Here is a 55,509-nt window from a genome sequence, read left to right on the forward strand (position 1 = left end):
TGGTGACAACAAGGCTTTCGCGGTCTCCTGAATGGGCCCGTCCCGAAAGCAGATAGTAGGACAGCACCGGCGTTACCGTGATCGACGTCAGCAACGAAGCCAGGATCGAGACCACATAGGCCACGCCAAGCGGCGTGAACAGCCGCCCTTCGATACCCGGAAGAGCGAACAGCGGCACAAAGACGAGAACGATGATCATCGTTGCATAGACGATGCTGGAACGAACCTCCTGGCTTGCCTCGGAGATCACGTCGAGGACAGGACGCGGCGTGCTCGACGCAGCGTTCTCCCGCAAGCGCCGCAGGATGTTTTCAACGTCCACCACGGCATCGTCGACCAGCTCGCCGATGGCGATGGCAAGGCCACCCAGCGTCATCGTGTTGATCGTGAGCCCGAAGGCGCGAAACACCAGGACGGTCACCAGGATCGATATTGGAATGGCCGTCAGCGAAACGAACGCTGCGCGTCCGTTCATCAGGAACACGAACAGGACCACGGCCACGACGACGGCGGCTTCAAGCAAAACGCGCTCGACATTGCTTATCGACGTCTCGATGAATGTGGCCTGCCGGAATTGCACGTTGGTGACGTTGATTCCTCCGCGCATGGTGCGTTGCAGATCCCTGAGCGTGGCTTCGATATTGCGCGTCAACGCCACGGTATCCGCGGCCGGCTGCTTCATGACGCTGACGATGACCGCGGGCTCGCCGTTGTACCCGGCGTCACCCCGCTTGGTGCGCGCTGCAAAATCGACGGCGGCGACCTGCTTCAGCAGGATCGGCTGCTGGTCACGGGTGGCAACGACGGTGTTGCCGAGGTCCTCGATCTTCCTGGTGAGTCCGACATTGCGGATCAGATATTCGCGGCCATGCTGGTCAACAAAGCCGCCGCCGCTGTTAGTGCCGAATTTAGCGACCGCCTGCTCGATCTGGTCGTGGGTGATGCTGAGCGCCTGCATGGTCGCGACATTCGGCGTCACGCGGTATTGGCGGACCTCGCCGCCGATGGGTATCACCTGGGCAACACCGGGAATGGCGAGGAGCTGCGGCCTGACGACGAAGTCGGCGAATTCGCGCACTTCCATGGGCGAAGCGGTGCCATCGCTGGTCAGCGCGATCAGCATGATCTCGCCCATGATCGACGTCACCGGTCCCATCTGGGGATTGACCGAAGAGGGCAATTGTTCGCGGATCAACGCCAGCCGTTCCGAGACGAATTGCCGGGCGCGGTAGACGTCGACGCCCCAGTCGAATTCGACGTAAACGACCGACAGACCGACGCCCGAGACCGAGCGTACCCGGATGACGCCGGGCATGCCGTTCATCGACGTCTCGATCGGAAACGTCACGAGTTGTTCGACTTCCTGAGGTGCCAGCCCCTCCGCCTCCGTCAGGATGTTGACGGTCGGGCGGTTGATATCCGGCAAGACGTCAACGGAAACGGTCGGCAGGACAAACAATCCGTAGCCAACCAGCACGGCGGCTACCGCCAGCACGAACAGGCGATTGCGCAAGCTTGTTTGGACAATGAGTTTGAACATGAGCAGCCTACCGGATCTGATTAACCAAGTCGGTGCCGCGAACGACGATGCGGTCGCCGTCGTTGATACCGGCCGCCACGATCACGCGGGCCGCGTCCACCGGCAGCACGCGAACGGGTTTTGGCTCGAAACGCTCGGGCCCGGCGTGCAACCAGACGATATTCTCGCCATTGCCGCTCCGAACGACGGCATTGCGAGGAAAGATCAGGCCAGCCACGGGTGCGCCGCTCTGGATCATCACATTCAGCGGCTGACCGATGTTCAGGCCCGTTGGTGGCTCTGGTATCGCAAATTGAACGACGGTTGCATGCTGGCGCAGGGCCCGGCTCGTTCCGACGAAGGTCAGCGCAATCTGTTCCCCGCTCGGGGACATCGCCGTTGCGGCTTCAGGCTGCTTCAAACCTATATCGTCATAGGCCAATGCCTCGACCCAAAGGCTGTGGGGGTCCGCGATCTGGAACAGGACGTCTTGCGGCTGAATGACCTGGCCCGGCACGACCTTGGCGGACGTGATGATGCCGTCGATTGATGCCCGTAGTTCCTCAAACCCGGTGCGAGAATTTCGAACGGTTTCGCGGCGCGCCCGCAGGCCCTCCAATTCGCTTTCGAGGTCGTTGACCTGCCCTTGCGGCACTGCGCCGCGCTCGGCCAGCGGCCTCAGACGCCGCAGCTTGTTTTCCGTGACTGCCATCAATTGTTCGATCTCGCCGACCTTCTCTAAGATCGTCGTGCGGTCCGCGACCGGCAGATGCGGTTCGATCTGGATGAGCAGATCGCCCTTGCGAACGGTCTGTCCAATGCGAGGTATGCCTCCATTGCTCGGTACGACGCGGCCCCCGTAGACGCTCTGCACGATGCTGCTCCGGTTGGGGTCGGCCATGACGCGGCCGATCAGCGTGACCGCGGGATGAATCGTCTGCGGCTCGGCTGCGGCGGTCCGTACATCGAGTAGCCGCTGCGTCGGCTTGGCCGCGAAGACGGTGCCGTCTTGCAGGCGCCGCGGCGCATCGCTCAGTGCGGGAGCGTCTGGAGGATTCGGTGGCGTTGGGTTCGTCCGGCCCTCGCCGAACATGAGGGCGGCGAGAATGACGAGCGCCCCTGCCATCGCGGCGGAAATGGAGGCGGCCATGTTGCGGCCACGTCGCCTCCAATAGGCGAAGAGAAGGCCGAGACCCAAGGCAGCTAGCGCGGAGGCAGCGATGGCAGTTCGGCTTGAGAAAAGCCAGCCACGCTCATGCTTCTGTTCCGGGAGTCGGGCATCGCCGGCACGCGTCGGTATGAAGGAGTCGACCAGCAGATCATTCCCCTTCCCGGCGCTAACCGAGAAGATGACTTCAACCGATCCAGGCGGTGTGCCATTCGGGATCGTCGCCGTGTAGACACCCTCTCCGTTGCTTGGAGCCTCGATTGGGGCGGAATCGCCGATCGTGACTTGCAACCCAGCATCCGAAACCGGTTCGTTCGTAACTGCATCGTCAATGAAAACGGAAAGCTTGCCGTCTTTCAGGATGCCGACGATCTCGTACAACTCGGAGCGCGCCGCAACTCTCGGATAGGCTGATGAGACAGCCGCCGGTTTGTCAGCATCGCCGTGATCGTGCCCCTCATGGGCAAAGGCGCCTGATAGACCAAAGAACAGGCTTACCAACCAGCCAAGACCGGTCAGCCAAAGAGTTGTTGGCCGCCCTTTCGGGCAGCGCTGATTCATGAACATGGAAAGATCCTTCAGACATGCAAAAGGCGGCGGCCGAGGGCCGCCGGGATCACGCGATGCTGAAGGTACTTGGTGGCCGGATGAGTGCCTCGGGACTTACCCCGATAATGACCCGCGCAACCGGCAGTTCGACAGCGCCGAGCACCTCAAAGGAACCGAGCAGGTCGATGAACTGCGGTGAGGCGATGGAGGTGCCAAACATGTCCCAAACCACGCCTGGAGCGCCCTCGTCGTCGTGATCGGGCCCATCATGAACGTGGCCTTCGGCGTCGTCACCGCCATGGGAATGCACATGGCCCACCAGCTGATCGTGAAAATGCAGGGAACCACTTAACGTGACCGAAGGTGCAGGCATCGCGCCAACGGCCGCCTGCACCTGTGAAACCGAGATCAGGGTCACCTGAATCACAAAGGCCCATATCGCCACGAACATGGCCGTTCTGGCGAGTTGACGAAGTCGTTGGACAACACCGTGCTGCACGGCAAAGACCTAGGTCATCCGCGCCGCGATTTCAAGGCGACGGTGCGCGCGCATCGTCCATCGGCGAGAGCTTGCCGGCGTCTCGGTCCATCATCTCTCGGCTGAATCCGAGGCCGCCAGCGCCGCGTGCGGCCGGAAGCGGCCTCGAACATCACTCGGCCGATTTGTCTTGCTTGTGCCGGAAGGGATCGGCGCTGTCATCGTGACCGCTGCGGCTGCTGAAGAACATCAGCGCCATCAGTCCGCATCCGATCAGCAAGGAGAAAAATGTGCCAAGGCCTAGCGCGATCCAGCCGTGCCTGCCGATCTCGACCCCGCTGCTGGCATTCCATACCGAAACGGCCCAGACACCGGTCAAGATCAGGATCATGGCCAAAACGGCGAGCAGGAGGATCTGGCCCTTGCTGATGCGTTCCATAGTCACGCCTCCTGGTGCTTGGCGGACCAACAAGCTGCGCCGGAGGCCGTTCCTCGACCGTCGAGAGCAATTACCGTTTCAGGCATCGGTCGCGGATGGCCCAAAGGCGTTCTGGTGACACCCCTTTCTTTTTTTACGCATTAACGGCGCGACCATGTCGGCAGGGACCAGTCTCGATCGTCCTCCGGTGGACACTGCTCGGAAGGGCCGTGTATGGACCCGTGCACGTGAAGTGATGTCATCACCTCAAGCCGTCAAAACGAACCTGGAGCAATGCCCATGAGAATTACCGTCGAGACCAACGTAGCCGCTCCCGTCGATCAGGTCTGGCGTGCCTATACGACACCTGCCGACATCGTGAAGTGGAACGCCGCCTCCGACGACTGGCATACGACCAGGGCTACGGTCGACCTGCGTGACGGCGGCGCCTTCTCGTCGCGCATGGAAGCCAAGGACGGCAGCATGGGTTTCGACTTCGCCGGCACCTACACGAAGATCGTTGAACACAAGCGGATCGAATACGCGTTCGGCGATCGAAAGGCCGAAGTCGAGTTCGTGCCCGGCCCAAAGGGGGTTGTCGTCCGCGTCGTCTTCGACAGCGAACCGACGCACTCGGTCGAGCAGCAGCAAGGCGGTTGGCAGGCGATCCTCGACAGCTTCGCGCGATATGTGGAGGCAAAGCAGAATAAGTCGTGACGTCGTGTGTAGGCAGGAGAAGGCGGCCCTGACGGGCGTGGTCGGATTTCCGCGGAGCACCTGACGGAAATTTAGTCCGCTTAGGGTCGCTTGCCGACATCCGACAGACGGCGACCGAGGTCAGCCACGGGCCAAAAGCGGAAGCACCAGTCACAGTAAAGTGCGCGTCGGCCTTGACCAAATTAGGACGCTCACAATTCGAGGAGCCACCGCGCTAAAAGCCAAAACCGAGGCCGGACCGGATGATCCAGATGCCGATCTCGATTCCTAATTTAGACGACCGCTATGGACTTCGCGTTCAGCAGATCGTGTAGACCGATGGCCTCCCGATCATTGAGTACGATCCTCTCCGAACCAACATAGCTCAGCTCGAACCGTCTCCCCTCGTTGTCAATGGTTCGTACGCCGTCGAGCACTGCAAGAAGCCCAAACAGCGATTGATGGACCGCTGTCGCAATCACGTGATTGACGTTATCGGCGTCTTCCGCTCTCAAGCCATTGTACCAGTCGGAGCATGCGCGCTCCCGGAGCGGCACGCTCCCACCCGGCGGGTTCCTTAGATTGGCTATTGTATCTTCGACTGCGGCATCCCTCACGAAGCGCTTGATGGCTTCAACGAATACTTCCCTGTTCATAGCAGCCTCTCACCTCTCCGGCGGTATATGCTGTCTTATGTGGATCATCAACACTCGGGAATGTGCCCAAGTCTGCTTCGGGTCAAAAGCTGCCGCGGCGCACCATGTTGCGATTGGTCCGCTGAGGGTCAAAGCGGAAGTCGCCACTGCTCGGTCGTCGCAGCCCCGCGAGCGCTGGCTGCGACGATCTTTCGGGCAGCCCAAATTTCCGCAATCCTCCGTATCGGCGAATATCAATCCCCGACTCTGGAAGCGCGGATGATCATGCCGGTATCAGGTCGATAATGCGCATGATCGCGACAGTTGAGCCGACATTCTCGAGATCTTCGCCGATGCCTTTCTTGCAAGTCCAAACATCACCCTTCTTCGCAACAAATTCCATGCCGTCGGTTTGTTTCACCCGGAGTTCGCCCTCGGGTACGTGGCAAACCATGTCATTGGGCATGGACGGGTTGGAAGTCTTTGCACCTGGCTGATAAATGACATCGCGCATTGAGACTGTTTTGTAGCCCGGGATCATCGACTCGCGTTTACCCCAAGGTTGGTTGCTTACGCCTTGTGGTGGCTTAGTTTGTGCGGAGGCTGATGTTCCCGCCGCGAGCACCGCAGTGGTTGCAAAACCCAGTGATAGCGCTGATCTTCTGTTGATCTTCGTCATCGCTGCTCCTTTGGGCGTTTCGGCCCGCAGGCCTATCCTTAGGGCCCTGGGTGTGCAAACTACACTGGATGTTCAGCCGAAGCGCAACCAAAGACTTGCAGGCCGGTGGCTAGCGCAAATTAATGCCCGTTTAGGGTCAGAAGCTGCCATCACGCAACATGCCGAGATTGGTCAGCTAAGGGCCAACAGCGGAAGCCGCGCTCATTCGATCATCTCGTTGCGCAGATAAGTCCTTGGCTCAGATTTCATTTCGGCAGCCCGGGGCAATGTGCCAGCACGCCGGTTGATGGAAACTCGGCGCAGCGGAGTTGATACCGCACGGGATCACCACAGTGGTACCCTGACCTTCCGCCGCCACTGTGGGGCCAAGTCGCTCGGGCGGGGGTCGCATGGTGGTCGGCGCACGAGACGGAAAGTTCCACTCCGGCGGCCTGCCTGTGACTGCGTCCGGATAGGCAAATCGCGGAGCGACGCTCCGACGTCGGCTTTCGGGGAGCACACGCGTCATGGATGAAATCCTGCGTTGGGTGGCGACAGTCGGCACGATCGGCGCCGGGCTGATCCTAGCTGCCCGGGCGCGGCCACTCATTACCGGCTGGGCCTTCGTCGTACTGAGCGGTGCATCGGTGATCTGGATCGTCGTCGGCTATCTAACAGCGGAATATGCGCTGATGGTGCAAAACCTGGTGGTGACACTTATCAACGTGTTCGGCGTCTACCGATGGCTGATCTGGAAAGGAAATGTATGAAAGCGTTCTGCCTGCGCGCTCTGCCGCCCTCGCGCGAACAGGTCAAGCTTAGCTCGGCGGCCTCTGTCCGGTCTTACTTCACGTCCATTGGGAGATTTGCGGGTTAGCGCCTCATCAAGCGCCAATAACCTTCCAGCGCGCGCCACTCGAATATGAGGACTATGCTGCCGACCAGCACGGTCCCGACCCCGAACACTATCAAAATCATTTGGAGCATCGAAACACCGCGTGCTCTGTCAATGCCGCTAAGTATCAAATTGGACGGTTTTCCCGAAACCCTTACTTGGGTGGCTGCAAGCCCGGCGAGGTCAACCAATCGCTTAGATGCGCGCCGGTCTCAGCAATCCTGGCTCGCTTAAGCAAGCCCTCACGTTCCGCACCAGCGGGCAAGTGGCTGGGCCCGCTCTTTGAGCGTAATGGCCTGTTCGGCCATTCGTTCTTCAAGGGAGCGAGTTTGCTTCACTCTTTTGCGGCGATCTCCCATGGCGCGCTCCTCGAAAAGTTTCCGACCACTCCAAAATGGAAAAGGTAAGATCGGTTCCCCTACCGGGTAAGCCTAGTCCATCGGATATACAAATTGAGAACGGCAGTAAGTCCGATATGGGTCAAAAGCTGCCCTCGGCAGTCAGCATGACCTTGGTCAGGTCATCTCTGGGAAGCGGACATCGCCGCTCTCAGGGCTGAAGTCAGCCAAGGGCCAAAATCGGACTCATGCATCGCAGCAAATACCATCTCTATTCGATCACCTCGGCACGAACGAGTAACGAGGGGCGGCACAGTGAGGTCGAGCGCTTTGGCCGTTTTCATGTTGATGACTAGCTCGAACTTGGTCGGCTGCTCTACCGGCAGATCGGCAGGCTTGGTGCCCTTGAGGATCTTATCGACGTAGCCGCCTGCACGGCGGAATAGATCGGCTATATCGGGGCCGTAGACGACCAATCCGCCATCGGCGAATTGTCGGAAGAAGTAGATCGCGGGCAAATGGTACTCCGCCGCGAGCCCGACAACTCGTGGGGCTTGGCGAATGGTCAGAATGTCGCCAAAAACAATCATTGCATCGGCGCGCTGGGCAGCTGCTGAAGCAAAGGCGGTGTCGAGTTCCTCGGTCTTAGTCGCCTCGACTATAGACAGAGCGACCCCACGCTTCCGGGCTGTGCTTGGTACCTCCTCAGCTAACAGCAGCCTGTGCATTGGGTTGTCGCGATTGACTAAGAGCGGCGGATGTCTCGACAGGTCAGCTTTGGGGTCAAAAGCGAATATGACGGCCCAGTCGCTATAGCAGCCTCAGCGGCGCTGAATCTGGAAGATTGACCTAAACCACTCAACTGAAGGCCGCACCAGCAGCCATCCTCGCAACCCAAGAGCCTTCTTGCAGGCGAGAAACCACCACCGCCGCGTTCGTTGAACGCTCGGATCGATACTCACCGCAAGCTTAGAAAGGCGTACTGAGCTTTCCATCGCTCCTTCATTGAAGGCGGCGCTTGCGCAGCCGATCGCTTCAAGAGCCGACATGTGGATCAACCAGGCACGAAGATCATCAGCGTTCGTCAACCTGGCGGCGCAACTATTCAGGAAGTGATCTATCGCCGCCTTGCGTTGGAGCAGGTCTTGCTCCCGCGAAGGCTCGCTTGACATATTGGCCGAGTGCGATCGATACACAGCTTGATCAGCAGCAATGACCCCCACGTCGCCATGTGCGGCGAGCCGTAACCACATCTCCATGTCAGAGGCGTAGGGCAAGTCAGCCAAATACCCGCCTACTCTTTTCTGCAGGCTCGTGCGGACCACTACGGTGGGTGACAGCACGATATTTCTTGCGCCGCTAAGCGCAATGAAATCAAGTCCGGACAAAACGTGGGTTCTGGATCCCACTCCTGTTCTATGGCGCGAACGCTCCCCCCGTTGATCCACGACAACCGCGCCTCCGAAGGTGAAAGCGACAGAAGGATAATCGTCCATCAGATCCGCCGATCTGTTGAGGGCGCCGGGCAGCAGGTAATCGTCCGCAGACAACAAAAGCATGTAGTTGGCCTTCACCCAGGCGATGCCTTCGTTGGCGGTAGCGATGAGACCTTGATTCGAGGTGTGCCTGCGGTAATTGACGCGGAGATCGGAGCCAACCAACTCTTTCGCAACTTCCGCAGTATTGTCGGGCGACGCATCATCGATGATGAGCACGCGCAATTCGGGACCGGATTGCGTCAAAACGCTCTCGACGCACTCTCGCAGGAAGTGCCCGTACCGGAAGCAGGGAACAACGACGTCTACGGAGCTCATTTTGTCGGATTCCACCGACTTACAAAAAGCGTCGAGATCTATCTGTTCAACAAAATACGGATTGAATGGGTTCCTGCCGGCTTCCATGGCCGGTAGTTCATCGGCTCCTTTCAACGCTGCCGATCAAATCCGCTCCTTAACTCCCCGAGTCCGCAACGGGTCAAAAGCTGCGCTCGGCAGTCAGCATGCCTTGGTCAGCTCATCTCTGGGAAGCGGACATCGCCGCGCTCTGGGCTGAGGTCGCCCACGGGCCAATCACGTCGTTTTGGACCGCTCTAGGCAAGTCCGATCTACCCTTCAAAGGCGACATGAGGCGACAGGCGGATTCAGTCGCATCCGCAAACGTCGAACTATGGGCCCCGGCTGCCCATCACCTTGGGTCAGTTCGGGCGCAGCTTCGGGGGCATCGTAGCCAAAGTGGATGACCAAGTGCCCTTGGCTTGCTTTCGCCGAAAGGTGGTGGTGAAGCTGGGTTATGTGATGGGGATCCTGCGCGAGCGGGCGTGACTCGCTCGCATCACGCTGTGAAGCATGAACGCTGCTAGCGGCCACTTCAATTCGTCGTGGTCTTGCCGCCGCGCATGGACACGAGCTTTTCCTCACGAAATCGGAGAACGAGCCATGCGGTCTCATCGAAACCGTCTGCGAGCTTTCCGTGGTGAGAATACACCATCTGAGCAGCTTTCGACTTCGACGGCGGTCCGAGCGCCGTGACTACCTCCAAACGCGACATACCTAAATGCAGCTTGCGGTCGAAGACGAGGGGCGCGAACTTTTCCGGGATGATGGCGCAATCGGTCGAGGTTTCGGCGTCTTTCTCGGTGAACTCTTCAACGATCTCCGTGACGAGATGGTCCGGGCCGCCTATCTCTCCGCTGGATACGACCCATAATCGATGCTGCGCGCGCCTATAACACAGCCAATAGATGCTACCTCCAGCGTCTCCCTGGTGTTGGATGGTCCCTTCGCCCACGGCTTCGCGAACCGCGCCGAGCCGCGTCTCCTCGAAGCGGCCGGCGAATGCGCCTAGCGAAAAGCGGGTCGCCAATCTCTTCACGACCGTCGGCGGCACGCGCTCGAACGCATGTTCGTCGAACGGCGGCGGCGGTGTCTGCGCGGAGCAGTCGTGCGCGGGGATCGCGAAAAGGAGAAGCAGCAAGAGAAGCGTCTTTCGACCATCAACTCCGAATTGCCTTACATTGGAGGTTGAGCGCTTCTCCATAGCTCGATTGCTCATCATTTTGTGCTCAGAGCTTTCTTCATTCGCCTGATCGCTTCTGGGGCGTCGGAAGCGGCCGGGGATAGCCTCTCGCTAATTCCCCGAACCCTCTTCCGACCCTTGGTCGGGATCACAATTCAAATGGTTCATACACGAACTCGGTCAGCTTCCGGGTCCGGGTCACTTGCTGAGCTCGCCGGGCCGACGCGTGAGGGCTGCTTCAGCGCAGCAACCGGACTCCGCCCTTGCGAGCACTAGTCCTTAAGCCCTTCTCATCAGCCTCAGCGAGGCCGCAAGGCGCAGACTGCGCTTGCCGGCGAGTGCGATGCCTTCGAGCTCACCGCTGTCCTCGTTGCAGGTCCCGGAGAAGCCGATCCCGACCTCATAGCCGCCGAACACGGGGTTCTCGCCTTTGGCCGGCGTGTGCTCCTGGTTGAGCATCTCTCCCTTCCAGCGGCCGTCTGCCGAAGAGTAAGAGCCGAGATAGTAGAAGAACGCATCGCCGCCGAGGATGCGGCCGTCGATCAGCAGCATCACGCCGGAGAGCCCAGCATCGACGCCGTCGAGCGCGCGCAGACCCATCCCGTAAAGCCCGTTGGCGATGCCGCCCTGCCCGATCGTGCCGCGTGGCGGCAGCGCCCCGTCATCGAGCCGCGTCAGGTTGGCCCAGAAACCGGCGCCCGGCATGGTGTCCGCGCCGCCCGTAAGACGGATCTGGTTGCCGTGCAGCCGGCCGCGTGCGCCGATCCTGGCGACGTCGGCGCCCATCAGCGGCTTGTAATGGGGATCGTCGTTATGCCGTTCGGTGATCACCTCGGCGATGATCTCGCCATCGCGCTCGGCATAGGTGCCGAGATGCGCGAAGGCCGAATTGCCGCCCAGCATCTTGCCGTCATGCAGGCACATGATGCTGCGCCCGAACGCATCGTTGACGCCGTATTCAACCTTGTAGAGTCCGTCCAGCAACGCAATGAACCTGTAAAATCGGAAAAGAATCGCGGGCTACCTAGCATTGCCGCCGCCGCTCGGCCATCCGGCTTTTCCGCGCAGGGCCTTGCGGAACCTCCGCGACCGCGATGCCACCATGCCCCCGATTTGCCCGACGGGTCAATCATCCGTTTCGCTTAATCCGCAAGCGAACGATTTCGTTGATCTGTTATTTCAAAGGCTTGGCTACTGTGCATGGGGTTGTTTTCGCGTTTCTTGTTTGCCGCTGGGCTCATCAGGCGTCAGTGACGCTTGAAATACTGCACCTCGCGCTCGTGTTTCTCGGCGGCCGCGCGGCTCCGGAAGGTCCCGAGGTTACGACGCTTGCCGGTCTTCGGATTCACCTTGCGTGAATAGAGGCGGTATTCGCCGGATGCCAGTTTGCGGATCATGATCGCGCTCCGTTGTGTCTTGAGATCAACGGCGTCCATGCGGTTGAGGTTCCGTCGCGTGCGGCTCTGCTCAGAAGCACAGCGTGGTGACGAGCTTGCCCTGCTTGTCCTTGATCGCATAGGGGCAGCGCAGCCGCTCCAGCGCCTTCTTGGCGTCCTCGTCGCCGAGCGCTGTGGCGCGCTCGTAATAGGCCTTGGCGGCGTCCTTGTCCTTTGCGCCGCCGCGGCCGCCTTCCGCGAAGGCCCCCATTCGCTCCAGCGCGCCGGGATGGTTTTGCGCCGCCGCCTTCTCGAACAGCCCACGCGCCGCGACGTCGTCCTTCGCGCCGCCCGTGCCTTCGGAGAGCATCAGGCCGAGCTGGTACTGCGCCTCCGCATTGGTCTCGGCAGCCTTGCCGAGCAGCGCGCGCGCCTGCGCGGGATCGGCCGGCGCGGCGCCACCTGCGCCGCCGAGCGCAGCGAGGTTGCTGACGCCACGGGGATTGCCCGATTGCGCCGCCTTCTCGAACAGTTTTCGCGCCTGCGCCTCGTCCTTGGCGATGCCGGAGCCGGTGCCATAGGCAACACCGAGCTCGACCATGGCCGCGCTCGATCCCTTGTCGGCGGCCTTGCGCCAGGCGGCGATCGCCTCCGCCATCTGCCGGTTGGCGGCGTAGGCGCGGCCGAGCGCGAACATCGCGCGGCGCGAGGACGGCGCGGCCTGCTTGCAGAACCTGATCGCCGTCGCGACGTCGGAGGCAGCGACCTCCGCGACGCCCCTCACGTCAGCCGGCTTGTCGGGGTCGCTGGGATCGGCCGCGACCCGGTCGCACAACACGAGATCGGCCGATTGCGCGCGCGCTGCCAAGGGCGCGGCGAGCACCAGGACGATGGCAAGGAGACAAGTCCGCATGGTCGTCACGTTGCGTCCCCGCCCCGGCAAATTCAAGGCTCGAGTCCCGATTGGCGCAGGACGGGTACGACCTCGGGCGATGCCAGATAGCGCAGCAGCCGGTCCGCAGCCTCGGCATGCTTCGCCCCTGCCATGCGGCCGGCGGAGAACACCGCCGGTGTCTGCAGCTCGTGCGGGATCGGACCAACCACCTCGATGCCGCTAACCTGCTTCAGCTCGCTGATCTGCTGCACAGCGAGGTCGGCCTCGCCGCTGACGAGACGCTCTGCCGTAAACCCCTGCTCGACGATGGTCGCCTTGGCGTTGATCTCGGCTGCGATCCCCATCCGCACGATCAGCTGGGCGAAGTAGACACCGCTCGCGCCCAGCCGCGAATAGGCGATGGACCGCGCTGCGAGCAGCGTCCTGCGCAGCGCCGCTTCGCTTCCGATATCGGGATGCGCCTGCCCTGCCCGCACGGCAATGCCGACATAGGAGCGCGCCAGATCGGCCGCGCTCCCGGCGAGCACGTGGCCCTCCGCGATCACCTCGTCCAGCCCTTCGCGCGTGAGGATCACGAGATCGGCGGCCTCGCCGTCGCGCAGGCGCTTCAGCAAAGCGAGGGTCGGCGCGAAGTCGGCGTCGATACGGACGCCGGTTGCGGCCTCATACGCGGACGACAGGCTGCGCATCGCGCCCATCAGGCCGAGCGTCGAGAGCATGCGAAGGTTTTCCATGAGCGATTTCCGTCGCGATCAGGCGCGATGCATCAGCTTGAGCGCCGCGGTCAGGCGCAGGCTGCGCTTGCCGGCAAGCGCGGTCGCCTCCAGTACCGCCTCTTCCGCGTCGTAGCGGCCCGAGAAGCCGATACCGACCTCGTGGCCGCCGAAGATCGGGTCGTCCTTGGCCGGCGTGTGCTCCTGGTTGAGGATCTGGCCCTTCCAGCGGCCGTTCGCGGCGGTGTAGCTGCCGAGATAGTAGAATGCCGCATCGCCGCCGAGGATGCGGCCCCGGTTCAGCAGCATCACGCCGGTGAGGCCGCCGTCGAGACCGTCGAGCATGCGCAGATGGATGGAGTAGAGACCGTCGGCGATGCCCCCTTCGCCGATGCCGCCAGCGATCGGCACCTCGTCTTCCGTGATCGGCGTCATCACCGACTGGAAGGGAATGCCGGGCAACTCCTTCAGTTCGCCCTTGAAGCGATAGAGGTCGCCATCCGCCCAGCCCTTGGCGAGCAAGGTCGCATCATCGGTGCCCGCCATGGCGCGATAGTTCGGATCGGGGTTATGGCGGACAGTGTTGATCACGACGTCGACGCCGCTGTCGGTCTTCTCGTAGGTGCCGATATGGGCGAAGGCCGAATTGCCGCCGAGCATCTTGCCGTTGCCGGCATGCATCACGCTCCGGCCGACGGCGTCGCCGAGCTGAAATTTCACCTTGTAGAAGCCTTCAAACACCAGCCGTCCCCGGCCCTGCGCGCATCCTGCGGGCACTCTATCCCGCTTTGGGCCGACATGGACAGGCTTCACGCAACGCAACCCTGCTGCATCACGGGAATGGCTGTCATCAAGATGCTAAAAATCCGCCGGCGCCTTTCAGCTCCGGCGGATTGAAAGCCAACCCGGGCCAGCCCCCCAGCCCGGGCCGGGAGGATCTTAGGCTGCGGCCTTCTTGTCAGCCGGCACGGAGGCGATCGTCTTCAGGATCTGCGAAGCGATCTGGTATGGGTCGCCTTGCGAATTCGGACGACGGTCTTCCAGATAGCCCTTGTAGCCGTTGTTGACGAAGGAGTGCGGCACGCGGATCGAAGCGCCGCGGTCGGCAACGCCGTAGCTGAACTTGTTCCACGGCGCGGTCTCGTGCTTGCCGGTCAGACGCTTGTCGTTGTCCGGGCCGTAGACGGCGATGTGGTCCATCAGGTTCTTGTCGAAGGCGGCCATCAGGGCCTCGAAATACTCCTTGCCGCCGACCGTGCGCATGTACTCGGTCGAGAAGTTGGCGTGCATGCCGGAGCCGTTCCAGTCGGTGTCGCCGAGCGGCTTGCAGTGGAATTCGATGTCGATGCCGTACTTCTCGGTGAGGCGCAGCATCAGATAGCGGGCCATCCACATCTGGTCAGCGGCGGTCTTGGAGCCCTTGCCGAAGATCTGGAATTCCCACTGGCCCTTGGCGACTTCCGCGTTGATGCCTTCATGGTTGATGCCGGCAGCCAGGCAGAGGTCGAGATGCTCTTCGACGATCTTGCGGGCGACGTCGCCGACGTTCGAAAAGCCGACGCCGGTGTAGTACGGGCCCTGCGGCGCCGGATAACCCGAGGTCGGGAAGCCAAGCGGACGGCCGTCCTTGTAGAAGAAGTATTCCTGCTCGAAGCCGAACCAGGCGCCGGCATCGTCGAGAATGGTGGCGCGCTTGTTGGAGGCGTGCGGGGTCTTGCCATCGGGCATCATGACTTCGCACATCACGAGCACGCCGTTGGTGCGCGCAGCGTCCGGGAAGACGGCGACCGGCTTCAGCACGCAATCGGAGCTGTGGCCTTCGGCCTGCTGGGTGGAGGAGCCATCGAAGCCCCAGAGCGGAAGCTGCTCGAGCGTCGGGAACGACGCGAATTCCTTGATCTGAGTTTTGCCGCGCAGGTTCGGAGTCGGCGTATATCCGTCGAGCCAGATGTACTCGAGCTTATACTTGGTCATTGAGCCTCTCTGTAGATGATGCGAAAGGTTGGGGGCCTGGCGGCCCCCGAACGTTTTGTACCCGGCCATCATCGGCCGGCCCCTTACAAGCATTTAACGTGCCAAAAGGCCGCAGCGCGGGAGGTTCTCCACCGCGCCTGTCCCCTGCCCGGTGTCCACGCGATGTCGACGGCGTCGTGCGTCATAGCGGCGCACCATTGCGTGTAGCTGCACCGCAAAAATCCCGCGAAAAACGCCCGATTCTGAAGCAGGCCGGTCCGCGCCGGAGGTTGCCGATGAAACGCGCATCAACGTCCAGCAATTTTCGCAAAGCTTCACGCCCCTGCCTAGCAACCTTTGGAATGGCCCAGCCGTTAGCCACCGACACCATGCCTTAGGGGATGCAGTAGGCCACATGCCTACAAATTGGGCGGAAACTGATTTCGTTTTCAGCACTTTGCAATTCGGGACGCACGGCCGATATGGGGATTCCAGTAACCACAATCGAACGAGTCGGGCGCACCATGGAGGCCAAGGCGCTTCGACCAAGGAGAAATCGCAATGATGAACAATGGTCTGAGTCACGGATCGGCAACGATCTACCAATTCCCGGTCGGGGGCCGCGCGGCTCTCGCGGGACGCCGCTATGGCGAGACCCGCCTTCCTGCCGATCACGCTTCGCTTCCGGCGAATGTCTCGATCTGCAGCGACAGCTGGTACCACCAAGAGGCGGTCGACGACGCCAAGCCGAAATGGGATCGCTGATGCCTGTGGTTGGTTTGAAACCGCCGCGCGCTCGCAGGCGCCCGGCGGCCGTTCGAAAAGGGTCGAAACAGCGATGTTTCGGCCCTTTTTGATTCTCGGGTGAACTACGCCGTTCAGATCACCGCGCAGGCCGTCACCGGCCGCTTCAGATGCTTGACCGTGGTGGCCCCGGTCCTGCCGATGGTCAGCGTGATACCCGCGCCCGAATAGCGTTTTCCGGCGACCGACAGCCGCCTGGCGAGCGTGACCGGCTCGCCGTCGATCTGGAGAAAGGCCCGCTTGTCGGCGTCATAAAATGCAACGATGAACTGAGTACCATCGGCGCAGCGATAGGTCTGGAACGTCTGCGCTTCAGTCTGCCGCGCACTGGTCATTCCAGCTGCCAGCATGGCGGTCGTCAAAAGAATGGCCTTGTGCCGGCCCATGATCGCCCCCTGTAATAGCTTTCAAGGACGCCCCTCGTGCGTCCAATGGAACCATAACCGAAGCCGATCCCATGTCAGATTCCCCTGCCCGTCACCTCGCCTTGCAAGGCGCCAGCAATTTTCGCGATCTCGGCGGCTACCCGACCATCGATGGCCGCACCACGCGCTGGCGGCACATCTTCCGCTCCAACCATCTCGGCCAGCTCACCGCTGCCGATATCGAGATCGTCAGGGCGCTGGGGGTGCGAAGCGCTTTCGATTTCCGTGGGGTTGAGGAGCGCGCGGCCGGCGTCTGCGTCGTCAGCGAGATCACGGTGCATTCGCTGCCGATCGAGCCGAGCGTCGTGGCTGCGCTGCGTACCGAACTCGCAAGCGGCACGCTGACGGCACCGGTCGCGCTGGAGCTCATGCGCGAATCCTATCGCAACTACGTTCGCTACCACACGAACAGCTTTCGCAACCTGTTCGGCCATCTCCTCGAAGATCGCGCGCCGCTGGTGATTCACTGCACGGCGGGCAAGGACCGCACCGGCTTTGCCAGCGCGCTGATCCTGCATGCGCTCGGCGTACCCGATGAAATCATCGCCGAGGACTACCTGCTCACCAACCAGTATTACAAGCGCGATGCGACGGCCGCCTTCGACCTGCCGGAGGACGTACGCAATGCCATCGGCAGCGTCGAAGCCTCGTACCTTGCCGCTGCATTCGAAGCCATCGGCAGTGAATATGGCGATCTCGAAACCTATCTGCGCGACGCCCTCAAGCTTGGCACGGCGGAGCGGACCGCGCTGCAGGCGCGCTATCTGCAAGCATAGGCCGCGCCCGGAGAGTGATGATGCAAGACAGGATCCTGATCGTGACAGGCGCACTCGGCGCGCTCGGCAAGGTGGTTGCGGAGATCGCACGATCGCGCGGCGCGCGCGTGGCCGGCATCGATCACGCGCCATCGCAGATTCCCGCAACGCCCGAGAGCATCGAGATCGGCGGCGTCGACCTCTCCGACGCGGCCCAGGCGAAGACGGCAGTTGACGCGGCGGCCAAGCATTTCGGCCGGCTCGATGCGCTGATCAACATCGCAGGCGGCTTCGCCTTTGAAACCGTGGGCGATGGCGACGTCAAGACCTGGCAGCGCATGTACGCGCTGAACGTGCTCACCGCGCTCAACACCTCGCGCGCGGCGCTGCCGCATCTCGCAGCGTCCAGGGCCGGCCGCATCGTCAATATCGGCGCCATGGGCGCGCTCCAGGCAGGCTCCGGCATGGGTCCCTATGCGGCCTCGAAAGCGGGTGTGCATCGGCTTACCGAGTCGCTGGCCAGCGAGTGGAAAGGCAAGGTCACGGTGAATGCCGTGCTGCCGTCGATCATCGACACCGCCGCCAACCGCGCCGATATGCCGAAGGCGGATTTCTCCAAATGGGTGACGCCGCGGGAACTCGCCGAGGTCATCCTGTTCCTGGCCGGCGACGCGGCCAGCGGCATCACCGGCGCGCTGATCCCGGTCGGAGGACGGGTGTAAACGCGTTGCGTTCGGATCCTCCTGCGCGGGAGCTCTGATTCAATCGGACCCCAGAACGCTCTAGACTGCCCGCAACTGATTCTCCGACCGGACGTCCCCTTGGAAACTACGCTCTACCTGCCCGTCAAACGCTTCCTCGAAGAGCTCGGCTTCACCGTGAAGGGCGAGATCGGCGGCTGCGATCTCGTGGGCCTCAGCGCCGGCGATCCGCCCGTGGTGGTGATTGGCGAGCTCAAGCTCGCCTTCAATCTCGAGCTGATCCTACAGGCGGTCGACCGCGCGCCGGCCGGCGACGAGGTCTGGATCGCGGCCAAGATGTCGATCCGGGGCAAGGGGCGCGAGAGCGACGCGCGCTATCGCAATCTCTGCCGCCGTCTCGGCTTCGGCATGCTCGGCGTGACCGACCGCGGCCAGGTCGAGGTGCTGGTGAAGCCGCCGACCGCAGCGCTCCGCCGCGAGCCGAAAGTGCGGTCGCGCCTCGTTGCCGAACACCAGCGCCGCCAGGGCGATCCCGTGCTCGGCGGCAGCACGCGCGCCCCGATCATGACGGCCTATCGGCAGCAGGCTCTGGCCTGCGCCTCAGCGCTCGCCGACGGGCCGCGGCCCGTACGCGAATTGCGCGAGCGCTGCCCTGACGCCGGCAAGATCTTGCTTAACAATGTGTATGGCTGGTTCGAACGGGCCGACCGGGGAATCTACGGGCTCACCGAGGCCGGGCATGCCGCCCTGAAGCGCTGGCCGCAACAACGGATCGAGACCGATGCCGGTGCCGCGTCACCGCCCTGACACCCCGACCAGTGCATAGCTGAGATGCCATACCAATTTCATATTGCAATGCAACATTTGGGGCACTAGGTATCCCGGCATCAAAACGAGGCCGTTATGAGCGCAGACTGGAATACCAAATATGGCACGCGGCGCGTCCGCCACGATCCGCCCACCCTGGACGAGGCGATCTTCGCCGCCATCGGCATTACCGACGATCATGAGCAGCAGGCCGAGATCGCCGCAGCCTTGATGGGGATGCCGCTCGATGTCGTGCAGGCCGAAGTGAAGAAGCAGGCGCGCACCAACAGCCGCATCACCGCCACCCGCGTGATCGCCGGCGAACAGGGCGCACAGCGCTCCGTGGTGGTCGAACGCCGCGTCGTCCGCCGTTTCGGCAACGACAAGCGCACCGGCACCTGAACGTTCATTTCGCGCCCCCAGAATACGAAAGCGGACCGGCTACGCCGGTCCGCTTTTTGATTCAGTCCGCCATTTGAGGTCAGGCGGCGCGATTGTCGTACATGCTGGAGATGATCTTCCAGCAGGTCGAGTTGAGGCTGAGCAAAGCGCGGCCGGCCCTGAACGGCGAGGCCGCGAGATCGGCAAGTTCAGCCTCAGGCGTCTTGGCGAGGTCGATAGTGCCAGTCGATTCGCCGTGACGGAAAGCCAGATGCGCGCCGAACTTCCTGGCGAGCGCCCGCATGGCGTGATTCTCGGCGCCCGTGGTGATGCGCAGGCTCTTATAGCCTTTCCAGCGCGCTTCAGCGATCAGGCGGCTGAACAAGACCGTGCCGACGCCCTGGCGGCGCGCGGAGGCTTCCACACTGAAGGCAACTTCAGGCAGCGAACCATCTTCCGGCGGATGCAGCTCGGCAGCACCACGGACCACGCCGTCGACGATATAGGCGACGATCACGGTGCCGTCCTCGGCGCAGCGGGCGGCGTAACGCTCGATGAATGAGTCGTCGAGAAAGCCGTTGAAACGGTCGTGCCGGCTTCCGGCATCGAGTCTGAGCAGGTGATCGCGCAGGAGCGGCAATTCTTCCTGCTGGCTCAAGGTCCGCACATAGCCCGGAACGGACGGCGCGCGAACGGTGTCTTCAAGTACCACGTCAAAACTCCTCTTGGTGTCCCTCGAGGAGGCGTTCGAATCCCTAGGCCCCCTATATTGTGCATCGCACCATTCTTTTCAAGGAGGGAACCTGCCTAACTTAGCGGCATCGGGAACAACTAATTCGTTAACAAAATCAAGGCGCCGTAGTCTTACAGAACCAGCTGAGTCTGGGTCACCACCGCCACTAGCTTGCCATCCTCGGTTTCCAGCCGCGTGGTCCAGACCTGGGTCTTTCGGCCCCGATGGACCGGGGTCGCCGTGGCAATCACCGTGGTTCCCTCCTTGGCCCCGCCGATGAAATTGGTCTTGCTCTCCAGCGTGGTCGTGCCCTTGGCGTCTTCAGGCAGATTGATCACGGTCGCGGCCGCACCGACGGAATCGGCCAGTGCCATCACCGCGCCGCCATGGATAGTGTGGTGCAGCGTGCAGAGATCGGGGCGGACCATCATCCGCGCCACCACGCGGTCCTTCCCGGCCTCGACGAACTCGACGCCCTTGAGCTCGGCGAACGGCATCTTCATCGCTTTAAGTTTCTCGAGCGGCGTCATCAAAAGTCCTCCCAATCGATTGTTGTCCCAGCGTGAATTGCTTCGGGCGGCAAAGCAATGACGTCGGAGGTAATGGCGGCCGTGACATCGCCCCCGCATTTGCGCATATGAAACGCCATGCGCCACTTCCCGCCCCGCCGCATCGTCTGCCTGACCGAAGAGACGGTCGAAACGCTCTACCTGCTTGGCGAGCAGGACCGCATCGTCGGCGTCTCCGGCTACGCGGTTCGTCCGCCGCAGGTGCGGCGCGAGAAGCCACGGGTGTCAGCCTTTGTCTCCGCGGACATCCCGAAAATTCTGACGCTGGAACCGGACCTCGTGCTGGCCTTCTCCGATCTCCAGGCCGGCATCGTCGCCGATCTGGTCCGCGCAGGCATCGACGTCCACGTCTTCAACCAGCGCGACGTCGCCGGGATCTTGGCGATGATCCGCACGCTCGGTGCGCTGGTCGGCGCGACGGAACGCGCAGCGGAACTTGCGCAAGGTCTTGAGCGGCGGTTGGCCGCGATTGCCGCGACACCCCGCCCCTCGCCGCGGCCGAGAGTTTATTTCGAGGAATGGGATGACCCGCTGATCTCCGGGATCGGCTGGGTGTCCGAGTTGATCGAGATCGCCGGTGGTGAGGATGTGTTTCCGGAGCTGCGCCATCGGCAGGCCGCGAAGGATCGCATCGTCTCGGCGGAGGCAGTGTGCAAGACCGCGCCCGATGTCATTCTCGCATCATGGTGCGGCAAGAAGGTCGTGCCGGCCCGCATCAAGCAGCGTGAGGGTTGGAGTGAAATTCCGGCCGTCCGCAACAACCGCATCGTCGAGATCAAGTCGCCGATCATCCTCCAGCCTGGACCGGCCGCACTTACGGATGGGCTTGAAGCGATCGTGACGACGTTGTGGGGAAAGGACTCGAAACTGCCTACCCCGTCATCTTGAGGTGCGAGGCATGGGACGCAACGCGTTCCATGGGGAGCCTCGAAGGATGAACGGCCCCGATGGAGCCGGGCCGTCGCCCTTCGAGGCTCGCCCAGCGACGCTTCGCGCCGCCAGGCTCGCGCCTCAGGGTGACGGGGATTTTCACGTCACCGCATTCACCACCTGATATTCCGGCTGCCGCCAGATCTCGCCCGCGATCACCTCCTCGATGATCGCGGCCGCCCGCACGATTTCGCTCTCGCCAATGTACAGCGGCGTAATCCCGAACCGCATGATGTCAGGCGCGCGGAAGTCGCCGATGACGCCGCGGGCGATCAGGGCTTGCATCGCTGCGTAGCCGCCATCGAAGGCGAAGGAAACTTGCGAGCCGCGGCGCTCATGGCCGAGCGGGGTAACGAGCTTCAGAGACGGACAGCGGCGCTCGACTTTGGCGATCAGCAAGTCACCGAGCGCCAACGAACGCGCACGGACCTCTGCCATTTCGACGCGATCCCAGATGTCGAGCGAGGCCTCCAGCGCCGCCATTGCCAGCACCGGCGGTGTCCCGACGCGCATACGCTCGACGCCACCTGCGGCCGCATAGCCAAGCTCGAATGCGAACGGCTTTGCGTGGCCCATCCAACCCGACAGCGCGGCGCGCGCGCTGTCGGCATGGCGCGGGGCAACGTAGAGGAACGCTGGCGACCCGGGGCCGGCGTTGAGATATTTGTAGGTGCACCCCGCCGCGAAATCGGCGCCGCAGCCGGCAAGATCGACCGGCAGCGCGCCGGCGGAATGCGCGAGATCCCAGACCGTGACGATGCCGAACGCATGCGCCTTTGCGGTGAGCTTCGCCATGTCGTGACGCCGGCCGGTGCGGTAATCGACCTCTGTGATGTAGAGCACCGCGATCTCGTCCGAGAGTGCGGCGTCGATCTCCTCCGGCGCCACCAGACGCAATTGATGGCCGCGCCCGAGCGTGGCGATCAGGCCTTCGGCCATGTAGAGGTCGGTCGGGAAATTGCCGGTGTCGGACAGGACGACCTTGCGGGACGCGTTCATGTCGAGCGCGGCGGCAAGGGCCTGATAGACCTTGAGTGACAACGTATCACCCACCATCACCGAGCCGGCTTCCGCGCCGATCAGCCGCGCGATGCGATCGCCGACGTGGCGCGGCTGGGCGTACCAGCCGGCGGTGTTCCAGGCCCGGATCAACTCATTGCCCCACTCGGTCGTGATGACGCGGTTGACGCGCTCGGCCACGGCCGCCGGCAGCGCGCCGAGCGAATTGCCGTCGAGATAGATCACGCCGTCAGGCAGATGGAACAGCGCTTTGGTGTCGTCATAGACGCGATATCTGGTCATAGACATTTCTTTGGGCGTTTCTACAGAATGGTGCGGACGCGCCAGAGTTCGGGGAATAGCTCGACCTCCAGCATGCGCTTGAGATAGCTGACGCCCCCAGTGCCGCCAGTGCCGCGCTTGAAGCCGATGACGCGCTCGACCGTCGTCACGTGGTTGAAGCGCCAGCGGCGGAAGTAATCCTCGAAATCGACCAGCTTCTCGGCGAGTTCGTAGAGCATCCAATGCGTCTCCGGCGCCTCGTAGACGACGCGCCACGCCTGCAGCACGCCTTCGTTGAAGCTGTGGGTCTCGCGAACATCGCGCGCGAGCACCGCCGCCGGCATCTTCAGCCCGTTGCGGTCGGCGAGCCTGAGCACTTCATCATAGAGGCTTGGGGTCGCAAGCTCGGCTTCGAGCAGCTTCGTCGTCTCCACGTCGTGCGCGTGCGGCTTGAGCATGGCGTGGTTGCGGTTGCCGAGCAGGAATTCGATCAGCCGGTATTGGCGCGACTGGAAACCGGAGGACTGTCCGAGCTGCGAGCGGAAGCGCGTATACTCGCTCGGCGTCATCGTGCGCAGAACGTCCCAGGCGTTGTTGAGCTGCTCGAAGATCCGCGACATCCGCGCCAGCATCTTCATGGCGGGCTGCACCTCGTCTCCGGCGATGGCACGGCGTGCGGCGCTCAGTTCGTGGATGGCCAGGCGCATCCACAGCTCCGTGGTCTGATGCTGGATGATGAACAGCATCTCGTCATGCGCTTCCGACAACGGATGCTGCGCGCCCAGGATCGCATCCAGCGCCAGGTAGTCGCCGTACGACATCCGCCGGGCGAAATCGGTCTCGGCGCCTTCTCTCGTGGGATCGTAATCGCTGGACGTCATGGACAGGCCCTTTCGATCGATCTTCCCCGGCTTTGCTCAGTCGAGCCCGATCAGGCGCGCGGTGATCGGCGATGACGGATCCTTCAGTCCGTCGATCACGGTAAAATGGTTCAGTCCGGGATCGACGACGAGGCGGGTCGGCACGTCGAAGCCGGTCCAGACATTGGCCATCAGATCGGACTGGCGGATGAATTCCGGCCGCTCGCTGCCGCCGACCCAGGCGGTGACGGGTGAATGCCCGCGTGGCAGATGCAGGGCCGCGCTTTCGAGCGTCGCCTCCTCCATCGTCATGCGCAGCGTCTCGTTCATCTTCGTCTTGAGCAGCGGACGCAAATCATGCAGACCGCTGATCGAGAGCGTGCCGGCGATGCGGTTATAGACAACGGGCTCCAGCCGGCTGTCGTCGCACAGCATGCGCGTGACGAGATGGCCGCCGGCGGAGTGGCCGGCGAGCCGGATCGGCCCGGGGACGAGCGAGGCCGCCTTGGCGATCGCCGCAGCGATCTCGGCGGTGATGTCGCAGATCCGTGCGGCCGGCGTCAGCGTGTAGCTCGGCAACGCCACCGCCCAGCCATGGTGGCGCGCGCCTTCGGCGAGATCGGTCCAGGTCGATTTGTCGAAGCGCATCCAGTAGCCGCCGTGGACAAAGACGACGAGGCCCTTGCTGTCGCCGTCGGGCGGGATCAGGTCGAGGCGCTGACGCTCGCCGGCCCCATAGGCGATGTCGGCGCGAAAGTTCTTCAGCCCGGCGCGGTAAGCCGCCGCGCGCTCCGCCCATTGTCCAGGCGTCTTGTCCGAGCCGGGGATATGGGCCGAATTGGCGTAAGCATCGTCCCAATCGCGCATTGTCGCTCCCACGGACTCGTCCACCGAACCGGACGCCAGTCTGCCACCGGGAGGCCCGGCAGCCTAGTCTTTCTTTTAAGCTTAAAGGATTTGAGAGTCAGTGTTTCGGGCAGATCGCGCTCCAGCCGAGACGCCGTAGGGTGGGCAAAGCGGAGCGTGCCCACGATCTTTATCATGTCGGGGAAAACTGGTGGGCACGGCGCAAGGGCGCCTTTGCCCACCCTACGAGATCTCGTTCGCTACCCCTTCTCCACCCCGCACCATTCCGCGATGAACAACGCCATCGCCTTGGTGGTCTTCTTCAGCGACTCCAGCTCGACATATTCGTTGAAGCCGTGCATCTCGCCGCCGCTGGCGCCAAAGCACAGGCTGGGGATGCCGTGGTTGAGGCCATAAAATCGGGTGTCGGTGAGCGCGGTGAAGACCAGATCCTCAGGCGTGCCGCCGTAGACTTTGCCGAACGCCTTGCCGAACGCGGCTTCCGGTGCCGCCGCGTCGGTCAGCTCATAGCCCTCCGACAGGAAGCCCGACCATTCAATCTCCGGCGGATTGTTGGCGAGGAAGCGGTGGTTGCGCGCGGCAGCGGCGACGCAGGCCGTGATCTCCTTCTGGTGATCGGCAATCGACCAGCCCGGCAGCACCGCGATCCGGCAATCGACATCGCACCAGGCCGGCACGCTGGAGGCCCAATCACCACCCTTGATGATGCCGGGGTTGAAGTTGATGGGATGGTTCAGCGTCTTGAAGTGCCTGTCAGCCTTGGCCCGCTCGTTCCACTCGATCTCGAGCTTTTGCAGCGCCTGGATCAAATGATAGGCGGCCATGATCGCGTTCGCGCCGGAGCCGGCAAAGGCGACATGGGTCGGGTGCCCCTTCACCCGCAGGCGAAACCAGATCACGCCGACCTGCGAGCGCACCATCTTGCCGCCGGTCGGCTCCGGAATGAAGCAGGCGTCCGCGCGATAGCCGCGCTGCAGCGTCGACAGCGCACCAACGCCAGTGCTCTCCTCCTCGATCACTGACTGGAAGTGGATCCGTGCCGTCGGCTTGAGACCGGCGGCCTTGATCGCATCGAGCGCATAGAGCGCGCCGATGGTGCCCGACTTCATGTCGCAGGCTCCGCGGCCGAACATCTTGCCGTCCTTGATGACGGGCGAGAACGGCGGCGTGTCCCACAGTTCCAGGGGGCCGGCGGGCACCACGTCGCAGTGGCCCTGCAGGATCAGCGATTTGCCGCCATTCGTTTGCGGACGGCAGGTGCCCACCACCGAACGCGCCTTGGAGAAGTCGTGCTCGATCGGACCGAAGCCGCGCAGATCCTTGAGGTCGTCGACATCGATGTGCCAGTCGTCGACCTCGTAGCCGCGCGCGCGCAGGAGGTCGCCGATCATGTCCTGGCACGGCCCCTCCGCCCCGCGGGTCGAAGGGATTGCGACAAAATCGCGTGTGGTGGCGAGCTGGGCCTCGAAGCCGGCATCGACGGCGTCAAGAATCCTCTGCTGCGTTTCGGCATTCATCAGGCAACTCCCGGCATTCCAATGGTTCCCAAGGAGCGCGCAAGCTAGCCGATTTCAGCCGTTCGGGTACTCCACAAAATAAGCATCCCACAATGCATCTTCGAGCAGGCGGCCTTCCGAATAGCCATTCAGCGTCGCAGGCCGGCTGACGCCGTCGAGCAGGCGCGGGCATGGCTCCGGCGCGCCGAGCACGGTGCGCACCGGGATGCGCTCGGCATAGATCGGCAGCGCATAGTCCTCGTCGTCGTCAGCAACACCCTTGGCGCGGACCTTGGCCGAGGCTTCCTCGATCTCCATCGCAATGAAAGACGTCGCCTTGATCTCCTGCGTATTACTGGCCCGCAGGCTCGCCGTGCGGTCCGGAAAGAAGCGGTCGACCATCGCGATCACCGCACGCTCCTTCTCCTCGGGGTCGGTGACGAGATAGGCGGTGCCGAACGCCATCACCGCACGGTAATCGGCGGAGTGATTGAAGCCGCAGCGCGCCAGCACGAGGCTGTCGAGATGGGCGACCGTGAGACACACGCGCTCGCCTTTGGTCTGGCTGCGCAGCATCCGGCTCGCGCTCGATCCGTGCCAGTACAGCTTCGTGCCCTCGCGCCAGAAGAACGTCGGTGTGCAATAGGGCTGGCCGTCGATCACGTAGGAGACGTGGCACAGCATCGAGGAATCCAGGATGCGATGAACCGTGGCGTGGTCGTAGAAGCCGCGGTCGTGCCGGCGCTTCACCTGGTTGCGCACTGAGGTCGGATAGGAATTCGAGGTCTCGGTCTGGCTCACGGCCGCTCCTGCTCGGATTGGAAGAAATCTGAAAGCAGTTGTAGCGGCGCATTTGGTCTGCGATAGTTCCAATTCCATGCGAAATATTCCGACCAATTCTCTCCCCGCGCCGGCCAAGCCTTCCTTGCCGACAAAGGCCGAACTGCCGCTCGACCTCACCGGACCGCATGTCACGCCAGGCGCCTCCGCCGCACACCGGCTCTACCAGGCGCTGTGCGAGATGATCGTCTCCGGCCTCGTCAAGCCCGGCGAGCCGCTGCCGCCGTCGCGCACGCTGGCCAAGCAGACCGGCTTTCGGCGCAACGCCGTCGTCATCGCCTATGAGCGCCTGATCGCCGACGGCTTCGCCGAGGCGACCGTCGGCTCCGGAACGTTCGTCGCCGCGCGCATTCCTGCGCGCACGGCCGAGCCGAACAAGCCGAAGGTCATTGTCGAAACGCCGGGGCAAGGCGCGTTCGCGCTCGGCTGCACCCATATTGACGAGCGGGCGCTGCAGCGCTTCCGCGCCTTCGTCGGCCGCCGCATGCGCGCCTTCGGGCCCGAGCATCTGCACTATGGCGATCCCCGCGGCAGCCGCGAGCTGCGCGCGGCGATCGCCGATCATCTGTTGTCGGCGCGAGGCCTGCGCTGCGACCCCGATCAGATCATGCTCACATCAGGCACGCTGCATGCGCTGCGCATCGTGCTGAGCGCGATCCTGAAGCCGAACGATCAGGTCTGGTGCGAAGACCCAGGTTACCCCGCCGCGCGAAAAACCATCGCGCATTGCGGCTATCGCGCCGTGCCGGTTCCGGTCGACGAGCACGGGATGCAGGTCGCCAAGGGACGCTCTGCCGGCCCCAACGCGCGCGCGGCCTATGTCACGCCGTCGCACCAGTTTCCGCTGGGCGTGCAGATGTCTATGCCGCGGCGGCTCGAGCTTCTGGACTGGGCCAAGCAGGCCGGCGCTTTCGTGCTGGAGGACGATTACGACAGCGAGTTTCGCTATGACGGCGCACCGCTGATGTCGCTCGCCGGCATCGATCGCCTCCAGCGCGTGATCTACCTCGGCACGTTCGCCAAGACGCTGTTTCCCGGCCTGCGCATCGGCTATTGCGCCCTGCCTGAACGCCTGATCGAGGACGTGACGGCTGCGCGCGCGGCGCTCGACCGATTCCCCGGCACGCTGATGGAAGGCGCGGTGGCCGACATGCTCAATTCGGGCGCCTTCGCCGCAAACCTCAAGCGCGTGCGAAAACTCTATCGCGACGCCCGCGACGTGCTGGCCGAAACGCTGGAAACCGCATCCGATGGCGCGCTGTTGGTACCGGTGCCATCGCAAGGCCTGCATCTCGTCGCCCGGTTCGATCCCTCGGTCGACCTGGCGGTGGCAGCGCGGGCCAAGCAGGCGGCCGGCGCGGAAGGCTGGCTATTGGCCGACACCTATTCGCGCGCGCGCCCTCTGCCCGGCTTCGTGCTGGGATTTTCCGGCCATGCGGTTCCACAGCTCGTCGCCTCCGCCGAACGGCTCGCGCGGGAATCGCGCGCCGCGCTGCGCACGAGGAAGAGATCGGCCCGGCGGCCCTGACAAAGGTTCACTATCAGAATCGCGGGCCCGTCCTTACATTGCGGTATCAATGCCGGGATCTTTCACCATGCTTTTCCGCCGTGCAGCTTGCCTCTCGCTCCTGATCTCCGCCGCGCTCGTGACGACGGCGCACGCCGTCACGGTCGGACGCGAGCAGGACATTACCGATCTCAAGCTGGGCCAGCGCGTGCAGGTGGATGACGGAACCTGTCCCGCCGGACAGGTCAAGGAAGTCCGCGGAACAAAGATGACCGACAAGGGCGTCGCGCGCACCGCCGCCTGCGTGCCGCGCTACGGTCCGAAGACGAAATAGTTACTGCTTGGCCGGATCGAACATGCACTGCAAGGTCGGCTTGGCGATCTTGGTGAAGGTCGGGCCAATCTCGCCCTGCTTGGACGCCGGCACCCAGTCGGTCTCGATGGTGGGCACGCCGGTCTCGCTGATGCCGCGCAACAGCGCTTCGCGCAGATCGCGGTCCTCGACGGCGGCTGCGGCATGATCGTGCAGGCAGCCGCAGACTTCCTCGGGATGTTCCCACCGGCCGAGCATCCGCGGCGCGCATTGGCGTACGAACTCAGTGCGGGGATCCGGTAACCTTGAGGGCGCACGCACCTGCGCCTGGGCGGCATTGATCGTCAGAACGGACACGAAGGCAGCGGCGCAAAATCGAACGATCATGATGGCCTTTATCGGCTGATTTTCTTGTTATCGATTAGAAGCGCGCGGCAACCACGATCGACTGCGACGTCGTGGGGGTGATCGGCGAACCGCTGTACTGGAAGGTGCCGACACCGGGGAGATTGCCGTCCGGCGCGCCCGCGAACGAAGAGCCGGCGATCACGAAACCGAAGGCAAGGATGAAGCTCAGCGCGCGCATGGTCTTGTCTCCGAATTCGTGGCCGGCGGTGCGCCGTTCGTCGTTGTGAAGCTGATAACCATGGGCGGTTTCGCGCGTGATGCGCCAAAAGCGCAAAGTGGTTTCATCTTGCGTGAGAATTGTTTCGTCCGGCCCGAGACGACGACACAATTCTCCGAAAAGACCAATCATTTCAGGTAGGTCTCGCCGCAGCTCAAAGTCGCCTGCCAAGTTCCGTTTGCAGTGCGCGAACACACCGGACGCTGCCGCCGTCATGCTCCCGCCTCACCTGCTTCACACGCATTTTACGTTTTTCTGCTGAATGGAGCGGCAAACGAGGGCTGGGTCGAACCGAGGTCACATCGGCTGCGACCCAAGCCATCGAAGCCAGGACGCCCGGATCACCGGGCGCGTTCACTTGAGGGATGGCCATTATGGCGGCGCAAGATCGCGCAATGCCGCGCGAGGCGGACCAACGGACGGACCGCGGAGATCAACAGTCGAATCGCGTCGCCGCAGCCGGCGCAATGTCGTTGCAGTCTGGCCGCGGCTTTGAAGCCGCGCCACAAAGCGTTCGTGCGGCTGACCGGCTCGCACCTTGTCAAACCGCGGGCCAGTCGCGCTGAGTGAAACGCTGACGCGTCACGGAGTGAACGCAAGCGCGTCACTGAGTGAAGAACTCGCCGCACTTCTGGACATTTGCGTCCGCCGGTCCCCACGGCATGATCGGCACGGTCGAGGTCGAGTTCTTCGGCGAGCCCTCGATCAGCCTGTCCGAATAGACCATGTAGACCAGCACGTTGCGCTTGGTGTCACAGCCGCGCACGATCTGCATCTTCTTGAAGAACAGCGAGCGGCGCTGGCGGAACATGTCGTCGCCCTGCTCCATCTTGCTCTTGAACTTGATTGGGCCGACCTGGCGGCACGCCAGTGAGATATCCGAGACCTCCTCGGCAAGGCCCAGCCAGCCCTTGAAGCCGCCCTTTTCCGGCACGGTGAAATGACAGGCGACGCCCTCGACTTCGGGATCGTCGAGACCATAGGTCGCAAGCTTGTCGTTCGGGCTCATCCATTTGAACACGGTGGACCGGCGAAAGATCAGATCGGGCTCGTCGGCGGCCGAAGCGGACGCCGCCGGCAAGACCAGGGCCAGAAGGAAGAAAGCAAAGCCTTTCAAGTGGATGCTGGAAAGACCGAGGAAACGAGATGACATGAAGTTCTCCGGTAACAAGTCGCCACAATGTAGGCATGTGGCAGCCGCTCAGGAAGACGACGGACAGACGGGCGCGGCCGCCGTTTACCGCTCCGTGAGGCTTTTTTGCTACGGCTTGGACAAATGTAGCTGATGGCAGAACCGCCTTGCTGGTGAACGCGTATCCCCTCTGCGAGACTAACGTCTGATTTGGATTATGGATTCGAGGATGAACAGCGTGAACGGGTCGGGTTTTTCTGCCAAGCCGGCGCGACTGTGGCAGGTCGCCATTTTGACGGCGGCGGGTGTGATCGGCGCGACCAGCCAGGCAGACGCAGCATATTATTATTGGACGGATTATTCCGACGGGTCCTATTACGCCCGGCCCGACCGGCATCCCGAAATACCGCGCCAGAAGCCGCAGAAGCGCGGCGCTGCGGTCAAGAAGGAAGCTGTCGCCGGGAAGGAAGCCGGGACCAAGCCACAAGGGCCGCTGGTCATCGTCGTCTCGATCGACCGGCAGAAGGTCACGGTCTACGACACCAACGGCGTGTTCGCGGAATCTCCGGTGTCGACAGGCATGAAGGGCCATTCGACGCCGATGGGTGTGTTCAGCGTCATCCAGAAGCACAAATTCCACCACTCCAACATCTATAGCGGCGCGCCGATGCCGTACATGCAGCGGATCACCTGGTCCGGCGTTGCCATGCATGCCGGCGTGCTGCCGGGCTATCCGGCTTCGCATGGCTGCATCCGGATGCCGATGGCGTTCGCGGTGAAGATGTGGAACTGGACCAGGATGGGCGCGCGCGTCATCGTCGCGCCCGGCGAGATGACGCCGCACAGCTTCTCCCATCCCCTGCTCGCCTCCGTGCGCGTACCGCCGCAGCCTGCGGCCAGCCTCGAGCCGCAGACCAATGTCGGCGACAAGGCCGACAAGGGCGCCACGCTGACCAAAGCCGAAACCAAAACTGCCAGCGCCGACAGTGTGCTCGAGCTGCGCACGTCCGTCGGACACGTCGTGATGTCGGATGTGACCACGGGCAATGCGTCAGCCCGCGAGGAAGCCGCCGTACCGGCCGACGAGACCAAGACGGCCGAGGCATCCGACGCGGCCAAGCCTCAATCGGAGGAAGCCGCCAAGCCGGCTAGCGACGACAAGCCGGCTGCCGACAAGGTCGAAGCTATCAAGACCGAGCCGGTCAAGACGGAAGCCGCGGACTCCGCGAAGACACCCGATGCGCCGGCCACTGCAGCTGCGCTCGCCGCCTCGCCCGACGCGAAGAAGGATGACGGCCGCGTTGCCGAACCGGCACCGGCCGTCAAGCCGGAAGCGCCCAAGCGGGCCGGCCAGATCGCCGTCTTCATCAGCCGCAAGGATTCCAAGCTCTACGTGCGGCAGAATTTTGCGCCGCTGTTCGAGGTCCCGGTCACGATCGCCACGAGCGACCGTCCGCTCGGCACGCACATATTCACCGCCGAGCTCGACAAGACCGATTCCAATGCGCTGCGTTGGTCGGTGGTGTCGTTGCCGGTCTCCGCCCGTTCCGCGGCCCGCGAGGACGACAGCCGCCTCACGCGCCGCAAGGGTGGCGCTGCGGTGATCCCCGTCGCCGCCAAGCCTGTGCCTGCCAAGCCCGTGGTCACGCCGGACAGCCCGGCCGCGGCCCTCGACCGCATCTCGATCCCCGCCGACACCATGGCGAAGATCAACGAGATGCTGACATCAGGCGGCTCGATCATCATCTCGGACCAGGGCATCAACCAGGGCGAGACCGGCGAAGGCACCGATTTCATCGTCCGCCTGTACTGACCTGTTTCACGGCGCCCCGATAACGCGGTGTTGACGAGGCAGGTCGCACCGGCAGAGTAACATGCGGCCCGGATCATTTCGGGGGACGCCGTCATGATGAATCGCAGAACCATGCTCACCGCGGCGCTTGCAGGCATGCTCGCGCCGGCAACACGCGCGCTCGCCGATGGCGGCATGAGCCGGATCTCGGCCTATGCCTTCTCCTTCCCCGCTTTGTCCGGTGACGACATCCGCCTTGCCGCTTTCACCGGCAAGCCACTGCTGGTGGTCAACACCGCCTCGCTCTGCGGGTACACGCCGCAATATGCCGGCCTGCAGGACATCTGGAACGAGTTTCGCGCGCGCGGGCTCACCGTGATCGGCGTGCCCTCCAACGATTTCGGCGGCCAGGAGCCGGGCGGCACTAGCGAGATCACGGAGACCGCGCACCACCAATATGGTGTTACCTTCCCGGTCGCGGCCAAGGCGAACGTCGTCGGCGCGAAGGCGCATCCCTTCTACAAATGGGCCGCCGACGCGCGGCCGCGGGAAGTTCCGCGCTGGAACTTCCACAAATACCTGATCGGCCGCGACGGTTATATCGCCGAGGTCTTTCCGTCCGCGGTCGAACCCGCTGACACGCGGATCAAGACCGCCATTGCCAGGACGCTGGCCGACAGTTGACGCGCGACGCCCCAATCCGGCTGGGCACAATTGTGGCGGGATGCCAAACAGCCGTTGCAATGGCGATGGCCCACCATCTAGGCTAGGATCGTTTGGGGCAGGATGGGTTTTGCTCGCGGCGAAAAAGCCGCGGCGGAACAACGGGATCAATCTCGAGGACAACACCATGCGTGTGGCGGCAGGACTGATTTTGGCAAGCGCAATGTCGGTTGCGATGACCGGCGCAGCATGGTCGCAGACCCCGGCCGCAAAGCCCGCGGCTGCGACGCAAGCCGCACCCGCGGCGACGCCGGCCGCGGCCGCGCCTGCTGCGGCTCCGCCAGCAGCTCCCGCGGCAGCCGCCGCGCCGGCAGGCTTCGTCAATCCGCCTCCGCCCAAGCAGGCGCCGCAGCCGGCCCGCGCGGCCTGCAGCACGCCGGGCGCGCTCGGTGTCGCCCGCACCGTCGAGATCGACACCACGGGCGGTCCCGGCTTCGGCTTCGAGCACTTCAAGGACCTCGACTTCCTGCGCGACAAGGAGGTGGTGCTGACCTTCGACGATGGCCCCTGGCCGAAGAACACGCCCGCCGTGCTGAAGGCGCTCGCCGACGAATGCACCACCGGCATCTTCTTCTCGATCGGCAAGCACGCGACCTATGAGCCGGAGATCCTGAAGCAGGTCTACAACGCCGGCCACACCGTCGGCACCCACACCTGGTCGCACGCCAATCTCAACAACAAGAAGCTCACCGAAGCGCAGCGCAAGGAAGAGATCGAGAAGGGCCTGTCCGCGGTGAAGTGGGCGCTCGGCGGCATCTCGCCCTCGCCGTTCTTCCGCTTCCCGGCGCTTCAGCATCCGCCGGAGATGGTCACCTATCTCGGCAACCGCAACACCGCGATCTTCTCCTGCGATATCGACTCCTTCGACTTCAAGGCTTCAAAGCCCGAGAAGGTGGTCGAGACCGTGATGAAGAAGCTCGACACCAAGGGCAAGGGCATCATCCTCATGCACGACTTCCAGAAGCACACTGCGGAAGCCCTGCCCGAGCTGCTCAAGCGCCTGAAAGCCGGCGGCTACAAAGTGGTGGCGATGCGCGCCAAATTCCCGGCCTCGTCGCTGCCCGAATACGACCAGGAGCTGCTCAAGGACGCCAAGCTGCCGACCGTGAGCCAGCGCCCGGTCAATTCCGTGGTGACGACCGTTTCCGAATAGACGGCCATTGTCTTTCCGTATCGAAGGCTACGTCATCGTCTCAGCGGACGGCATGCTCGCCGACGCCGGCCACGTCATGCCCGACAGCCTGAAGTTCGACGGCGACAAGCTGTTCTTCGAGCAGGCGCTCGATCGCGCCGCGCTGACCGTGCATGGCCGCCACTCGCACGAGCAGCAGCCGAACTCGCCGAAGCGCAAGCGGCTGATCCTGACCCGCAAGATCAAGGCGCTCACCGTCGATCCGGAGATGCCGAACGCGACGCTGTGGAATCCGGAACAGGCGAGCTTCGAGGAGGCCTGTGCCTTTGCCGATGTCGCCTCCGGCATGGTCGCCATCATCGGCGGCCCAGCCGTGTTCGAGATGTTCATGGGCCGCTACGATACGTTCTGGCTGTCGGAAGCCCCGCATGTGCGCCTGCCCGGCGGCGAAGGCTGTTTCGTCGGCGTGCCGGCACGGACGCCGCAGCAGGTGCTGGCGTCGCACGGCCTGAAGCCGGGCACACCGTATCTGCTCGATGCGGCGCATGAGGTGACCGTGACACCCTGGCGCCGAACGTAGGCCCTCAGACGTCCCCGTACGCCGCTTCGGCCGGACGCGTGGTGCGGCCGTATCCCATGATCATGAACAAGGCGCCGATGATCGAGAGATTCTTCAGCGCGTCGACCACCATCTTCGCGTTGTCGGGCGGCGCCTGGTTCCAGAAATCGTCGAACAGCACGGTCGCGACCGCGACGTAGATAATCAGCAGCATCGCGAAGAACCGCGCGCCGAAATTCAGTGCGATCATCAGCCCCGCGATGATTTCGAGCGCGCCGACGGCGATCGCCAGCAGCTGCGGCGTGGTCATGGCGGTGGCCGTCTCCACCTGCTTGGCGTAGGGCGCGACGATGTCGGGCACCACGACCTTGGTGGCGATGAAGTCGGCGGTCGCCTGAATGGCAAAGAGCTTGGTCGCGCCCGTGTAGATGAACAGAACGGCGAACAGGATTCGCCCGAAAGTCACGAACGCTGGCATGATCGGCCTCTTGGCAAAGCGCTAAGCACGGAACGCGTGAGGATTATGAAGAGTCGCGCGCCGCTTTACAAACGGGGAAATGGCGAACTGAAAGTAATTCAAGACTTGCGGCCTCTTCCCTTCTCCCCTCGTGGGAGAAGGTGGCTCGCCGCAAAGCGGCGAGACGGATGAGGGGTATCTATCGGCGCGGAAACTCGCGAGATCCCGAGGCGCGGAAACAACCCCTCATCCGGCGCTGCCATCCCTTCTCCCACAACAAGGGGAGAAGGGATGGCAGCGCCGATGACGCTAGAAGCCTACGTGAACAACGTCGGCTGCCGTGCGGCGCGCTCCTGCGCTTCGACGACCGCGACGGCCGTCATGTTGAGGATGCCGCGCGCCGTCACCGAGGGGGTGAGGATATGCGCCGGGCGCGCCGGGCCGACCAGGATCGGGCCGACGGGCAGCGCGTCCGCAAGCGACTTGATCATCTGATAGGCGACGTTGGCGGTGTCCAGCGTCGGCATGATCAGGATGTTGGCCTCGCCCTCGAGATTGGAGTGCGGCAGCACCATTTTTCGCGCCGCAGCCGAAAGTGCCGTGTCACCCTGCATCTCGCCGTCGGCCTCGATCTCCGGATGCTTATCCTTCAACAGCTGGGTCGCCCGGCGCATCTTGCGCGAGGAATCGGTGTCGTAGCTGCCGAAATCCGAGTGCGAGACGAAGGCGATCTTCGGCTTGATGTTGAAGCGCTGGACGTGGACCGCGGCGAGCGATGCGATCTCGGCGAGCTCCTCCGCGCTCGGATTGGGGCGAACCTGCGTGTCGGCGATGAAGAAGGCGCCCTTGCTGGTGATCAGCAGCGCCAGCGCCGCGTAGTCGCTGATGCCCGGGCAAAAACCGACGATCTCGCGGACATGGCGCAGATGGCTCATGTAGCGGCCCTCGACGCCGCAGAGCATGGCATCCGCCTCCCCGCGCGTCACCGCGAGCGCAGCGATCACCGTGTTGTTGGTGCGCACCACCGTGCGCGCCGCATCCGGCGTCACGCCGCGGCGACCGGCGACCTCGACATAGGACTGCACATAGGAGCGATAGCGCGGATCGTCCTCGGGATTGACCAGGTCGAAATCCTTGCCGGCGCGGATCGAAAGACCGAAGCGCTTGATGCGCGCCTCGACGACCGAAGGACGGCCGACCAGGATCGGCCGCGCCAAATTCTCCTCCAGCACCACCTGCGTGGCGCGCAGCACGCGCTCGTCCTCGCCTTCGGCATAGATCACGCGCACCGGCTGGGTCTTGGCCTTGGCGAACATCGGCTTCATGACGAGGCCGGAGCGGAAGGCGAAGCGCTCGAGCAGCGCGGTGTATTCGTCGAAATTGGTGATGGGCCGCGTCGCCACGCCCGACTCCATCGCCGCCTTCGCCACCGCCGGCGCGATGCGTAGAATCAACCGGGGATCAAAGGGACTCGGGATCAGCGAGCCCGGGCCGAACCCCTGCGTCTCGCCGGTGTCAAAACCCTGCGCGACCGCATCCGAGGGCGCCTCGCGCGCGAGCTGCGCGATGGCCTCGACGGCAGCGTGCTTCATCTCCTCGTTGATGGCGCTGGCACCGACGTCGAGCGCGCCGCGGAAGATGAACGGAAAGCACAGGACGTTGTTGACCTGGTTCGGATAGTCGGAGCGGCCGGTGCAGATCATGGCGTCAGGGCGCACCTTGCGCGCTTCCTCCGGCATGATTTCCGGGGTCGGGTTGGCGAGCGCCATGATCAGCGGCTTGTCGGCCATTGCCTTGGCCATCTCGGGCTTGAGCACGCCCGGCGCCGAGAGACCGATGAAGATGTCGGCGCCGCCGATGACGTCGCCGAGCGTGCGCTTGTCGGTCTTCTGCGCATAGACCGCCTTCCAGCGGTCCATCGTGGTGTTGCGGCCCTCATGCACGAGGCCGTCGATGTCGCAGACCCAGATGTTCTTGCGCTGCGCGCCCATCGAGACCAGCAGGTTCAGCGTGGCGATGGCCGCGGCCCCTGCGCCGGAGGCGACGATCTTGACGTCCGACAGCTTCTTGCCGTTCAGCCGGAGCCCATTGGTGATGGCGGCGGCGACGATGATCGCGGTGCCGTGCTGGTCGTCATGGAAGACCGGGATCTTCATGCGCTCCTTGAGCTGCGCCTCGATCTCGAAGCACTCCGGTCCACGGATGTCCTCCAGATTGATGCCGCCGAAGGTCGGTTCGAGCGCCGCCACGGTCTCGACCACGCGGTCGATGGTGTCGGCGGCGATCTCGATGTCGAACACGTCGATGCCGGCGAATTTCTTGAACAGGACGGCCTTGCCCTCCATCACCGGCTTGGAGGCCAGCGGTCCGATATTGCCGAGGCCGAGCACGGCGGTGCCGTTGGAGACCACGGCGACCAGATTGGCGCGGGTGGTCAGCGTGGCGGCTTCCGCCGGGTTCTTGGCGATCTCGGTGCAGGCCGCGGCGACGCCCGGCGAATAGGCCAGCGCGAGGTCACGCTGGTTGGCAAGCGGCTTGCTTGCCTGGATCTCGAGCTTCCCAGGGCGCGGCAGACGATGGTAGGCGAGCGCCGCCTGGTGGAGATCATCAGAATAGGACGACATGCGGTGTCTCGCCTCGCGTTACCGGCCTCAAAAATGCACGATCCGAAGCCGCGGTCCAAGCGGACCGTATTTCCGGGTCATGGAAACGGGATGAAGCACGCCGGGCGCCCCGGTGGCAACATCCGATTGCGCGCCCATCAACAGGGCGCGCGGTCAAATATTTGAAAATCATAGCTTTCCGTGGACCGCGCGGCGTTTCGCGAATATGGCAGGTTGCGCGGTGCAAAACGAGCAACTGGAGCTGGGAATGAAGCGAATCCTGATCGGCCTGATCGTGGCAGCCGTGCTCGGCGCGGGCGGATGGTTCGGCTTCAACCTCTATGTCCAGCATCGGATGACCAGCGAGGTCGAGGCGGCGTTCGAGCGGCTTCGCGCCGGCGGCAGCAAAGCCAGCCACGGCAAGATCGCCTTCGAGCGGTCGAGCCGGACGCTGACGATCGAGGACATTGCAATCGATCCCGGCAACCCGTTGCAGGGGCACGTCAAGATCGGCGCCTTCAAGAGCTCGGGCGTCCGCCAGATCGGCGAGACTCGCTTTGCCGCTGACGGCATCGACATCTCGGGTGTCGAGATTGCGTTGGATGAAGTCGGCCCCGGCAAGCTGAAAGTGGCCTACAAGATCCCGCAGGTGACGCTGCGCGACTATGCGGGCCCCCTGCGCGTTGAAAACGTGCCGGCATCGAGCTCCTTGAGCGACATGTACCGGTTCGTGCTCGACCAGTTCGCGAGCCTGACGGCAACGTCCGTGATGATCCCGTCCATCAACATCAGTTTCGACGCCGGCAGCAGCGGCGGCAGCGGTGAAGTGGTCTATTCGGGCCTCGCGCTCCAAAACCTCGGCCGCGGCAAAGTCGATGCAATGAAGATGGACCGCGCCACCTTCACGATCAACGTTACGCAGCCGGGCAAGGCGGACAAGCTGACTGGCGAGATCTCCGGCATGATCGTCAATGATTTCGACTCGACCCCGATCCTCGCCGCACTCGATCCGCAGACGAGCGGTGACGACAGCTACCGCCGGGTCTACCGACAAATCTCCGCCGGCCCTTATGTACTCAAGTCCGCGCTGGGCCTGCGTATGGATATCGACGGCTTCGCCATGGAAGACATCGACGTGCAGCCGTCGAAGCTCCATTTGTTCGAGATGTTTGCCATGCTGCCGCAGGATAAGTCGGCCTCGCCAACGCCGACGCAAACGCGCGAGCTGATGAAGAAGGTCGCCGGATTCTACGACGCTATTCGCATCGGCAAGGCCGAGATCGGCCAGACCTCGATTGGCACACCGCAGGGAACAGGGAAGATCAACGCGATCCGCTACCGGCAGGGCGAATTCGCGATCGAGGGCGTCGATGCACCTTCGCCGCAGGGTCAGTTCAAGATGGAGCGCTTCGCGCTCAAATCCTTCAGCATGCCGAACCTGATGCGCTGGGCTTCGGGTCTCACCAATCCCGGGCAACCGCCCTCGCCCGATCAGATGCTCGGACTGTTCCGCGTGCTCGAAGGCGCCGAGATCAAGGGCGTGGTTGCGCCGCATAACAACTCGCGGCAGCCGATCACCGTCGACACGATCAGCCTGAACTGGGGCCAGCTGGTGGGATCGATCCCGAGCAAGGCCAGTCTGGTCGTGAAGATGGTCACGCCGACCGATCCCGCCAATCCGGCGCTGCAGCCGCTGATCGTGGCAGGCGTGGACAAGCTCGCGATCGACCTCGATCTCGGCGCGGCCTGGACGGAAGCGTCAGGCGCATTCGCGCTGGCGCCGGCCACGCTCGATCTCGGCAACCTCGCCAAAGCGCAGGTAAGCGTGGCGCTCGCCAAGGTGCCGCGCGACCTCTTCACCACGACGGACCCGCTCGAGGCTATGGGCCAGTTGGCGCAGGTCGAGACCGGCGCAATCGAGCTGTCGTTGCGCGATCGCGGCGTTGTCGATCTTGTCGTGGCCCAGTTTGCGCGCGTGCAGAATGTCAGCCGTGATGCCGCGCGCAGCGCCCTCGTTGCGATGATCCGGGCGCAGGGCGAGAAGATCGCCGCCTCAAATCTCGATGCCAAGGCCGCGGTCGATGCGCTGGCCGGCTTCATCGAGGCATCAGGCCAGACGCTGACCATCAAGCTGACGCCGCTCGGCAAGCTGCCGGTACTTCAGCTCATGGACGTCCTCGACAACGAGCCGATCATCGCGCTGGCGCAGTTCAGGATCGAGGCGTCGACGGGGTTGTAGGTGACGGCGGCGGTGCGCGCTCCCTCGCCCCGTTCTTACGGAGAGAGGGTTGGGGTAAGGGGCCGCCTCCGCAATCACGGTGAGAGTTAGACTCGCGGAGAGTCCCCCTCACCCGCCTCGCATCTTCGATGCGAGGCGGCCTCTCCCCGCATGCGGGGAGAGGCAAGGCACACTCACTTCTGCGGCAGGTTCACCCGCACATGCAGCTCGCGAAGCTGCTTGGTCGTCGCTTCCGACGGGGCGCCCATCAGGAGGTCCATGGCCTGCTGGTTCATCGGGAACAGCGAGATCTCGCGCAGATTCGTGGTGCCACACAGCAGCATCACGATGCGGTCGACGCCGGCGGCCATGCCGCCGTGCGGCGGCGCGCCGTACTGGAACGCGCGGTACATGCCGCCGAAGCGGTCGACCACTTCCTGCTCGCCGTAGCCTGCAATCTCGAACGCCTTCACCATCGCTTCCGGCACGTGGTTGCGGATGCCGCCCGAGGCGATCTCGTAGCCGTTGCAGGTGATGTCGTACTGGAACGCCTTGATGGTCAGCGGATCCTGGCCCTTCAGCGCATCGAGGCCGCCCTGCGGCATCGAGAACGGGTTGTGCGAGAAATCGACCTTCTTGTCGTCCTCGTTGTACTCGTACATCGGGAAGTCGACGATCCAGGCGAGCTCGAACCGCTCCTTATCGGTGAGGTTCAATTCCTCGCCGACCTTGTTGCGGGCGAGCCCTGAGAACTTCCAGAACTTGTCGGGATCGCCGGCGACGAAGAAGGCGGCATCGCCTTCCTTGGTGCCGATCTGCGCGCGGATCGCCGCGGTGCGCTCGGGACCGATATTGTTCGCAAGGGGACCTGCCCCCTCGCCGCCCTCGCGCCACATGATGTAGCCGAGTCCGGGTTGGCCTTCGCCCTGCGCCCACGAATTCATGCGATCGCAGAAGGCGCGGCTGCCGCCGCCCGGCGCGGGGATCGCCCAGACCTGGTTCTTGGGGTCTTCGAGCATGCGCGCAAAGACCTTGAAGCCGGAGCCGCGGAAATGCTCGGAGACGTCCTGCATCTCGATGGGATTGCGCAGATCCGGCTTGTCGCTGCCGTATTTGCGCAGCGCCTCGGCGAACGGAATCCGGCGCCAGCCTTTGGTGACCGGCTTGCCCTTGGCGAACTCCTCGAACACGCCCGTGATCACGGGCTCCATCGCCGCAAACACGTCTTCCTGCGTGACAAAGCTCATCTCGACGTCGAGCTGGTAGAACTCGCCCGGCAGACGGTCGGCGCGCGGGTCCTCGTCGCGAAAACAGGGCGCGATCTGGAAGTAGCGGTCGAAGCCGCTCATCATGAGCAGCTGCTTGTACTGCTGCGGCGCCTGCGGCAACGCGTAGAACTTGCCGGGATGGATGCGCGAGGGCACCAGGAAGTCGCGCGCGCCTTCCGGCGAGGACGCGGTCAGGATCGGGGTGTTGAACTCGAAGAAGCCCTGCCCCTCCATGCGCCGGCGCATCGACTTGATGATCTCGACGCGCGTCATGATGTTCTGGTGCAGCTTTTCGCGACGCAGGTCGAGGAAGCGGTACTTCAGGCGGATGTCTTCAGGATATTCCTGGTCGCCGAACACAGGCAGCGGCAAATCACCGGCCGGGCCCAGCACCTCGATCTCGGTGACATAGATCTCGATCTTGCCGGTCGGCAGATCGTCATTGTCGGTGCCTTCGGGGCGGCGGCGGGCCTTGCCGTCCATCCGCACCACGAATTCCGAGCGCAGCTTTTCGGCCAGCGAGAACGCCGGCGAGTCCGGGTCGACCACGCACTGGGTCAGGCCGTAATGGTCGCGCAGGTCGATGAACAGCACGCCGCCATGGTCGCGGACGCGATGGACCCAGCCTGACAGGCGGACCGTCTCGCCGATGTTGCTCTCGCGGAGCGCGCCGCATGTATGTGACCGGTAGCGATGCATGGTCGTCCCAAAAATGATGTCGGTGGAAGCGAATCGGACCGCCTGTCACGGCCGGTCCGAGATTGCGGCAGGGTTTACCCGACGAGGCCGGGGGCGGCAACCAAGGGAACGGCCTGTTTTGGGCCGGAAGCGCCCATTTTTGCCCGATCTGGGCCCATCCCTTTGCCATCAGCCGTTCCAGCCCTATCTTGAGGGCATGACGGTGCATTTCCCCTTCCAGAACTCCTATTCGGCGCTGCCCGACAGCTTCTTTGCCCGCGTCGCGCCGACCCCTGTCGCCGCCCCCCGGCTGATCAAGCTGAACCGGCCGCTGGCGGTCCAGCTCGGGCTCGATCCTGACCTGCTGGAGACGGCGGAAGGCGCGGCGATCCTGGCGGGGAAGACGGTTCCCGACGGCGCCGATCCGATCGCCATGGCCTATGCCGGCCACCAGTTCGGGCAGTTCGTCCCGCAGCTCGGCGACGGCCGCGCCATCCTGCTCGGCGAGGTCATCGACAAGGACGGCGTCCGCCGGGACATCCAGCTCAAGGGCAGCGGCCCCACCCCGTTCTCCCGCCGCGGCGACGGCCGCGCCGCGCTCGGACCGGTCCTGCGCGAATACATCGTCAGCGAAGCGATGTATGCGCTGGGCATCCCGACTACCCGCTCGCTCGCCGCCGCCGTCACCGGCGAGCACGTCATCCGCGAGACCGCGCTGCCGGGCGCGGTGCTGACGCGTATCGCCTCCAGCCATATCCGCGTCGGCACCTTCCAGTTCTTCGCCGTGCGGCGTGACACCGAGGCGGTCCGCCGGCTCGCCGACCACGTCATCGCCAGGCACTATCCGGAGCTGCGCGATGCGGAACGGCCCTATCACGAACTGCTCGCCGGCGTCGTCGCCCGCCAGGCCGAGCTCATCGCGCGCTGGCTGCTGGTCGGCTTTATCCACGGCGTGATGAACACCGACAACAGCTCCATCTCGGGCGAGACCATCGACTACGGCCCCTGCGCCTTCATGGACGCCTACAACCCCGCACAGGTGTTCTCCTCGATCGACGAGATGGGCCGCTATGCCTATGCCAATCAGCCGCGCATCGCGCTGTGGAATTTGACCCGCCTCGCCGAGTGCCTGCTGCCGTTGTTCTCCGACGAGCAGGAGAAGGCGGTGGCCGAAGCCCAGGACATTCTCGGCGCCTTCTCCGAGATTTTCAGCACGGCTTATCAAGCCGGCTTGCGCAAAAAGGTCGGCCTGTTCACGGAGCGTGAAGGCGACGACACCCTGATCCAGGACCTGCTCGAAGCCATGGCCAAGAACCAGGCCGACTTCACCCTCACCTTCCGCAAGCTCGGCGATTCCGCCGTTGATGACAGCGCCGATGCGCGTGCGCAGTTCATGGAGCCCGCAGCCTTCGACGAGTGGTCCGGCCGCTGGCGCGCACGCATCGCGCTGGAGCCGCAGAGCGCAGCCGAGCGGCAAGCCGCGATGCACGCCGTCAATCCGGCCTTCATCCCGCGCAACCACCGCGTCGAGGCTGTGATCCAGGCTGCGGTCAACGACGACGACTACGCCCCGTTCGAGGAGCTGGTGCAAGTGCTGGCCAAGCCGTTCGAGGACCAGCCGGAGTTTGCCGCCTACGCCGATCCGCCGCTGCCGGACCAGCGGGTGTTGCGGACGTTTTGTGGGACGTAAACCTGTTCTGGATTGCAAGATGACGCAGCTCTCGGCCCTGAAAGATGACGAGATCGAAGCGATCAAGGCGCGCTGCGAGCAGGCGACCGCGGGTCCTTGGAAATCGTTCATCGAGAAGCGCGATGAACTAAGCGGATCGGACTTCGTCCAGACCGGAGGCGAAGACATCTACCTCACTGGCGCGACGCTCGCCGATCAGGAATTCATCGCCAACGCGCGACAGGACATTCCGAGATTGATCGCCGAGATCAAGCGCCTGCGCGCGATCGACCGTTAGCTCGATCCGCGGGACAAGAACCAAGTTTGCGCGCTTAGATTAGCTCTGCTCCGCGCAGCACCGCAACTCAAGGTAAGCCGGAACTTTGAATTACCCCTTCGGCTAATCCACCGTGCGCAGCGCGCTGCTGTGGACACGGGAACCACTGTCATCAAACTGAAACACACGCGCTCTAACCGCCTGTCAGGGTCGTCCTGCCGGAGGCACCCATCCTCCAACCGTCCCGACAAAGCGCGCCATGCCCTTCAAATTCATCCACCTCACCGACACGCATCTGGCGAACCCCGGCTTGACGCTCTATGGCCTCGATCCGCGCGCGCGGCTGGATGCGGCGATCGCCGACATCAACACGCACCAGTCCGACGCCGCCTTCGCTGTCGTGACCGGCGACCTCACCCATTGGGGCGAGCCGGAATCTTACGCCAATTTCGCAGACGCGATGGCCGCGCTGAAAATCCCGTATATCGCCATGGTCGGCAATCACGACAAGCGCGTCGCCTGCCTCGACGGTCTCAAGTCCGCGCCGCGCGATTCAAACGGCTTCGTGCAGGGCACGAAGACCACCGAGCACGGCCTGTTCGTCTTCCTCGACACGCTGGACGAAACCAGCCACGCCGGCGAGATGTGCGCCAAGCGCCTCGACTGGCTTGCCAACACGCTGGCGGCCGCGCCCGCCGACCAGCCATTCGTCGTGTTCATGCACCATCCGCCTTTCCCGATCGGCGTCCACGCGATGGACGAGATCGGGCTGAAACAGAGCGCGGAGTTCGCCGAGGTGATCGCGCCCTATCGCGCGCGCATCCGTCACCTCTTCTTCGGCCACGTCCACCGCCCGATCTTCGGCAGCTACGGCAAGATCCCGTTCTCCACCTTGCGCGGCACCAACCACCAGGTCTGGTTCGAGCTCGACGCTGACGCGCCGCACCTCGCAAGCCACGAGCCGCCCGCCTATGGCGTCGTGCTGATCGACGACGAGAACCTCGTCGTGCACAGCCACGACTTCCTCGACACCAGTCTGCGCTTTCCCTTCGAACCACCCGTGGGAACGGACGGCCGCGACTATGCGCTCAATTTCCCGGCGCGGTGAGATGAGCCTCGCCGAACCCGCGGCTCTTCCGGTCGCGACCTCGGCGGCGCCGCGCCTGGACGTCCTGAAGCGCCTCGGCACGCGCTTCAAAGCTTCGCTGCCTGCCTATCTCCTGTTGCTGCCCTCGCTGGTCTTTCTCGCGCTGTTCACCTATGGCGCGATGGGCCGCGTGTTCATCGATGCGCTCTACCAGCGCGCCACGCCGAAGGCGCCGGTCCGCTTCGTCGGCCTCGACAATATCAGCGCGGTGCTGGCCGACCCCGCCTTCACCGGCGCGGTCGTCAACAATCTCGTCTATGCCATCGGCACGGCGATCCCGAGCATCGGCCTCGCGCTGCTGTTCGCGCTGGCGCTGTCGCGCACCAACGCCGTCAGCAGCGCGCTGCGGGCGGCGCTGTTCCTGCCGGTGCTGATCCCGATGGTCGCGGCCTCGGCGCTGTTCATGTTCATCTTCCTGCCCAATGTCGGCCTGCTCGACTTCTATATCGGCCGCCTGCTTCCGGTGCTGCCGAACTGGCTCGGCGATCCCGACATCGCGCTGTACGCGATCATGATCATCACGATCTGGAAAAACGCCGGCTATTACATGCTGTTCTTCCTCGCCGGCCTTCAGGCCGTGCCCGAGGACGTGATGGAGGCCGCGCATCTCGACGGCGCCGGGCCTTACATGCGCTTCCGCCACATCATCTTGCCCGAGCTCAAGCCCACCTTCCTGTTCGTCATCGTGATCGCCACGCTCAACGCGGTGACGCAGGTCGACCACGTCTTCGTCATGACCCAGGGCGGGCCGTCCAATTCGACCAACCTCGTGCTGTTCTACATCTACCAGCAGGCGGTCGAGCATTACGACGTCGGCAAGGCCTCGGCCGCGACGCTGCTGACGCTCGCCGCGCTGATGGGCCTCACCGCGCTTTCCTTCCGCACCATGGCCAATCGCGAGGGCGGGCCATGAAGCTGATCGACGCCATCTACAAGGACGCCCCGCTCGCCACCCGCAACGAGATCACGCCCAAGCTCGGCTTCCTGCTGACCGTGCTGCTCGCGATCGTCTGGCTCATTCCGTTCCTGTGGATGGTCGTGGCGACGCTGCGCCCGGCCTCCGACGGCATCAATGCCATGGCCGAGCTGATGCCGAGCCTGAAGCCGACGCTCGACAATGTCAGGGATGCCTGGGAGATCGGCGATTTCCCGCGCTACACGCTTAACACCACGATCATCTGTGCCGGCATTTTGCTGGTGCAGTTCGTCACGATCACGCTGGCGGGCTTTGCCTTTGCGCGCCTCGACTTCGTCGGCAAGACGCCGATCTTCTATCTGTTCCTGATGCAGCTCATGCTGGTGCCGGTGCTGCTGATCGTGCCGAACCTGTCGCTGGTGGCGCAACTCGGCCTCTACGACACGCTCACCGGCGTGATGATGCCGTTCTTCGCCTCCGCCTTCGGCACCTTCCTGATGCGCCAGGCGTTCGAGGCGATTCCGACCGAGCTGGAAGACGCAGCCCTGATCGACGGCGCCAGCCTCCTCCAGCGCATCCGCCACATCTACGTGCCGCTGTCGATGCCGAGCTTCTCCGCCTTCGCCATCATCTCCGTGACCAGCCACTGGAACGACTTCCTGTGGCCGCTGATGGTGATCAACTCGCCGGACAAGCGGCCGCTCACGGTCGGGCTCTCCGTCTTCACCAAGACCGCCGAAGGCACGCAGGCCTGGGGCACCATCGCCGCCGGCACGCTGATGGTGATCGGCCCGCTGCTCATCACCTTCCTGATCTTCCAGAAGCGTTTCATCAGCTCTTTCGTCACCTCAGGCATCAAATAGGAGATTCTTCGATGCTGTTTTCCCGCAGGCTCATGCTCGGCCTTGCCATGGCAGGCTCCATGGCAAGTGCCCTCGCCCTTCCGGCGCTCGCCGGCGAAGGCCCGACCGAGATCGATCTGTTCTTCCCCGTCCCCGTCGACGGCAAGCTCGCCCGCGACATGGGCACCTTGATCAAGGAGTTCAACGAGACCCATCCGGACGTCAAGGCGACCGCGGTCTACACCGGCTCCTATGACGACACGCTGATCAAGACGCGCGCCGCAATCAAGGCCGGCAAGCCGCCGTCCGCCGTGATCATGTCGGCGAACTTCCTGCTCGACATGCAGATCGAGAACGAGCTCACCAATCTCGATGCCCTGATCAAGGCCGACGGCACCACCAAGGAGCAGTTCCTCGGCCAGTTCTTCCCGGCGCTGCAGGGCAACGCGGTGATCAACCGCTCGGTCTACGGCGTGCCCTTCCATAATTCGACGCCGCTGCTCTACATCAACGCCGACAAGGCCAAGGAAGCCGGCCTCGATCCGAGCAAGCCGCCGCAGACCTGGGCCGAGCTCACCGACTGGGCCAAGAAGCTCACCAAGCGCGAGGGCGACAAGGTGACCCAATGGGGCATCGCGATCCCCTGCGCGTATGACTATTGCGGCTGGATGATGGAAACGCTCACCATGAGCAATGGCGGGCGCTACTACAACGAGGAGTTCGGCGGCGAGGTCTATTACGACACGCCTTCGATGCTCGGCGCACTGACCTGGTGGAATGACCTCGTCTACAAGCACAAGGTCCACGCCCCCGGCGCCACGCCTGGCCCTGCCGTCAGCACTTCCTTCATCTCCGGCAACGCCGCGATGATGATGCTGTCGACGGGCTCGCTCACTTACGTGCGCGACAACGCCAAGTTCGCCTACAAGGTCGCCTTCATCCCGCGCAACGTCCGCAACGCCGTGCCGATCGGCGGCGCCTCGCTGATCGTTCCGGCCGGCCTCGAGGCCGACAGGCAGAAGGCTGCATGGACGCTGATCAAGTGGATGACCTCGCCCGAGAAGAGCGGCTGGTGGAGCCGCGCCACCGGCTATTTCGCGCCCAACATGGCCGCCTACAAAACGCCCGAGATGGTCGACTTCCTCAACAAGAACCCCGACGCCAAGACTGCCGTCGAGCAACTCGACGTCGCAAAGCCCTGGTTCGCGACCTACAAGACCGTGCCGGTGCGCAAGAACCTCGAGGACGAGGTGATGCTGGTCCTCAACGGCAAGAAGCAGCCGAAGGAAGCCCTCGCCGCCGCCCAGAAGGCCGCGGATGAGACGCTGAAGCCGTACAATGCGGAGACGTCGTTGAAGCTGCCGTAAGGCCGCCTTGTAGGGTGGATTAGTCACGCAGTAAGATTAGCCCGCGACCGCGTGAAACGCCGTCGCGGGCGTAATCCATCCTGCGAGCCACGAACGCGATCTCGTAGGGTGGGCAAAGGCGCACAGCGCCGTGCCCACCTTTCTATCTATTGAGCGATGGTGGGCACGCTTCGCTTTGCCCACCCTACGAAACTACACCTCGAAAGGCGCGACCTCAGATCGTCACGATAATCTTGCCGAACTGCGTGTTCGACTCCAGGAAGCGATGCGCCTCGACAATATCCTCGAACTTGAACGTTCGCGCGATGATCGGCTTCAACGCGTCGTCCGCCACCCCATCGAGGATGAAAGTCTTGGCCTGCCCAAGTCGCGTCGGATCGCGGACGATCTCGTGCACGAGGTAGCCGCGCAGGACCAGGCTCTTGGTCAACACATTGAAGAGTGGGAACGGCGTCGGCTCATGACTCAGCCCGCCATATTCGATCAGGATGCCGCCCGGCGCCATCGCCGCAGTCAGCGGCTCGAACGCCGGACCGCCGACGGCATCAAGCACCACGCGGACGCCGTTTGAACCGGCGATCTCCGCCAGCCGCGCTGCGATGTCCTCCTCGTCTGAGGCCACGACGTAAGCGGCACCGGCATCGAGCAAGGCTCGCCGCTTGGCCGATGTCCGGGTCAGGGCGACCGGGACAGCCCCGATCCGGTTCGCGATCTGGATTGCTGCAAGCCCGACACTGCTCGATGCCGCCGTGATGGCGACCACGTCCCCTCGCAAGAGTCCGGCGATGTCAACCAGCGCGCCGTAGGCCGTCAGATACTGCATCCATAGCGCTGCCGCTGTCTCGAAGCTTAGATCGGATGGATGCTTTACGACGAGTTCGGTCGGAAAAGTTGCGAGCTCCGCATAAGCCGGCCATCGCACCATGGATGTCGGCGGCACGATACTGACGGCATCGCCCGGCGCAAAGCCGGCCACGCCTTCGCCGACAGCCTCGACAAGACCCGCCGCCTCGAGACCAAGACCGGACGGAAATTGGGCGGTCTCGATATAGGTCCCCGACCGGAACAGGGCTTCCGCACGGTTGAGGCCGAGCGCCCTGATCCGAATCTGAACCTCGCCCTTCGCCGGCGGCGGAACGTTGACGGTCTCGATACCGAGCACTTCGGGACCGCCATGGCGGTGAAAGCGAACGACGCGGGCCATGGATACACTCCAAAACAATTGAACTGAATGGAGCTATGCCGATCTTGAGGAAGTGAATAAATCGGCAAAGTGAGCGAACAGTCGAAACCAGGAGTTTTCAATCATGGACCGCCTGACCAGCATGGCCGTGTTCGTCCGGGCTGTCGACCTCGGCTCGTTCGCAGCCGCGGCCGACGCCCTGGAGATGTCGGGTCCGATGGTCGGCAAGCATGTGCGGTTCCTCGAAGAGCGCCTCGGCGTCCGCCTCCTCAACCGCACCACACGGCGACAGAGCCTGACTGACGCGGGCCAGGCCTATTACGAGCGCTGCCGCGCGGTACTGCTCGAAGCGGACACCGCCGATGCCGTCGTTACCGACGAACTGTCCGAGCCGCGCGGCAGGCTCCGCGTGACCATGCCAGCCCTGCTGGGCCGGCACTGCATTGCCCCCTTGCTGATGAAACTCGCGCGAAAACATCCGCGGCTCGAACTCGACCTTTCCTTCGGCGATCCGATCACCGACCTCATCGAGGCCGGCTACGACCTTGCGATCCGGACCGGCGATCTCATCAACCAGTCCGGCCTGATCGCACGCCGCATCGCAAGCCAGCGCATGGTGGTGTGCGGCGCGCGCTCGTACTTGCGGGCGAGCGGCAAGCCGAAATCGATCGACGATCTCACCGCGCATCAGGCGATCATCTATCGCCGCTCGGGGCGCATCCGTCCGTGGCTATTTCCACAAGGCAGCGGGCCCGTGCGCGAGATCATGCCGTCCGGCAGGCTACGGCTCGACGATCTCGAGGCGATTGCCGATGCCGCCACGCAGGGCATGGGGCTCGCCTGGCTACCGTACTGGCTGGTCCGCGAGCGCCTCGCCACCGGAGCGCTCATCAGGCTCCTCAGCGGCCAACCGGAATTCCTCTACGAATGCCACGCGCTATGGCCGCGCTCACCCCGGCTGCCGCCAAAGGTCCGGGTGGCCGTGGATACCTTGGCCGCAGCCCTGCCGAAGCTGATGACATGAAGGGCGGTTTCCGCCGTTAACCCCCCATCCACCATCCGGCCTCCCCGCGCCGCCGGTAACCATCGCAATTAACAGACCCTCAACGCACCCCCGACAAATCTATCAATGTTTCTGGAGATTTCGCCGTGGATCTATTGGTTTTCGAGTTCCTGGGGCTGGCGCTGGTCGCCATGTGCGTGGTCGTGGTGGCGTTGCCCTGCGCCCGCAAATCCTCGCACCGGGTCCGCTACGAATAGGAATTTCGTCGGAAAAAGCGATTTCCGTTCAAATACAAGGCTCGAATTCGCATCGAGCCCCTTGACATCACAGCGCTTTCGGCAGAACGGCTGATATCAAGTGTCATGGGCCGTTCATGGATTTGATTACCACCACCGCTGACCTCGCGGCTGCCTGCAGCCGGCTGGCCAAGCACCCCGTCATTACCGTCGATACCGAGTTCCTGCGCGAGACCACCTACTACCCGCTGCTATGCGTGGTGCAGATGGCCAGCGCCGAGGAAGCCGTCGTCGTCGATACCCTGGCCGAGGGGATCGACCTCAAGCCGTTCTTCGAGCTGATGGCCAACGAGGCCGTGCTGAAAGTCTTCCACGCCGCCCGTCAGGACATCGAGATCATCTGGCACCAGGCCAACATCATCCCGCATCCGGTGTTCGACACCCAGGTTGCCGCGATGGTGCTGGGGTACGGCGACAGCATCGCCTACGACGCGCTGGTCGAGAAAGTCACCGGCCACCGCCCGGACAAGACCCACCGCTTCACCGACTGGTCGCGCCGGCCGCTGACCAAGGAGCAGATGCACTACGCCGTGTCCGACGTCACGCATTTGCGCGACGTGTTCGCAGCGCTCGATGCCGACCTCAAGAAGCGCCGTCGCAGCGAATGGGTCTCCATCGAGATGGAGGTCCTGACCTCCCCCCGGACCTACGACTTCCACCCCGAGCGGGCCTGGGAGCGGCTCAAGACGCGCGTGCGCAAGCCGAAGGATCTCGCGGTCCTGATGGAGGTCGCCGCCTGGCGCGAGCAGGAGGCGCAGAGCCGCGACGTGCCGCGCGGCCGCGTGCTGCGCGACGAGGCCATCAGCGATATCGCGACCCACGCGCCGAACACTCTGGAAAAGCTCGCCCATCTGCGCTCGGTGCCGAAGGGTTTTGAGAAATCCAAATGGGGCGCGGACATCGTCGCCGCGGTCGAGCGCGGGCTGGCGCGGGATTTTTCGACGCTCCCGAAGCTGGAGAAGCCGCGCAACAACAACAACGGCGCCGCCATCGTCGAGCTCTTGAAGGTGTTGCTGCGCATGACCGCCGAGAAGCATGCGGTCGCCAGCAAGGTGATCGCGACCGTCGACGATCTCGAGGAGATCGCGGCCGACGACGAAGCCGACGTGCCGGCACTGCGCGGCTGGCGCCGCGAGCTGTTCGGCGACGCTGCCTTGAAGCTCAAGCGCGGCGAGCTGGCACTGGCGGTCGAGAAAGGCCGCGTGATCGGAGTTCAGCGGGCGTAATGTTCAGCTGAGCGGATCAACTGTTAGCTCGTCATCCTGAGGTGCGAGGCGGGCGGTGCAACGCACCGCACGATGAGCCTCGAAGGATGAACGCCCGCGCAGTAGCAGCCGGGCCGTCGCCCTTCGAGGCTCGCCAAAGAGGCGAGCACCTCAGGGTGACGGTGATAGAGTTGGGCCCAGCAGTTACGCCGGCGTCAGCTTGGCCACTTCCGCCTTCATGTCGTTCAACACGCCGGAGATCGCGTCCACCAGCCCGTCGATGTCCGCCTTGGTGACGATCAGCGGCGGGCAGATGGCGATGGCGTCCAGCATGTTGCGCGAGATCACGCCGCGCTCCTGGAGCATGCGGCTGGCGATGCCGCCGACGGCGCCCGGCGTCGCCGCTGCGGTCTTGCGGCCCTTGTCGAGCACGAGCTCGATCGCCGCGATCATGCCGACGCCGCGAACCTCGCCGACCAGCGGATGGCTGGTGAGCTCGCGCAGTCTGCCCTGCATGTAAGCGCCGAGCTCGGCGGCATGTGCGACCAGGCCGCGCTCCTCGATGATCTTGAGGTTTTCCAGCGCAACCGCCGAACCGACCGGATGACCGCCCGCAGTGAAGCCGTGGCCGAGCACGCCGATCTTGTTGCTCTCGTCCGCGATCGGCTCGAACATGCGGTCGTTCATGATGATCGCCGAGAACGGGAAATAGCTCGAGGTGATCTGCTTGGAGACCACGAGCACGTCGGGCTTGATGCCGTAGGTCTCGCAGCCGAACATCTTGCCGGTGCGGCCGAAGCCGCAGATCACTTCGTCGGCGACCAGCAGGATGTCGTACTTGTTCAGGACCGCCTGGATCTTGTCCCAATAGGTCGCCGGCGGCACGATGACGCCGCCCGCGCCCATCACCGGCTCGCCGAAGAACGCCGCGATCGTATCGGGCCCTTCCTTCTGGATCAGCGTGTCGAGTTCCTCGGCCCGACGCGTCGCAAAGGCTTCCTCGCTCTCGCCGGGCGCGCCGTCCTTGTAGAAATGCGGCGAGCCCGTGTGCAGGATGTTCGGCAGCGGCAGGTCGAACGAGCGGTGGTTGTTCGGCAGGCCGGTGAGGCTCGCCGAGGCAATGGTGACGCCGTGATAGGCGCGCATCCGGCTGATCACCTTCTTGCGCTGCGGCTGACCGAGCGCGTTGGAGCGATAGGCGATCAGCTTGAGGACGGTGTCGTTGGCTTCCGAGCCGGAATTGGTGAAGAACACCTTGCTCATCGGCACAGGCGCGAGCGCGACCAGCTTCTCGGCGAGGTCGATCGAGGGCCCGTGCGATTTGGCGGAGAACGTGTGATAGAACGGCAGCGCCTGCATCTGCTTGTGCGCGGCCTCGACCAGCCGCTTCTCGTTGAAGCCCAGCCCAACGCTCCACAGGCCGGCCATCGCCTCGAAATAGCGCTTGCCCGACGCATCGAAGACGTAAGGACCCTCGCCGCGCTCGATCACCAGGGGACCTGCCTGCTGATGGGTGCGCGCGTTGGTGTAGGGATGGAGCTGATAGGCTACATCCCGGGCCTCTTGCGAATTGGGCAGCATGGACATTTGCGGAGATCCTTGAAAGCGTCACGTCGCAGGCATAGCCGGCGTCATCACTCGATGATCAAGTACCTTGGCTATTGCGACAGCGCAGAACTTGCAACGCCAATTCGTCGGCAGCAAGCGCTCGGCAGCGATGCACAAAAATGCACGCGACAAAGCTGCACGTGACATTGCCGCACGTGACAAATCCGCTCATGACGAAGCAACATGTGGAGCATCTCTCATGCCGCGTCGTCGTCATGCCCGTCGTCAGCGCCGGCAGCGGCCTCCCTCACCTCCACCAGCGCCATCGAGAGCAGATAGACCGTCGTCGGCAAACCAAGCCCGCGCGCCCTCTCGGCCGCACGCGACAGATCGCTCGCCAGCTCCTTGAGCTCGTCTCCCCGTGACAATCTCTCACCCCATCCGCCGGCCGCGGCCGCCTACACCGCAACGGCGCCGCTGGTTCTGATCAGTTCGGCGCTGGACTGGATTGTAGCAAAATTCCCGATGACATTCACTACCGCATGCTTATAGGCGGCGGAATCGCCCGTACCCGGCTGCCGGCAAGCCACGGCGTCAGCGACGACCTGGTAGCGATGGCTGCGGTGAAACCCTTCGGCTGCGGTGGCCAGGATGGTCTCGTCCAGGGAAAAACCGATCAGAATGCAGCGCACGGTCCGGATATTGGACATGTAGTCCACAAACCGCGACGAGCTGTAGGCCGACGGCAGCGGATGATCGAACGTCATCTCTCCCGGCCGCGGCTTGGTCTCCGCGATCCAATCGGTCAGCCTCGATGCCGGATTGAACCACGCCGCCTGCGCGATGCGCTTCAGATGCATCACCGGCCAGAGATTGCCCCGCCACAAGGTCAGCAGTTCCAGGCAGCGCGTCGTGACGGCGTCGCCGTCGAGGACGACGTGGCGGCGCCCAGGGGTCAGATACTCGACCTGGAGATCCGCGCAAATCAGGATCGGCGGATCATCGTGGATGGAAGCCAGCATTGTCTTGCGCAGAGCTGCATCAGTTTCAACGGTCGGCGAGCGCGAGATCCCGCAGCGGTGAGGTCACCGCCCGCCCCGCCGAGGCGTCGAGCACGCCCGGCCGGTCCCAATCGCCTTCGGGGCGGATGATCACGTACGGATCGCTGTCCAGCGTGATCGCGTCCGGGCCCGGCTCGATCTCCAGCAGCATTTCCGTGTAGGAAAAATCCGAGAATGTGATCTTGCGATTGTGGCCGAGCGGCTTGGCGCCGAAATGGGCCCAGAAATCGACCAGCCTGTCCTGTGCCTGGCCGTAGATCTTGCGAAAGCCCTTGCGCTTCACATAGTCGACGCTGGCCTGCACCAGCTTGAACGAGACGCGCGAGCGCCGGTATTGGTGACGGACCGCGAGCCGCTCCACCTTGGCGAAATCGCCGAAGAAGCGCACCCGCAGGCAGCCTGCGGGCTCGTTGCCGACGAAGCCGATGAAATGGGCCGCGACCATGTCGTTGCCGTCGAACTCCTCCTCGAACGGACAATCCTGCTCGGCGAGATAGACCGCCGAGCGAATGGCGGTGACCAGCATGAGATCGCTTGGATCGCGCGCAAGGCGGATGGTGATGGCGCGGGAACAGGGCTGGGCGACAGGGATCCTAGTACCGTGCATCTGCAAAACTCCTTGCTTGGATGATCGCGCCCGGCATGCGCAGCGGCTGGCGATGCCAGGGCCGCTCGTAGCACCAGAGGTCGGGCTGGAAGCTCGGGACCGGCGCAAAGCCGGTCGCCTTCATGATGTCGCGTCCGGCCACCGTTGACGGCTGCGCATAGCAATCGGCGCTGCGGAACCTTAGCTGTCGCAGATGTGCTGCAGCCTTGCCGAGACCCGCGATACCGCGTCCCGTCGCCGCGATCGCCCAGATATAGATGGCAGCGACCTCTTCGTTCGCGGAAGCGAGATAGCGCGTCTCGGGCGCGGTGAGGCAGATCTCGTCGAGGAGCAACGCATCGTGCCCGCGGTCATTGAGAAACAGGAAGGCCATGCCGCCGACGAGATCGCCCTTCCGGCTGAATGTCAGGATGCTCTGGGGATCGAACGTGAAGTAATGCGCAAGCTCGGCTGTCCCGATCCGCACGCCCGGCACCAGCCGGTGCGCCATCTGCGAAAGCGGTGCAATTTCGGACAATTGCGCACAGCGGACATCCACATCCGGGCTCAGCGGCAAGGCGTCGAAATCATGCCTTGCGGCAAACGAGCCCCTTTCCATACCCATGTCACGCCTCTATCGTTCGAAA

58 protein-coding genes are annotated in these 55,509 nt (G+C 63.7%); 23 read left to right on the top strand and 35 right to left on the bottom strand.

Annotation, left to right across the window (positions count from 1 at the left end; genetic code table 11):
- The 4 genes from A3AS_RS0110050 to A3AS_RS0110065 form a co-directional block, all read right to left on the bottom strand.
- Window positions 1–1,540 (bottom strand): efflux RND transporter permease subunit (locus A3AS_RS0110050; RefSeq protein ID WP_018317466.1); only part of this gene is annotated, 1,540 nt, incomplete at its 3' end.
- Window positions 1,541–1,547: 7 nt separating this feature from the next.
- The gene (locus A3AS_RS0110055) at window positions 1,548–3,254 is read right to left on the bottom strand and encodes an efflux RND transporter periplasmic adaptor subunit (protein WP_245283182.1); all 1,707 of its coding nucleotides are present in this window, start codon (window positions 3,252–3,254) and stop codon (window positions 1,548–1,550) included.
- Between the two features lie 49 nt (window positions 3,255–3,303).
- Window positions 3,304–3,687: a hypothetical protein gene (locus A3AS_RS0110060; RefSeq protein ID WP_018317468.1), complete on the bottom strand. Its 384-nt coding sequence runs from the start codon at window positions 3,685–3,687 to the stop codon at window positions 3,304–3,306.
- Window positions 3,688–3,886: 199 nt separating this feature from the next.
- Window positions 3,887–4,153: a hypothetical protein gene (locus tag A3AS_RS0110065; protein ID WP_018317469.1), complete on the bottom strand. Its 267-nt coding sequence runs from the start codon at window positions 4,151–4,153 to the stop codon at window positions 3,887–3,889.
- Window positions 4,154–4,432: 279 nt separating this feature from the next.
- On the opposite strand from A3AS_RS0110065, the gene A3AS_RS0110070 reads away from it, so the two are divergent.
- Window positions 4,433–4,849, top strand: coding sequence for an SRPBCC family protein (locus A3AS_RS0110070; RefSeq protein WP_026201857.1), 417 nt, complete (start codon window positions 4,433–4,435; stop codon window positions 4,847–4,849).
- A gap of 272 nt (window positions 4,850–5,121) precedes the next feature.
- Here A3AS_RS0110070 and A3AS_RS0110075 read toward each other — a convergent pair whose 3' ends face one another.
- Window positions 5,122–5,484 carry a hypothetical protein gene (locus A3AS_RS0110075; protein ID WP_018317470.1) on the bottom strand — a complete coding sequence of 121 codons (363 nt, stop codon included), beginning with the start codon at window positions 5,482–5,484 and terminating at the stop codon, window positions 5,122–5,124.
- A gap of 262 nt (window positions 5,485–5,746) precedes the next feature.
- Entirely contained in the window at window positions 5,747–6,142 is a 396-nt protein-coding gene (locus A3AS_RS0110080) for a cupin domain-containing protein (protein ID WP_026201858.1), read from the bottom strand.
- Between the two features lie 506 nt (window positions 6,143–6,648).
- Between A3AS_RS0110080 and A3AS_RS43365 the strand changes: the two genes are divergently transcribed.
- The gene (locus tag A3AS_RS43365; RefSeq protein ID WP_018317472.1) at window positions 6,649–6,891 is read left to right on the top strand and encodes a hypothetical protein; all 243 of its coding nucleotides are present in this window, start codon (window positions 6,649–6,651) and stop codon (window positions 6,889–6,891) included.
- A gap of 645 nt (window positions 6,892–7,536) precedes the next feature.
- Here A3AS_RS43365 and A3AS_RS0110095 read toward each other — a convergent pair.
- From A3AS_RS0110095 to A3AS_RS0110140, 9 genes are all read right to left on the bottom strand, one after another.
- Window positions 7,537–8,082 (bottom strand): ABC transporter substrate binding protein, encoded by a 546-nt coding sequence (locus A3AS_RS0110095; protein ID WP_018317474.1) that lies wholly within the window; start codon window positions 8,080–8,082, stop codon window positions 7,537–7,539.
- 93 nt (window positions 8,083–8,175) lie between these two features.
- Window positions 8,176–9,255, bottom strand: coding sequence for a glycosyltransferase (locus tag A3AS_RS0110100; protein WP_018317475.1), 1,080 nt, complete (start codon window positions 9,253–9,255; stop codon window positions 8,176–8,178).
- A gap of 466 nt (window positions 9,256–9,721) precedes the next feature.
- Window positions 9,722–10,327: a hypothetical protein gene (locus A3AS_RS0110110; protein ID WP_018317476.1), complete on the bottom strand. Its 606-nt coding sequence runs from the start codon at window positions 10,325–10,327 to the stop codon at window positions 9,722–9,724.
- Between the two features lie 321 nt (window positions 10,328–10,648).
- Window positions 10,649–11,353, bottom strand: coding sequence for a hypothetical protein (locus A3AS_RS0110115; RefSeq protein ID WP_018317477.1), 705 nt, complete (start codon window positions 11,351–11,353; stop codon window positions 10,649–10,651).
- Between the two features lie 263 nt (window positions 11,354–11,616).
- The gene (locus A3AS_RS43370) at window positions 11,617–11,766 is read right to left on the bottom strand and encodes a hypothetical protein (protein WP_007591825.1); all 150 of its coding nucleotides are present in this window, start codon (window positions 11,764–11,766) and stop codon (window positions 11,617–11,619) included.
- Between the two features lie 70 nt (window positions 11,767–11,836).
- On the bottom strand, window positions 11,837–12,658 hold the full coding sequence (locus A3AS_RS0110125; protein ID WP_018317479.1) for a tetratricopeptide repeat protein: 822 nt from the start codon (window positions 12,656–12,658) through the stop codon (window positions 11,837–11,839).
- Between the two features lie 32 nt (window positions 12,659–12,690).
- Window positions 12,691–13,374, bottom strand: a complete 684-nt coding sequence (locus A3AS_RS0110130; protein ID WP_018317480.1) for a substrate-binding domain-containing protein — start codon at window positions 13,372–13,374, stop codon at window positions 12,691–12,693.
- 18 nt (window positions 13,375–13,392) lie between these two features.
- Entirely contained in the window at window positions 13,393–14,094 is a 702-nt protein-coding gene (locus tag A3AS_RS0110135) for a GrlR family regulatory protein (RefSeq protein ID WP_018317481.1), read from the bottom strand.
- A gap of 198 nt (window positions 14,095–14,292) precedes the next feature.
- A complete protein-coding gene (locus A3AS_RS0110140) occupies window positions 14,293–15,327 on the bottom strand; it encodes a glutamine synthetase beta-grasp domain-containing protein (protein WP_018317482.1) in 1,035 nt (344 codons plus the stop codon).
- A 540-nt stretch (window positions 15,328–15,867) separates the two neighbouring features.
- Here A3AS_RS0110140 and A3AS_RS0110145 point away from each other — a divergent pair.
- Window positions 15,868–16,071 (top strand): DUF2735 domain-containing protein, encoded by a 204-nt coding sequence (locus tag A3AS_RS0110145; protein ID WP_018317483.1) that lies wholly within the window; start codon window positions 15,868–15,870, stop codon window positions 16,069–16,071.
- A 113-nt stretch (window positions 16,072–16,184) separates the two neighbouring features.
- On the opposite strand, the gene A3AS_RS0110150 is transcribed toward A3AS_RS0110145, so the two are convergent.
- Window positions 16,185–16,496 (bottom strand): MliC family protein, encoded by a 312-nt coding sequence (locus A3AS_RS0110150; RefSeq protein ID WP_018317484.1) that lies wholly within the window; start codon window positions 16,494–16,496, stop codon window positions 16,185–16,187.
- A gap of 71 nt (window positions 16,497–16,567) precedes the next feature.
- On the opposite strand from A3AS_RS0110150, the gene A3AS_RS0110155 reads away from it, so the two are divergent.
- The 4 genes from A3AS_RS0110155 (at window position 16,568) to A3AS_RS0110170 (ending at window position 19,200) form a co-directional block, all read left to right on the top strand.
- The gene (locus tag A3AS_RS0110155; protein WP_018317485.1) at window positions 16,568–17,311 is read left to right on the top strand and encodes a tyrosine-protein phosphatase; all 744 of its coding nucleotides are present in this window, start codon (window positions 16,568–16,570) and stop codon (window positions 17,309–17,311) included.
- A 20-nt stretch (window positions 17,312–17,331) separates the two neighbouring features.
- A complete protein-coding gene (locus A3AS_RS0110160; protein ID WP_026201859.1) occupies window positions 17,332–18,012 on the top strand; it encodes an SDR family oxidoreductase in 681 nt (226 codons plus the stop codon).
- A 99-nt stretch (window positions 18,013–18,111) separates the two neighbouring features.
- Window positions 18,112–18,798 (top strand): DUF2161 domain-containing phosphodiesterase, encoded by a 687-nt coding sequence (locus A3AS_RS0110165; protein ID WP_018317487.1) that lies wholly within the window; start codon window positions 18,112–18,114, stop codon window positions 18,796–18,798.
- A gap of 96 nt (window positions 18,799–18,894) precedes the next feature.
- Window positions 18,895–19,200: a hypothetical protein gene (locus A3AS_RS0110170; RefSeq protein ID WP_018317488.1), complete on the top strand. Its 306-nt coding sequence runs from the start codon at window positions 18,895–18,897 to the stop codon at window positions 19,198–19,200.
- Between the two features lie 79 nt (window positions 19,201–19,279).
- Here the strand turns inward: A3AS_RS0110170 and A3AS_RS0110175 are convergent, their stop codons facing one another.
- Both A3AS_RS0110175 and A3AS_RS0110180 read right to left on the bottom strand, forming a co-directional pair.
- A complete protein-coding gene (locus A3AS_RS0110175) occupies window positions 19,280–19,891 on the bottom strand; it encodes a GNAT family N-acetyltransferase (RefSeq protein WP_018317489.1) in 612 nt (203 codons plus the stop codon).
- Window positions 19,892–20,043: 152 nt separating this feature from the next.
- Complete coding sequence (locus tag A3AS_RS0110180) at window positions 20,044–20,442, bottom strand: PaaI family thioesterase (protein ID WP_026201860.1); 399 nt, start codon at window positions 20,440–20,442, stop codon at window positions 20,044–20,046.
- A 117-nt stretch (window positions 20,443–20,559) separates the two neighbouring features.
- On the opposite strand from A3AS_RS0110180, the gene A3AS_RS0110185 reads away from it, so the two are divergent.
- Window positions 20,560–21,369: a cobalamin-binding protein gene (locus A3AS_RS0110185; protein ID WP_018317490.1), complete on the top strand. Its 810-nt coding sequence runs from the start codon at window positions 20,560–20,562 to the stop codon at window positions 21,367–21,369.
- Window positions 21,370–21,510: 141 nt separating this feature from the next.
- On the opposite strand, the gene kynU is transcribed toward A3AS_RS0110185, so the two are convergent.
- The 5 genes from kynU to A3AS_RS0110210 all read right to left on the bottom strand — a co-directional run bounded on the left by kynU (window position 21,511) and on the right by A3AS_RS0110210 (window position 26,716).
- Entirely contained in the window at window positions 21,511–22,713 is a 1,203-nt protein-coding gene (gene kynU / locus A3AS_RS0110190) for a kynureninase (protein WP_018317491.1), read from the bottom strand.
- Between the two features lie 20 nt (window positions 22,714–22,733).
- Window positions 22,734–23,573, bottom strand: coding sequence for a tryptophan 2,3-dioxygenase (gene kynA, locus A3AS_RS0110195; protein ID WP_018317492.1), 840 nt, complete (start codon window positions 23,571–23,573; stop codon window positions 22,734–22,736).
- A gap of 36 nt (window positions 23,574–23,609) precedes the next feature.
- The gene (locus A3AS_RS0110200; RefSeq protein ID WP_018317493.1) at window positions 23,610–24,419 is read right to left on the bottom strand and encodes an alpha/beta hydrolase; all 810 of its coding nucleotides are present in this window, start codon (window positions 24,417–24,419) and stop codon (window positions 23,610–23,612) included.
- Between the two features lie 239 nt (window positions 24,420–24,658).
- A complete protein-coding gene (locus tag A3AS_RS0110205) occupies window positions 24,659–25,936 on the bottom strand; it encodes an ArgE/DapE family deacylase (protein WP_018317494.1) in 1,278 nt (425 codons plus the stop codon).
- A 54-nt stretch (window positions 25,937–25,990) separates the two neighbouring features.
- Complete coding sequence (locus A3AS_RS0110210; RefSeq protein WP_018317495.1) at window positions 25,991–26,716, bottom strand: pyridoxamine 5'-phosphate oxidase family protein; 726 nt, start codon at window positions 26,714–26,716, stop codon at window positions 25,991–25,993.
- A gap of 76 nt (window positions 26,717–26,792) precedes the next feature.
- On the opposite strand from A3AS_RS0110210, the gene A3AS_RS0110215 reads away from it, so the two are divergent.
- Together A3AS_RS0110215 and A3AS_RS0110220 are read left to right on the top strand one after the other, a co-directional pair.
- Entirely contained in the window at window positions 26,793–28,283 is a 1,491-nt protein-coding gene (locus tag A3AS_RS0110215; RefSeq protein WP_018317496.1) for a PLP-dependent aminotransferase family protein, read from the top strand.
- Window positions 28,284–28,350: 67 nt separating this feature from the next.
- Window positions 28,351–28,596 (top strand): DUF6719 family protein, encoded by a 246-nt coding sequence (locus A3AS_RS0110220; protein WP_018317497.1) that lies wholly within the window; start codon window positions 28,351–28,353, stop codon window positions 28,594–28,596.
- Here A3AS_RS0110220 and A3AS_RS0110225 read toward each other — a convergent pair whose 3' ends face one another.
- The 3 genes from A3AS_RS0110225 to A3AS_RS0110235 form a co-directional block, all read right to left on the bottom strand.
- A complete protein-coding gene (locus A3AS_RS0110225) occupies window positions 28,597–28,962 on the bottom strand; it encodes a hypothetical protein (RefSeq protein WP_018317498.1) in 366 nt (121 codons plus the stop codon).
- Window positions 28,963–28,996: 34 nt separating this feature from the next.
- Window positions 28,997–29,416, bottom strand: a complete 420-nt coding sequence (locus A3AS_RS47120; protein WP_157644250.1) for a hypothetical protein — start codon at window positions 29,414–29,416, stop codon at window positions 28,997–28,999.
- 388 nt (window positions 29,417–29,804) lie between these two features.
- A complete protein-coding gene (locus A3AS_RS0110235; RefSeq protein WP_018317500.1) occupies window positions 29,805–30,353 on the bottom strand; it encodes a CreA family protein in 549 nt (182 codons plus the stop codon).
- Window positions 30,354–30,561: 208 nt separating this feature from the next.
- Here A3AS_RS0110235 and A3AS_RS0110240 point away from each other — a divergent pair, with 208 nt between their 5' ends.
- From A3AS_RS0110240 to A3AS_RS0110255, 4 genes are all read left to right on the top strand, one after another.
- Entirely contained in the window at window positions 30,562–32,145 is a 1,584-nt protein-coding gene (locus A3AS_RS0110240) for a L,D-transpeptidase family protein (protein WP_018317501.1), read from the top strand.
- A gap of 93 nt (window positions 32,146–32,238) precedes the next feature.
- Window positions 32,239–32,808, top strand: coding sequence for a glutathione peroxidase (locus tag A3AS_RS0110245; RefSeq protein WP_018317502.1), 570 nt, complete (start codon window positions 32,239–32,241; stop codon window positions 32,806–32,808).
- A gap of 166 nt (window positions 32,809–32,974) precedes the next feature.
- Window positions 32,975–34,000 (top strand): polysaccharide deacetylase family protein, encoded by a 1,026-nt coding sequence (locus tag A3AS_RS0110250; RefSeq protein ID WP_026201861.1) that lies wholly within the window; start codon window positions 32,975–32,977, stop codon window positions 33,998–34,000.
- A gap of 7 nt (window positions 34,001–34,007) precedes the next feature.
- Window positions 34,008–34,559, top strand: coding sequence for a dihydrofolate reductase (locus tag A3AS_RS0110255; protein ID WP_018317504.1), 552 nt, complete (start codon window positions 34,008–34,010; stop codon window positions 34,557–34,559).
- A gap of 4 nt (window positions 34,560–34,563) precedes the next feature.
- On the opposite strand, the gene A3AS_RS0110260 is transcribed toward A3AS_RS0110255, so the two are convergent.
- Entirely contained in the window at window positions 34,564–35,016 is a 453-nt protein-coding gene (locus tag A3AS_RS0110260; RefSeq protein WP_018317505.1) for a DoxX family protein, read from the bottom strand.
- A 296-nt stretch (window positions 35,017–35,312) separates the two neighbouring features.
- Window positions 35,313–37,619 carry an NADP-dependent malic enzyme gene (locus A3AS_RS0110265; protein WP_018317506.1) on the bottom strand — a complete coding sequence of 769 codons (2,307 nt, stop codon included), beginning with the start codon at window positions 37,617–37,619 and terminating at the stop codon, window positions 35,313–35,315.
- Window positions 37,620–37,866: 247 nt separating this feature from the next.
- Here A3AS_RS0110265 and A3AS_RS0110270 point away from each other — a divergent pair, with 247 nt between their 5' ends.
- Window positions 37,867–39,837 (top strand): hypothetical protein, encoded by a 1,971-nt coding sequence (locus tag A3AS_RS0110270; protein ID WP_026201862.1) that lies wholly within the window; start codon window positions 37,867–37,869, stop codon window positions 39,835–39,837.
- A 173-nt stretch (window positions 39,838–40,010) separates the two neighbouring features.
- On the opposite strand, the gene aspS is transcribed toward A3AS_RS0110270, so the two are convergent.
- Window positions 40,011–41,783 carry an aspartate--tRNA ligase gene (gene aspS, locus A3AS_RS0110275; RefSeq protein ID WP_018317508.1) on the bottom strand — a complete coding sequence of 591 codons (1,773 nt, stop codon included), beginning with the start codon at window positions 41,781–41,783 and terminating at the stop codon, window positions 40,011–40,013.
- 196 nt (window positions 41,784–41,979) lie between these two features.
- Here aspS and A3AS_RS0110280 point away from each other — a divergent pair, with 196 nt between their 5' ends.
- From A3AS_RS0110280 to A3AS_RS0110305, 6 genes are all read left to right on the top strand, one after another.
- On the top strand, window positions 41,980–43,452 hold the full coding sequence (locus tag A3AS_RS0110280; protein ID WP_018317509.1) for a YdiU family protein: 1,473 nt from the start codon (window positions 41,980–41,982) through the stop codon (window positions 43,450–43,452).
- 19 nt (window positions 43,453–43,471) lie between these two features.
- Window positions 43,472–43,729, top strand: a complete 258-nt coding sequence (locus A3AS_RS0110285) for a hypothetical protein (protein ID WP_018317510.1) — start codon at window positions 43,472–43,474, stop codon at window positions 43,727–43,729.
- 238 nt (window positions 43,730–43,967) lie between these two features.
- On the top strand, window positions 43,968–44,816 hold the full coding sequence (locus A3AS_RS0110290) for a phosphodiesterase (protein WP_018317511.1): 849 nt from the start codon (window positions 43,968–43,970) through the stop codon (window positions 44,814–44,816).
- Between the two features lies 1 nt (window position 44,817).
- On the top strand, window positions 44,818–45,768 hold the full coding sequence (locus tag A3AS_RS0110295; protein WP_018317512.1) for a carbohydrate ABC transporter permease: 951 nt from the start codon (window positions 44,818–44,820) through the stop codon (window positions 45,766–45,768).
- Window positions 45,765–46,634 (top strand): carbohydrate ABC transporter permease, encoded by an 870-nt coding sequence (locus A3AS_RS0110300; protein ID WP_018317513.1) that lies wholly within the window; start codon window positions 45,765–45,767, stop codon window positions 46,632–46,634. Before A3AS_RS0110295 ends, A3AS_RS0110300 begins: the two co-directional genes overlap by 4 nt.
- An 11-nt stretch (window positions 46,635–46,645) precedes the next feature.
- On the top strand, window positions 46,646–47,980 hold the full coding sequence (locus tag A3AS_RS0110305; protein WP_018317514.1) for an ABC transporter substrate-binding protein: 1,335 nt from the start codon (window positions 46,646–46,648) through the stop codon (window positions 47,978–47,980).
- A 214-nt stretch (window positions 47,981–48,194) separates the two neighbouring features.
- Here the strand turns inward: A3AS_RS0110305 and A3AS_RS0110310 are convergent, their stop codons facing one another.
- Complete coding sequence (locus tag A3AS_RS0110310; protein WP_018317515.1) at window positions 48,195–49,184, bottom strand: zinc-dependent alcohol dehydrogenase family protein; 990 nt, start codon at window positions 49,182–49,184, stop codon at window positions 48,195–48,197.
- Between the two features lie 103 nt (window positions 49,185–49,287).
- On the opposite strand from A3AS_RS0110310, the gene A3AS_RS0110315 reads away from it, so the two are divergent.
- Both A3AS_RS0110315 and rnd read left to right on the top strand, forming a co-directional pair.
- A complete protein-coding gene (locus tag A3AS_RS0110315; protein WP_018317516.1) occupies window positions 49,288–50,187 on the top strand; it encodes a LysR family transcriptional regulator in 900 nt (299 codons plus the stop codon).
- 352 nt (window positions 50,188–50,539) lie between these two features.
- Window positions 50,540–51,688, top strand: coding sequence for a ribonuclease D (rnd, locus tag A3AS_RS0110325; protein ID WP_018317518.1), 1,149 nt, complete (start codon window positions 50,540–50,542; stop codon window positions 51,686–51,688).
- Between the two features lie 183 nt (window positions 51,689–51,871).
- Here the strand turns inward: rnd and A3AS_RS0110330 are convergent, their stop codons facing one another.
- The 5 genes from A3AS_RS0110330 to A3AS_RS0110350 form a co-directional block, all read right to left on the bottom strand.
- Window positions 51,872–53,254, bottom strand: coding sequence for an aspartate aminotransferase family protein (locus A3AS_RS0110330; protein ID WP_018317519.1), 1,383 nt, complete (start codon window positions 53,252–53,254; stop codon window positions 51,872–51,874).
- A 218-nt stretch (window positions 53,255–53,472) separates the two neighbouring features.
- Window positions 53,473–53,643, bottom strand: coding sequence for a hypothetical protein (locus A3AS_RS48245; RefSeq protein WP_018317520.1), 171 nt, complete (start codon window positions 53,641–53,643; stop codon window positions 53,473–53,475).
- Window positions 53,644–53,673: 30 nt separating this feature from the next.
- The gene (locus A3AS_RS0110340) at window positions 53,674–54,237 is read right to left on the bottom strand and encodes an isochorismatase family protein (protein ID WP_018317521.1); all 564 of its coding nucleotides are present in this window, start codon (window positions 54,235–54,237) and stop codon (window positions 53,674–53,676) included.
- 25 nt (window positions 54,238–54,262) lie between these two features.
- On the bottom strand, window positions 54,263–54,883 hold the full coding sequence (locus tag A3AS_RS0110345; RefSeq protein ID WP_018317522.1) for a GNAT family N-acetyltransferase: 621 nt from the start codon (window positions 54,881–54,883) through the stop codon (window positions 54,263–54,265).
- Window positions 54,870–55,487 carry a hypothetical protein gene (locus A3AS_RS0110350; RefSeq protein WP_018317523.1) on the bottom strand — a complete coding sequence of 206 codons (618 nt, stop codon included), beginning with the start codon at window positions 55,485–55,487 and terminating at the stop codon, window positions 54,870–54,872. Before A3AS_RS0110350 ends, A3AS_RS0110345 begins: the two co-directional genes overlap by 14 nt.
- Between the last annotated feature and the right edge of the window lie 22 nt (window positions 55,488–55,509).

The sequence above is a fragment of the Bradyrhizobium sp. WSM2793 genome, assembly GCF_000379585.1.
In the GTDB taxonomy this organism is placed as follows: domain Bacteria; phylum Pseudomonadota; class Alphaproteobacteria; order Rhizobiales; family Xanthobacteraceae; genus Bradyrhizobium.

Bases quoted from the DNA above. Each gene is read 5' to 3' on its own strand.
- A3AS_RS0110055 (WP_245283182.1), bottom strand. From the start codon at position 3,254: ATGTTCATGAATCAGCGCTGCCCGAAAGGGCGGCCAACAACTCTTTGG.
- A3AS_RS0110060 (WP_018317468.1), bottom strand. From the start codon at position 3,687: ATGTTCGTGGCGATATGGGCCTTTGTGATTCAGGTGACCCTGATCTCG.
- A3AS_RS0110065 (WP_018317469.1), bottom strand. From the start codon at position 4,153: ATGGAACGCATCAGCAAGGGCCAGATCCTCCTGCTCGCCGTTTTGGCC.
- A3AS_RS0110070 (WP_026201857.1), top strand. From the start codon at position 4,433: ATGAGAATTACCGTCGAGACCAACGTAGCCGCTCCCGTCGATCAGGTC.
- A3AS_RS0110075 (WP_018317470.1), bottom strand. From the start codon at position 5,484: ATGAACAGGGAAGTATTCGTTGAAGCCATCAAGCGCTTCGTGAGGGAT.
- A3AS_RS0110080 (WP_026201858.1), bottom strand. From the start codon at position 6,142: ATGACGAAGATCAACAGAAGATCAGCGCTATCACTGGGTTTTGCAACC.
- A3AS_RS43365 (WP_018317472.1), top strand. From the start codon at position 6,649: ATGGATGAAATCCTGCGTTGGGTGGCGACAGTCGGCACGATCGGCGCC.
- A3AS_RS0110095 (WP_018317474.1), bottom strand. From the start codon at position 8,082: ATGCACAGGCTGCTGTTAGCTGAGGAGGTACCAAGCACAGCCCGGAAG.
- A3AS_RS0110100 (WP_018317475.1), bottom strand. From the start codon at position 9,255: ATGGAAGCCGGCAGGAACCCATTCAATCCGTATTTTGTTGAACAGATA.
- A3AS_RS43370 (WP_007591825.1), bottom strand. From the start codon at position 11,766: ATGATCCGCAAACTGGCATCCGGCGAATACCGCCTCTATTCACGCAAG.
- A3AS_RS0110125 (WP_018317479.1), bottom strand. From the start codon at position 12,658: ATGCGGACTTGTCTCCTTGCCATCGTCCTGGTGCTCGCCGCGCCCTTG.
- A3AS_RS0110130 (WP_018317480.1), bottom strand. From the start codon at position 13,374: ATGGAAAACCTTCGCATGCTCTCGACGCTCGGCCTGATGGGCGCGATG.
- A3AS_RS0110140 (WP_018317482.1), bottom strand. From the start codon at position 15,327: ATGACCAAGTATAAGCTCGAGTACATCTGGCTCGACGGATATACGCCG.
- A3AS_RS0110145 (WP_018317483.1), top strand. From the start codon at position 15,868: ATGATGAACAATGGTCTGAGTCACGGATCGGCAACGATCTACCAATTC.
- A3AS_RS0110150 (WP_018317484.1), bottom strand. From the start codon at position 16,496: ATGGGCCGGCACAAGGCCATTCTTTTGACGACCGCCATGCTGGCAGCT.
- A3AS_RS0110155 (WP_018317485.1), top strand. From the start codon at position 16,568: ATGTCAGATTCCCCTGCCCGTCACCTCGCCTTGCAAGGCGCCAGCAAT.
- A3AS_RS0110160 (WP_026201859.1), top strand. From the start codon at position 17,332: ATGCAAGACAGGATCCTGATCGTGACAGGCGCACTCGGCGCGCTCGGC.
- A3AS_RS0110170 (WP_018317488.1), top strand. From the start codon at position 18,895: ATGAGCGCAGACTGGAATACCAAATATGGCACGCGGCGCGTCCGCCAC.
- A3AS_RS0110180 (WP_026201860.1), bottom strand. From the start codon at position 20,442: ATGACGCCGCTCGAGAAACTTAAAGCGATGAAGATGCCGTTCGCCGAG.
- A3AS_RS0110185 (WP_018317490.1), top strand. From the start codon at position 20,560: ATGCGCCACTTCCCGCCCCGCCGCATCGTCTGCCTGACCGAAGAGACG.
- kynU (WP_018317491.1), bottom strand. From the start codon at position 22,713: ATGACCAGATATCGCGTCTATGACGACACCAAAGCGCTGTTCCATCTG.
- kynA (WP_018317492.1), bottom strand. From the start codon at position 23,573: ATGACGTCCAGCGATTACGATCCCACGAGAGAAGGCGCCGAGACCGAT.
- A3AS_RS0110200 (WP_018317493.1), bottom strand. From the start codon at position 24,419: ATGCGCGATTGGGACGATGCTTACGCCAATTCGGCCCATATCCCCGGC.
- A3AS_RS0110205 (WP_018317494.1), bottom strand. From the start codon at position 25,936: ATGAATGCCGAAACGCAGCAGAGGATTCTTGACGCCGTCGATGCCGGC.
- A3AS_RS0110215 (WP_018317496.1), top strand. From the start codon at position 26,793: ATGCGAAATATTCCGACCAATTCTCTCCCCGCGCCGGCCAAGCCTTCC.
- A3AS_RS0110220 (WP_018317497.1), top strand. From the start codon at position 28,351: ATGCTTTTCCGCCGTGCAGCTTGCCTCTCGCTCCTGATCTCCGCCGCG.
- A3AS_RS0110225 (WP_018317498.1), bottom strand. From the start codon at position 28,962: ATGATCGTTCGATTTTGCGCCGCTGCCTTCGTGTCCGTTCTGACGATC.
- A3AS_RS47120 (WP_157644250.1), bottom strand. From the start codon at position 29,416: ATGACGGCGGCAGCGTCCGGTGTGTTCGCGCACTGCAAACGGAACTTG.
- A3AS_RS0110235 (WP_018317500.1), bottom strand. From the start codon at position 30,353: ATGTCATCTCGTTTCCTCGGTCTTTCCAGCATCCACTTGAAAGGCTTT.
- A3AS_RS0110240 (WP_018317501.1), top strand. From the start codon at position 30,562: ATGAACAGCGTGAACGGGTCGGGTTTTTCTGCCAAGCCGGCGCGACTG.
- A3AS_RS0110245 (WP_018317502.1), top strand. From the start codon at position 32,239: ATGATGAATCGCAGAACCATGCTCACCGCGGCGCTTGCAGGCATGCTC.
- A3AS_RS0110250 (WP_026201861.1), top strand. From the start codon at position 32,975: ATGCGTGTGGCGGCAGGACTGATTTTGGCAAGCGCAATGTCGGTTGCG.
- A3AS_RS0110260 (WP_018317505.1), bottom strand. From the start codon at position 35,016: ATGCCAGCGTTCGTGACTTTCGGGCGAATCCTGTTCGCCGTTCTGTTC.
- A3AS_RS0110265 (WP_018317506.1), bottom strand. From the start codon at position 37,619: ATGTCGTCCTATTCTGATGATCTCCACCAGGCGGCGCTCGCCTACCAT.
- A3AS_RS0110270 (WP_026201862.1), top strand. From the start codon at position 37,867: ATGAAGCGAATCCTGATCGGCCTGATCGTGGCAGCCGTGCTCGGCGCG.
- aspS (WP_018317508.1), bottom strand. From the start codon at position 41,783: ATGCATCGCTACCGGTCACATACATGCGGCGCGCTCCGCGAGAGCAAC.
- A3AS_RS0110280 (WP_018317509.1), top strand. From the start codon at position 41,980: ATGACGGTGCATTTCCCCTTCCAGAACTCCTATTCGGCGCTGCCCGAC.
- A3AS_RS0110285 (WP_018317510.1), top strand. From the start codon at position 43,472: ATGACGCAGCTCTCGGCCCTGAAAGATGACGAGATCGAAGCGATCAAG.
- A3AS_RS0110290 (WP_018317511.1), top strand. From the start codon at position 43,968: ATGCCCTTCAAATTCATCCACCTCACCGACACGCATCTGGCGAACCCC.
- A3AS_RS0110295 (WP_018317512.1), top strand. From the start codon at position 44,818: ATGAGCCTCGCCGAACCCGCGGCTCTTCCGGTCGCGACCTCGGCGGCG.
- A3AS_RS0110300 (WP_018317513.1), top strand. From the start codon at position 45,765: ATGAAGCTGATCGACGCCATCTACAAGGACGCCCCGCTCGCCACCCGC.
- A3AS_RS0110305 (WP_018317514.1), top strand. From the start codon at position 46,646: ATGCTGTTTTCCCGCAGGCTCATGCTCGGCCTTGCCATGGCAGGCTCC.
- A3AS_RS0110310 (WP_018317515.1), bottom strand. From the start codon at position 49,184: ATGGCCCGCGTCGTTCGCTTTCACCGCCATGGCGGTCCCGAAGTGCTC.
- A3AS_RS0110315 (WP_018317516.1), top strand. From the start codon at position 49,288: ATGGACCGCCTGACCAGCATGGCCGTGTTCGTCCGGGCTGTCGACCTC.
- rnd (WP_018317518.1), top strand. From the start codon at position 50,540: ATGGATTTGATTACCACCACCGCTGACCTCGCGGCTGCCTGCAGCCGG.
- A3AS_RS0110330 (WP_018317519.1), bottom strand. From the start codon at position 53,254: ATGTCCATGCTGCCCAATTCGCAAGAGGCCCGGGATGTAGCCTATCAG.
- A3AS_RS0110340 (WP_018317521.1), bottom strand. From the start codon at position 54,237: ATGCTGGCTTCCATCCACGATGATCCGCCGATCCTGATTTGCGCGGAT.
- A3AS_RS0110345 (WP_018317522.1), bottom strand. From the start codon at position 54,883: ATGCACGGTACTAGGATCCCTGTCGCCCAGCCCTGTTCCCGCGCCATC.
- A3AS_RS0110350 (WP_018317523.1), bottom strand. From the start codon at position 55,487: ATGGGTATGGAAAGGGGCTCGTTTGCCGCAAGGCATGATTTCGACGCC.